The sequence below is a fragment of the Mycobacterium palustre genome, assembly GCF_002101785.1.
In the GTDB taxonomy this organism is placed as follows: Bacteria; Actinomycetota; Actinomycetes; order Mycobacteriales; family Mycobacteriaceae; genus Mycobacterium; species Mycobacterium palustre.
The window spans coordinates 1-55,822 of record NZ_LQPJ01000130.1 but is presented as its reverse complement, the minus strand read 5'-3'; the positions used below and the strand labels follow the sequence as shown (position 1 = coordinate 55,822).

Here is a 55,822-nt window from a genome sequence, read left to right as displayed (position 1 = left end):
ACCGAAAGGCACGCGTCGGCCATGCCGCGCAACGGCTTTCCGCCGATGATCGGCGAGTAGCCGACGACCGGCGCGGTGGCGGCGCGCAGCGCGCCGCGAACGCCGGGGACGGCCAGGATGGCGCCCACGCTGACCACCGGGTTGGACGGCGCCAGCAGGATGACGTCGGCGTCGGCGATGGCCTGCACCGCTTCGGTTGCGGCGCTGGCCTTTTCGGCGCCGACGAACGCGAAGCTATGGGTGGGCACCTGGGCGCGGTAGCGCACCCACCACTCCTGGAAGTGGATCGCCCGGCGGCTGTCGTCGGCCGGATCGGTGATCACCACGTGCGTCTCGCAGCGGTCGTCGGTGGCGGGCAGCAACCGCGCGCCCGGTTGCCAGCGGTCGCACAGCGCGGCGGTGATCTGCGACAGCGGGTAGCCGGCGTGCAGCATCTGGGTGCGCACCAAATGGGTGCCCAGGTCGCGGTCCCCCAGCTGGAACCAGTCCGGCTGCACGCCGTAGGCCGCCAATTCCTCTAGGGCGTGCCAGGTTTCGTCGCGGTGACCCCACCCGCGCCGCGGGTCGACGCCTCCACCTAAGGTGTACATGCAGGTGTCCAGATCCGGACAAACGCGCAGCCCGTGGATCCAGGCGTCGTCGCCGACGTTGACGACCGCGGTCAGCTCGTGGTTGTCGGTGCCTGGGCGCTGTTGAGCCTGGAACTGCCCCAGCCCGAGCAGCTGTTGAACACCCAGCAGGAATCGGGCGCCCCCGACCCCGCCAACCAGAACGGTGACCTTCACAGGGCTCGACAGTACTGCCCGGCGACGATGCGGTCCGCGGCCCCTTTTCGAGGCGGCCGTGACCAATGTGATCGACACGCCGATGGTCCAAGACAACAGAAACGCCGAATTTTCGTCACGAGATGATATGGAAATGCGTCATAACGCTTGACGATGCAGGTCATCAAGTGTCTAATCACATCAGTGTCATTTCCCGGTTGGCCGGCCGATTCCGGTGTCGCAGACCGAGATTCGATCACTTGTTCGAATTGTCTGTACATCAGAACAGCGCGACTCACAAAACCCTCTCAAATTCCAAGGCTGAGGAGGCGGACGAAGCATGTCTTATGAGCACCTTCGGGGCGTTATGACAGGCACACCGCACACCACTTTCGGCGCGGCGCCGTCGGCAAGCGTCCGCCCGCACCTGACCGTAGTCCCTGACGCGCCAGTGGCTTTCGAGCCCGAGCCCGAGCCGATGCCGCCGGCGACGCCGGATCAGTGGCAGGACCGGGCGCTGTGCGCGCAAACCGATCCCGAGGCCTTCTTCCCGGAGAAGGGCGGCTCGACGCGGGAGGCCAAGAAGATCTGCCTCGGCTGCGAGGTGCGTCACGAGTGCCTGGAATACGCGCTGGCGCATGACGAACGCTTCGGCATCTGGGGCGGGCTCTCCGAGCGCGAGCGCCGCCGCCTCAAGCGCGGCATCGTCTGACCCGCCGGCCGCGGCGCCGGCTCAGTCGTCGTCGATCGTCGGGTCGATGACCGACGGCTCGACGTCCAAGTAGATGGCCACCTGCGCCACCAGGATCTCGTGCAGCAGATCGCCGAGTTCGACAGTGTCTTTCGCCCGTCGCTCGATCGGCTTGCGGAACAACACAATTCGCGCGCGCGTGGCGTTACCGCGCACGTCGACGCCGGCCGGGATCAACCGGGCCAGCGCGATCGGCCCGTCGGCGATGACCTCCGGCGGCCACTGCACGCTGTCGGGATCCTTGGCGGACATGCGCGGGATCTCGTCGACCGCGACGTCGAGGTCGGACACCCGGTCCTGCCAGCGCTGCTCGATGGGTTCGTAGGCCTCCAGCACCGCCATGTCGAACCGTTCGGCCCGGCTGCGCCACCCCGGCACGGTCGGCGGCAGCAGCGGACCGCGCATGTCGCGGCCCCGTCGTGACCTCCGCCGCGCGGCCGCGCGTCGCCGCCACCGATCGCTTTGCGGGGAGCCGCGCGAATCGCCCACGCGCCGATGGTAACGGTTGGGAATCGCGCGGCGAGCGGATGCGCGTGTCCAGCGCTTCGGCGGCGTTTTCGCACGATAGCCTTTCGGCGTGAACGTTCCCCGTCGCTGTTGCCGGCCCGGGTGTCCGCACTATGCCGTGGCGACTCTGACGTTCGTCTACTCGGACTCGACGGCAGTGGTAGGCCCGCTCGCCACCGCGCGCGAACCGCATTCGTGGGACCTGTGTGTGGGCCATGCCGGCCGGATCACCGCGCCCCGCGGATGGGACCTGGTGCGCCACGCCGGACCGCTGCTTGCCGAGCCCGCCCACCCCGACGAGGACGACCTGGTCGCCCTGGCCGACGCGGTGCGGGAGGGCGGGCCCCGCGATCGGCGCCTGCCCCAGCGGGTCACCGGCGCGCCGCACAACGGGTGCGGCGGCCTGGACGGCTTTGCCGATCCCCACGTCCAGCACGCCGGCACCCACGCCACCGCGCCCAGCGGCGGCCTGCTCGCGCCGCCCGAGCCCCGGTCCGGACGCCGCCGCGGCCACCTGCGGGTGTTGCCCGACCCCAGTGACTAGGCGTGTCGGGCCCGTCGCGCGATCCCGCTGCACCGTTTCGGCCCGCGGTTTCCGCGGGCCGATAGGCTGACGTCAAGAGGCTTGAAACTATGGCGTCAGGAGGCCCCCGCATGTCTCGGCCCGCCGCGACCGTTCGCCGTGTCGTCAAGGCGTACGACGTGCGTGGGCTGGTCGGCGAGGAACTCGACGAGGCGCTGGTCGCCGATGTGGGCGCGGCCTTCGCCAAGCTGATGCGCGCGGAGGGCGCGCGGCAGGCGGTGCTCGGCCACGACATGCGCGACAGCTCGCCGGCGCTGGCCGCCGCCTTCGCCGAAGGGGTCACCGGCCAGGGCCTGAATGTGGTGCGCATCGGCCTGGCGTCGACCGATCAGCTGTATTTCGCCTCCGGGCTTTTGGACTGCCCCGGCGCGATGTTCACCGCCAGTCACAACCCGGCGGCCTACAACGGGATCAAGCTGTGCCGGGCCGGGGCCAAACCGGTCGGCGCCGACTCCGGGCTCGGCGCCATCAGCGACGACCTCATCGCCGGCGTCGCCACCTACGACGGGCCGCCGGGCGCCGTCGCCGATCGCGACGTGCTGGCCGACTACGGCAAGTTCCTGCGCTCGCTGGTCGACACGACCGGGCTGCGGCCGCTGCGGGTCGCCGTGGACGCCGGCAACGGCATGGCCGGCCACACCGCGCCGGCCGTCCTCGGTGCCATCGACTCGATCACGCTGCTGCCCTTGTACTTTGAACTCGACGGCTCGTTTCCCAACCACGAGGCCAACCCGCTCGACCCCGCCAACCTGGTCGACCTGCAGAACTTCGTGCGCGACAGCGGCGCCGACATCGGCCTGGCCTTCGACGGGGACGCCGACCGCTGCTTCGTCGTCGACGAACGCGGGCACACCGTGTCGCCGTCGACGGTGACCGGCCTGGTGGCCGCCCGCGAGCTCGGCCGGGAGATCGGCGCGACCGTCATCCACAACGTGATCACCTCGCGCGCCGTGCCCGAGCTGGTCACCGAGCGCGGCGGCACCCCGCTGCGGTCCCGAGTCGGGCACTCCTACATCAAGGCGCTGATGGCCGACACCGGCGCCATCTTCGGGGGCGAGCACTCGGCGCACTACTACTTCCGTGACTTCTGGGGCGCCGACTCCGGGATGCTGGCGGCGCTGTACGTGCTGGCCGCCCTCGGCGAGCAAGACCGGCCGCTGTCGGAGCTGACCGCCGACTACCAGCGCTACGAATCGTCGGGGGAGATCAACTTCAAGGTCGCCGACGCCTCGTGTTGTGTGGACGCCGTGCTGAAGTCGTTCGGCAGCCGCATCCACTCGATCGATCACCTGGACGGGGTGACCGTGGACCTGGGCGGCGGCAGCTGGTTCAACCTGCGCAGCTCCAACACCGAGCCGTTGCTGCGGCTCAACGTGGAGGCTCGCAGCGCCGAGGACGTCGACGCGCTGGTGGCCCACATCAGCACCGAGATCTCGGCGATCGCCGCCGAAAAGGCCGCGCCGTGAGCGCCACCCGGGCGATCGACCTCGAGGACCCCGACGGCCTGCTGGCCGCCGATCGCGGCGGCTTGTTGCGCGCCGCGTCGTCGGCGGGTGCGCAGGTCCGCGCGGTCGCGGCCGCGGCCGACGAGGGGGAGCTGGGCCTGCTGCGCGTGGACGACCCCGCGCGCAGCGTGATCTGGGTGGCCGGTCGCGGGCCCGCCGAGACCGCGGGCGCCCTCCTGGCCGCGACGGCGGGCGGGACGTCCTCCGAACCGGTGGTGCTGACCGCCGAGGCGCCGCCGTGGCTGGGCCCGCTGGACATGCTGATCGTCGCCGGCGACGACCCCGGCGATCCCGCGCTGGTGTCCGCCGCGGCGACCGGGGTGCGCCGGGGCGCGCGGGTGCTGGTGGTGGCGCCGTACGAGGGCCCGCTGCGCGACTCGACCGCCGGGCGCGTCGCGGTGCTCGAGCCCCGGCTCAGCGTTCCCGACGATTTCGGGCTGTGCCGCTACTTGGCCGCCGGCCTGGCCGCCCTGCGAGCCGTCGACCCCAGGCGGCACAGCACCGACCTGGGGGCGCTCGCCGACGCCCTGGACGCCGAGGCGCTGCGCAACAGCGCCGCGCGCGAGCTGTTCACCAACCCGGCCAAGGCGATCGCCGCGCGGATGGCCCACCGCCGGCTGGTGCTGGCCGGGGACTGCGCGGCGACGCTGGCGCTGGCCCGCCACGGCAGCTCGGTGGTGCTGCGCCTCGCGCACGAGGTCGTCGCGGCCACCGGGCTGGCCGACGCGCTGGTGGCGCTGCGCGCGAGCGCCGAACTCGGCGACGCTTCGTCTTCGGTGGACGCGCTCTTTCACGACGAGGAGATCGACGGGCCGCTGCCCGAACGGCTTCGGGTGCTGGCGCTGACGCTGTCCGACGAACAGACGGTCGTCGCCGCCCGGACCGCCGGGCTCGAGGACGTGTATTTGCTGGCCGCCGAAGACGTGCCCGACGGGCCGGGCGGCGCGGCCGGCTCCACGGTCGCCCCGGCGTTGGGGGGTGCCATCACCCCCGAGCAGCAACTGGCAGTATTGGCCGTCCGGCTGGAGATGGCCGCGGTTTACATGCGACTGGTGCAGGGATAGATAGACAAGTGGAACTGCTTCGCGGGGCCATGCGCACGTACGCCTGGGGGTCGCGCACCGCCCTGGCCGAATTCACCGGGCGTCCGGTCCCCGCGGCCCACCCCGAGGCCGAGCTCTGGTTCGGTGCGCACCCCGGCGACCCGGCGTTCCTGGAAACGGACAACGGTGAGGTGTCGTTGCTGGAGGCGCTGGTCGCCGACCCCGAGGGACAGCTCGGCGCGGCGTCGCGGAACCGCTTCGGCGACGTGCTGCCGTTTTTGGTCAAGGTGCTGGCGGCCGACGAGCCGCTGTCGCTGCAGGCCCACCCCAGCGCCGAGCAGGCGGTCGAGGGCTACCTGCGCGAGGAGCGGCTGGGCATTCCGGTGAACTCGCCGGTGCGCAACTACCGCGACACCTCCCACAAGCCGGAGTTGTTGGTGGCGCTGCAGTCGTTCGAGGCCCTGGCGGGGTTCCGCCCGGCGTCGCGCACCGTCGAATTGCTGCGGGCGCTGGCCGTCTCCGACCTCGATCCCTACATCGACCTGCTCAACGACCAGTCCGACGCCGACGGCCTGCGCGCGCTGTTCACCACCTGGATCACCGCGCCGCAGCCCGACATCGACGTGCTGATCCCCGCCGTGCTGGACGGCGCCATCCACTACGTCAGTTCCGGCGCAACGGAATTCGCCGCGGAAGCCAAGACGGTGCTGGAACTGGGCGAGCGCTATCCCGGCGACGCCGGCGTGCTGGCGGCGTTGCTGCTCAACCGCATCACGCTGGTCCCGGGCGAGGCGATCTTCGTGCCGGCCGGCAACCTGCACACCTACCTGCGCGGCTTCGCCGTGGAGGTAATGGCCAACTCCGACAACGTGTTACGCGGCGGGCTGACCCCCAAGCACGTCGACGTCCCCGAGTTGCTGCGGGTGCTCGACTTCAACCCCACCCCCGAGGCGCGGCTGCACCCGCACGTGCGCCGCGAGGGCTTCGGCACGGTCTACGAGACCCCCACCGACGAGTTCGCCGTCGCGCTGCTGACTTTGGAGGGGGAGCACCTCGGCCACGAGGTCGACGCGTCGAGCAGCCACGAGGGTCCGCAGATCCTGTTGTGCACCGAGGGTTGCGCGACGGTGCACGGCAAGTCCGGCTCGCTCACCCTGAAACGCGGGATGGCGGCCTGGGTCGCGGCCGACGACGGACCCATCGGGCTGGTGGCACGCGAGCCGGCCAAGCTGTTCAGGGCGACCGTAGGGCTGTAACTGCTCGCGGCGACCCGCTTCGGAGGGCGCGCCCCTCTCGCGCCGCCGCCCGGCGCTCGCGCAGCCACAGCCGCATGTTGTGCGCCATGGCGCGGCCGATGATCCGCGGCGGCGGCACCATGTAGAGGCTGTCCAGCAGCGAGAACCGGCGCAAAAACCATTCGGCCAGAACGGCTTCCGTTTCGGCGGCCCCCAGGAATTGGTCGAACAGCGCCGCGGACGGTCGCCACCACCACGGCACCCGGTCCTTGGATGTGGCGTGGTGGAAGTTGATGTCGGCGACGCCGTTCATCATCCACACCGGGTAGGTGCTCCTGGCCGTCGCGCCGTTGAGCGCCGGGGCCAGTTGGTGATCCGGAAACCGCAGCGCCCACTTCAGATGGCCGGCCTGCAGCGCCGTCATCGTCATGCCCTGCCCGAAGGTGGGATTGAAGCTGGCGACGGCGTCGCCGAACGGCACGATGCCGACGGGGAAGCGGTCCAGCTTGTCGTAGCGGCGCCACCGGCTGGCCGGAAACGCGTGAAACGCCGGCTCGCCGATCGGTTCGGCCTGCGCCAGTGCGGCGCTGAAATGGGTCGGCAGCAGCTGGTCGGCCAGCGCGAGCATCTCCGGAAATGTCTTGGGCGGCTTGGCGTTCGCCACCCCGAACGTCGTCAGCACCCAGGTGCGGTCCTCGTAGAACAGCATCCCCAGCCCCAGCGACTGGTCGTGGGAGGCGCCGGCGACCACCACCTTCTCCGCGATCAGGCCCTCCGGCATCCGGAACCGGTGGGTGGCGTAGTTGATGCCGATGTCGATCGTTTGCTCCACCGGCCGCGGATATCCCCACTGCTCCAACCACACCGGCAGCCGGGTGCCCCGGCCGGCCGCGTCGACCACCAGGTCGGCGGGCACGAGCTCCGGCTCACCGCCCGCCTCGGGGTCGACCAGCACACCGGTCACCCGCTGCCGCGCGCGGTCGAAGCGCGGCTCGAAGACCGAGCGCCGCACGATCCGCACGTTGTCCAGCTCTTGCACCCGCCTGCGCAGCTGCCATTCCAGATGCGGCCGGCTGGGCACGTAGGCGGTGAACTCGTCGCGCAGCGTGTGCCCGGTGCCCAGGACGTGGCCCGCGGCGCCCAGGTGGATGCAGTCGGGCCGGTTCTCCAGCATCGGCACCCCGGCGGCCACCATGTCCTCGAGCAGCCCGGGGAAGAGGCTCTCGAACTCGTTCGCGCCGCGGGCCATCAGCATGTGCAGGTGCCGATCCTGGGGGACCGCCGCGCGGTTCGCCGGCGCGGCCGGCAGCTCGTCGCGCTCGTAGACCGTCACCCGGGCGTAGCGATCCGCGAGCACCCGCGCCGCGCACAGGCCGGCGATGCTGCCCCCGATGACCGCCGCGTGGTCCCGCGCTATGTTTCCGCTTTCCGGCATGCCCGCAGACTACCCAGTACTGTGCCGTCACATGGGTGACGAGAGGGGCGGGTCGGTGGCCAACCGCTGGCGCACGAAGTCGGTGGAACAGTCGATCGCCGACACCGACGAGCCGGAGACCCGGCTGCGCCGGGAGCTCACCTGGCGCGACCTGACCGTGTTCGGCGTCGCGGTGGTGATCGGCGCCGGCATCTTCACGGTGACCGCCTCGACCGCGGGCGACATCACGGGTCCCGCGATCTGGATCTCCTTCGTGATCGCCGCCGTCACCTGCGCGCTGGCCGCGCTGTGCTACGCCGAATTCGCCTCGACGCTGCCGGTGGCCGGCAGCGCCTACACCTTCTCCTATGCCACCTTCGGGGAATTCCTGGCCTGGATCATCGGCTGGAACCTGCTGCTCGAATTGGCGATCGGCGCGGCCGTGGTGTCCAAGGGCTGGTCGAGCTACCTCGGTTCGGTGTTCGGATTCACCGGCGGGACGGCCACATTCGGTTCCTTCCAGCTCGACTGGGGCGCGCTGGTGATCGTCGCGGTGGTGGGCACGCTGATCGCGCTGGGCACCAAGCTGTCGTCGAGGTTTTCCGCGGTGATCACCGCCATCAAGGTGTCGGTGGTGGTGCTCGTCGTGGTCGTCGGCGCCTTTTACATCAAAGGATCCAACTACTCGCCGTTCATCCCCAAGCCGGAGGCCGGGCACGAGGCGAGCGGGGTCAACCAGTCGGTGCTGTCGCTGCTCACCGGGGCGACCAGCAGCCACTACGGCTGGTACGGCGTGCTGGCGGGGGCGTCGATCGTGTTCTTCGCGTTCATCGGCTTCGACATCGTCGCCACCATGGCCGAGGAAACCAAAGAGCCGCAGCGCGACGTGCCGCGCGGAATCCTGGTGTCGCTGGGCATCGTCACCCTGCTCTACGTCGCGGTCGCGGTGGTGCTGTCGGGGATGGTGTCCTACACCCAGCTCAAGACGCAGGCCGGCGGCAAGCCGGCGAACCTGGCCACCGCGTTCACGGCGAACGGAATCCATTGGGCCAGCAAGATCATCGCCATCGGCGCGCTGGCCGGGCTGACCACGGTGGTGATGGTGCTGATGCTCGGGCAGTGCCGGGTGCTGTTCGCGATGGCGCGCGACGGGCTGTTGCCCCGGCCGCTGGCCAAGACGGGTTCGCGCGGCACCCCGGTCCGCACCACCGCGCTGGTCGCGGTGGTGGTGGGCGCGACGGCGTCGGTGTTCCCGATCAGCAAGCTCGAGGAGATGGTCAACGTCGGCACCCTGTTCGCCTTCGTGTTGGTGTCGGCCGGCGTCATCGTGCTGCGCCGCACCAGGCCGGACCTGGAACGCGGGTTCCGCGCCCCGTGGGTGCCGCTGCTTCCGATCGCCTCGATCTGCGCGTGCCTGTGGCTGATGCTGAACCTCACGGCGCTGACGTGGGTCCGGTTCGGCGTCTGGCTGCTGGTCGGAACCGCCATCTACGCCGGGTACGGCTACCGGCATTCGGTCCAGGGGCGCCGCACCGCGGAGGCCGCGTTTACAAACTAGCGATCTCTGTCTAGACAGAAGACGCGAAGCGTCGTATTGTCCAACCTCGAGGTGCTCAGACTCACGAAAGAGGTTTGGCGTATGACCACACTGCGACCCCGACCGGGCCAACGGGCCGAGGCGCCGGGCTGGCGCGACAAGAAGCGCCGGCTGTGGCTGTTGGGCTTGATCGCCCCGACCGCGCTGTTCGTGATGATTCCGGCCGTGTGGGGGCTCAACCGGCTGGGCTGGCACGCGGCCGCGCAGGCGCCGCTGTGGATCGGGCCGATCCTGCTCTACGTGCTGCTGCCGATCCTGGACCTGCGGTTCGGCGCCGACGGGCAGAACCCGCCCGACGAGGTGATGGAGCAGCTGGAAAACGACAGGTACTACCGCTACTGCACCTACGCGTTCATCCCGTTCCAATACCTCAGCGTCGTCTTCGGCGCATACCTGTTCACCGCGTCCGACCTCGGCTGGCTCGGGTTTGAGGGGGCCTTGAGCTGGGCCGGCAAGCTGGGCGTGGCGCTGTCGGTCGGGGTGCTGGGCGGGGTCGGCATCAACACCGCCCACGAGATGGGCCACAAGAAGGACGCGCTGGAGCGCTGGCTGTCCAAGATCACCCTGGCGCAGACCTGCTACGGCCACTTCTACATCGAGCACAACCGCGGTCACCACGTGCGGGTGGCCACCCCGGAGGACCCGGCGTCGTCCCGCTTCGGGGAAACCTTCTGGGAGTTCTTGCCGCGCAGCGTGTTCGGCGGCCTTCGCTCGTCGCTGCGGCTGGAGGCCCAGCGGCTGCGCCGGCAGGGCCGCAACCCGTGGCACCCCAAGACCTACCTGTCCAACGACGTGCTCAACGCCTGGCTGCTGTCGGTCGTGTTGTGGGGCGCCCTGATCGCGATCTTCGGCCCGGCGCTGATCCCGTTCGTGCTCGTCCAGGCCGTCTTCGGGTTCAGCCTGCTCGAGTCGGTCAATTACCTCGAGCACTACGGGCTGCTGCGGCAAACAGTCGACACCGGTTCCGGAAAAGGCCGCTACGAGCGCTGCACGCCGCTGCACAGCTGGAACTCCGACCACGTCGTCACCAACTTGTTCCTTTACCACCTGCAGCGGCACAGCGACCACCACGCCAACCCGACCCGCCGCTACCAGACGCTGCGCAGCATGGAGGGCTCGCCCAACCTGCCGAGCGGGTACGCGTCGATGATCGCGCTGACCTACTTCCCGCCGCTGTGGCGCAAGGTGATGGATCACCGGGTGCTGGAGCACTACGGCGGCGACATCACCCGGGTCAACGTGCAGCCGCGGCTGCGCGAGAAGCTGCTGGCGGCCCACGGGGTCCCGGCATGACGGCCGCCTACCGCTGCCCGGTGTGCGACTACGTCTACGACGAGGCCAACGGCGATGCGAGGGAAGGCTTCCCGCCGGGTACCAGGTGGGAGGACATCCCCGACGACTGGTGCTGTCCGGATTGTTCGGTGCGCGAGAAGATCGACTTCGAAAGCTTAGAAGGAACTTAGGGGTGAGCCGATGAGCGACTACAAACTGTTCCGCTGCATCCAGTGCGGCTTCGAGTACGACGAGGCCCTGGGCTGGCCGGAGGACGGCATCGCGCCGGGGACCCGCTGGGACGAGATCCCCGACGACTGGAGCTGCCCGGACTGCGGCGCGGCGAAATCCGACTTCGAGATGGTCGAGGTGGCGCGGCCCTGAGCGTTACAGTCGCGCCTGTGAAGCGGATGCCCTACGCCGAGGCGTCCCGCGCCCTGCTGCGCGATTCGGTGCTCGACGCGATGCGCGACCTGCTGCTCGACCGGGACTGGTCCGCGATCACGCTGTCGGACGTGGCCCGCGCCGCCGGCATCAGCCGGCAGACCATCTACAACGAGTTCGGTTCGCGGCAGGGTTTGGCCCAGGGTTACGCGCTGCGCCTGGCCGATCGCCTGGTCGACGTCGTCCACGCCGCGCTGGACGCCCACGTCGGCAACATCCACGAGGCGCTGCTGCGCGGGTTCCGCGACTTTTTCGCCGAGTCCGCCGCGGACCCCTTGGTGACGTCGCTGTTGACCGGCGCCGCCAAGCCCGACCTGCTGCAGCTCATCACCACCGACAGCGCGCCCATCATCAACCGGGCCTCGGCGCGGCTCGTCGCGGCGCTGACGCAGAGCTGGGTGGCCGCCACCGCCGAGGACGCCGGCGTGCTGGCCCGGGCCCTCGTCCGGCTCTGCCTGAGCTACGTGTCGATGCCGCCGGAGGCCGATCACGACGTCGCCGCGGACCTGGCCCGGCTGCTGACGCCGTTTGTCGAGCGGCACGGCGTCGTCGATGTTCCCTAGGACTCTTTGGAACTCCGCCTCGCCTCAGGGACCGACGCCGCGGCGACTACAGTGGCGCAAGAACATACCTAAGCTAAGTACCGCCGCGTTCCGGCGCGCCCCGAAAAGGATGAAACACGCATGACGACGACCCAATCGCTGACCCCTGATGTTCGCAACGGCATCGACTTCAAGGTCGCCGACCTGTCGCTGGCCGATTACGGTCGCAGGGACATCGAGCTCTCCGAGCAGGAGATGCCGGGCCTGATGTCGCTGCGCCGCGAATACGCCGAGGTGCAGCCCCTGAAGGGGGCGCGGATTTCGGGCTCGCTGCACATGACCGTGCAGACCGCCGTGCTCATCGAGACCCTCGTCGCGCTGGGCGCGCAGGTCCGGTGGGCGTCCTGCAACATCTTCTCCACCCAGGACCACGCCGCCGCCGCCGTGGTCGTCGGCCCGTACGGCACGCCCGAGGAGCCCAAGGGCGTCCCGGTGTTCGCCTGGAAGGGCGAGACGCTCGAGGAGTACTGGTGGGCCGCCGAGCAGATGCTGACCTGGCCCGACGAACCGGCGAACATGATCCTCGACGACGGCGGCGACGCCACCATGCTGGTGCTGCGCGGCGCCCAGTACGAGAAGGCCGGCGTGGTGCCGCCCGCCGAGGAGGACGACCCCACCGAGTGGAAGGTCTTTTTGGAGCTGCTGCGCAACCGCTTCGAGACCGACAAGAACAAGTGGACCAGGATTTCGGAGTCGGTGAAGGGCGTCACCGAGGAGACCACCACCGGCGTGCTGCGGCTCTACCAGTTCGCCGCCGCCGGTGACCTGGCCTTCCCGGCGATCAACGTCAACGACTCGGTCACCAAGTCCAAGTTCGACAACAAGTACGGCTGCCGCCACTCGCTGATCGACGGGATCAACCGCGGCACCGACGTGCTGATCGGCGGCAAGAAGGTGCTGATCTGCGGCTACGGCGACGTCGGCAAGGGCTGCGCGGAGTCGGTGAAGGGCCAGGGCGCGCGCGTCGTCGTCACCGAGATCGACCCGATCAACGCGCTGCAGGCGCTGATGGAGGGCTACGACGTCCAGACGGTCGAGGACGCGATCTCCACCGCGGACATCGTCATCACCGCCACCGGCAACAAGGACATCATCACCCTCGAGCACATGAGGGCGATGAAGGACCACGCGGTGCTGGGCAACATCGGGCACTTCGACAACGAGATCCAGGTCGCCGCGCTGGAGCGCTCCGGCGCGACCAAGGTGAACATCCGCCCGCAGGTCGACGTGTGGACGTTCCCCGACACCGGCAAGTCGATCATCCTGCTCTCCGAGGGCCGGCTGCTGAACCTGGGCAACGCCACCGGCCACCCGTCGTTCGTGATGAGCAACAGCTTCTCCAACCAGGTGATCGCCCAGATCGAGCTGTGGACCAAGAACGACGAGTACGACAACGAGGTGTACCGGCTGCCCAAGCACCTCGACGAGAAGGTGGCCCGCATCCACGTCGAGGCGCTCGGCGGCAAGCTGACCAAGCTCACCAAGGAGCAGGCCGAGTACATCGGCGTCGACGTCGACGGCCCCTACAAGGCGGACCACTACCGCTACTGAGCGGCGCGGCGCCGCGGCGCTAGGCTCGCGCCGTGCTGATCGCGATCGAAGGGGTCGACGGCGCGGGCAAGCGGACGCTGTCCAACGGCCTGCGGGAGGCGTTGCAGGCGGCGGGCAAATCGGTGGCCACGCTGGCGTTCCCGCGGTACGGGCAGTCGGTGACCGCCGACATCGCCGCCGAGGCCCTGCACGGCGAGCACGGTGACCTGGCGTCGTCGGTGTACGCGATGGCGACGCTGTTCGCGCTCGACCGCGCCGCGGCGATCGCCGACATCGAGGCGCTGGCCCGCGGCCACGACGTGGTGATCCTGGATCGCTACGTCGCCTCCAACGCCGCCTACAGCGCCGCGCGCCTGCGCGAGGACGCGGACGGGGCGGCGGTGGCCTGGGTGCGCCGGCTCGAATACCAACGCCTGGGCCTGCCCGCCCCCGACTGGCAGGTGCTGCTCGCGGTGCCCGCCGACCTGGCCGTGCGGCGGGCCCGGCAGCGCGCCGACACCGAACCGGGCCGCGCCCGCGACAGCTACGAACGCGACGACGAGCTGCAGCGGCGCACCGGGGCCGTCTACGCCGAACTGGCCGCCGCGGGCTGGGGCGGCCGGTGGCTGCAAGTCGACGCGGACGTCGATCCGGCGCGCCTCGCCGCGACCCTGATCGCCCGCTAGGACCGCCGGATAGCAGATTTCCGGCCGTTTCGCGCCACATTTACCGCGATCGGCCAAGAAACGCCCGTGTGGTGCCCCAATTTTGTCCCGTTCTGGTGACACCATGGACTCCATGAGGCAAAGGATCCTGGTCGTCGATGACGACGCTTCGCTGGCAGAGATGCTGACCATCGTGCTGCGTGGGGAGGGCTTCGACACCGCGGTCATCGGTGACGGGACCCAAGCCCTCACCGCGGTGCGTGAGCTGCGGCCCGATCTGGTGCTGCTCGACCTGATGCTGCCCGGCATGAACGGCATCGACGTGTGCCGCGTGCTGCGGGCCGACTCCGGCGTGCCGATCGTCATGCTGACCGCCAAGACCGACACGGTCGACGTGGTGCTGGGGCTGGAGTCGGGCGCCGACGACTACATCATGAAGCCGTTCAAGCCCAAGGAGCTGGTCGCCCGGGTCCGCGCGCGGCTGCGGCGCAACGACGACGAGCCCGCCGAGATGCTGTCCATCGCCGACGTCGACATCGACGTGCCGGCGCACAAGGTCACCCGCAACGGGGAGCAGATCTCGCTGACGCCTCTGGAGTTCGACCTGCTGGTCGCGCTGGCACGCAAACCGCGCCAGGTGTTTACTCGTGATGTGCTGCTCGAACAGGTGTGGGGGTATCGTCACCCGGCCGATACGCGCTTGGTGAACGTGCACGTCCAGCGTCTGCGGGCCAAGGTCGAGAAAGACCCTGAAAACCCGACCGTGGTGTTGACCGTTCGAGGAGTGGGTTACAAGGCCGGACCTCCGTGATCGCAGGATGATCTGGGGCTCGAGACGACGCACTCGTAGCCGCTGGGGGCGCTCTGGCCCGATGACCCGCGGCATGGGTGCGCTGAGCCGGGCCGTGGGCGTCGCGTGGCGCCGGTCGCTGCAACTGCGCGTGGTCGCGCTGACGCTGGGGCTGTCGCTGGCGGTGATCCTCGCCCTCGGCTTCGTGCTGACCAGCCAGGTGACCAACCGCGTGCTCGACGTCAAGGTGAAGGCCGCCATCGAGCAGATCGAGCGGGCCCGCACCACCGTCGCCGGCATCGTCAACGGCGAGGAGACGCGCTCGCTGGACAGCAGCCTGCAGCTGGCCCGCAACACGTTGACGTCCAAGACCGACCCGGCGTCGGGCGCGGGGCTGGCCGGTGCGTTCGACGCGGTGCTGATGGTGCCCGGCGACGGCCCGCGCGCCGCGACCACGGCCGGGCCCGTCGACCAGATACCGGGCTCGTTGCGCGGTTTCGTCAAGGCCGGGCAGGCCGCCTACCAGTACGCCACCGTGCACACCGACGGCTTCTCCGGGCCGGCGCTGATCGTCGGCACCCCGACGTCGTCGCAGGTCGCCAACCTCGAGCTGTACCTGATCTTCCCGCTGAAGAACGAGCAGGCCACGATCCAGCTGGTGCGCGGGACGATGATCACCGGCGGCGCCGTGCTGTTGGTGCTGCTCGCCGGGATCGCGCTGCTAGTGTCGCGCCAGGTGGTGGTGCCGGTCCGGTCGGCCTCGCGCATCGCCGAACGGTTCGCCGAGGGGCACCTGTCCGAGCGCATGCCGGTGCGCGGCGAAGACGACATGGCGCGGCTGGCGATGTCGTTCAACGACATGGCCGAGAGCCTGTCGCGGCAGATCACCCAGCTCGAGGAGTTCGGAAACCTGCAGCGCCGCTTCACCTCTGACGTCAGTCACGAGCTGCGCACCCCGCTGACCACCGTGCGGATGGCCGCCGACCTGATCTATGACCACAGCGCCGACCTCGATCCCACGCTGGCGCGCTCGACCGAGCTGATGGTCAGCGAGCTGGACCGGTTCGAGACGCTGCTCAACGACCTGCTGGAGATCTCCCGGCACGACGCCGGTGTGGCCGAATTGTCGGTCGAGGCAGTCGATTTGCGCACCACCGTGCAAAGCGCGCTGGGCAACGTGGGCCACCTGGCCGAAGAGGCCGGCATCGAGCTGGTGGTCGACCTGCCCGCCCGCGAGGTGATCGCGGAGGTCGACGCGCGGCGTGTGGAACGGATCCTGCGCAACCTGATCGCCAACGCGATCGACCACGCCGAGCACAAGCCGGTGCGCATCCGGATGGGCGCCGACGAGGACACCGTCGCCGTCACCGTCCGCGACTACGGGGTGGGGCTGCGGCCCGGCGAGGAAAAGCTGGTGTTCAGCCGGTTCTGGCGGTCGGACCCGTCGCGGGTGCGGCGCTCCGGCGGCACCGGGCTGGGGCTGGCGATCAGCATCGAGGACGCGCGGCTGCACCAGGGCCGGCTGGAGGCCTGGGGGGAGCCCGGGCAGGGCGCCTGCTTCCGGCTGACGCTGCCGCTGGTTCGCGGCCACAAGGTCACCACCAGCCCGCTGCCGCTCAAACCGATTCCCGAGACGGCGCAGCAGCCGCCGGCCGCCGCCCCCGAACCGAAGGAGCGTCAGCGACCCCGCGAGCACGCCGAAAGGAGTGGGTAATGCGCCGATTGCCGGCGCTCATCGCGCTGCTGGCGCTGGCGCTCTCGCTCGCCGGCTGCGCCGGGGTGCCCAGCTCGTCGGCCCCGCAGGCCATCGGCACCGTCGAGCGACCGGCGCCGTCGAACCTGCCCAAGCCGACCCCGGGCATGGACCCCGACGTGTTGCTGCGCGAATTCCTCAAGGCCACAGCCGATCCCGCGAACCGGCACCTGGCGGCGCGGCAGTTCCTGACCCAGTCGGCGTCCAACTCGTGGGACGACGCCGGTAGCGCGCTGCTGATCGACCACGTCGTGTTCGTGGAAACCCGTGCCGCCGAACGGGTTTCAGCCACCATGCGGGCCGACATCCTGGGCTCGCTGTCGGACGTGGGGGTCTTCGAAACCGCCGAGGGCGTGCTGCCCGACCCCGGTCCGATCGAGTTGGTCAAGACGTCGGGCGGGTGGCGGATCGACCGGCTGCCCAACGGGGTGTTCTTGGACTGGCAGCAATTCCAGGCCACCTACAAACGCAACACGCTGTACTTCGCCGACCCGACCGGCAAGACCGTGGTGCCCGACCCGCGCTACGTGGCGGTGGCCGATCACGACCAGCTGGCCACCGAGCTCGTCTCCAAGATGCTGGCCGGCCCGCGGCCGGAGATGGCCCACACGGTGCGCAACCTGCTGGCGCCGCCGCTGCGGTTACGGGGGCCGGTGACCCGGGCCGACGGCGGCAAGAACGGCATCGGGCTCGGGTACGGCGGCGCCCGCGTCGAGTTGGAGAAGCTCTCGACCACCGATCCGCACAGCCGCGCATTGCTTGCGGCGCAGATCATTTGGACACTGGCCCGCGCCGATATCCGGGGCCCGTACGTCATCAACGCCGACGGCGCGCCGCTGGACGATCGGTTCCGCGACGGCTGGACCACCTCCGACGTCGCCGCCACCGACCCGGGCGTGGCCGACGGCGCCGGCGCCGGGCTGCATGCCCTGGTCAACGGCTCGCTGGTGGGCCTGGACGGGCAGCACACCACCGTGGTGCCGGGCGCCTTCGGGCGCATGGGCGATCAGACCGGCGCGGCGCTGTCGCGCAGCGGTCGGCAGGTCGCGTCGGTGGTGACGCTGCGGCGCGGCGCCCCGGATCAGGCGGCGTCGCTGTGGATCGGCGACCTGGGCGGCGAGGCGGTGCAATCCGCCGACGGGCACAACCTGACGCGGCCCAGCTGGTCGCTGGACGACGCCGTGTGGGTGGTGGTCGACAACAACAACGTGCTGCGCGCCATCCAGGAGCCGGCGTCCGGGCAGCCCGCGCGCATCCCGGTGGATTCCGCGCTGGTGGCCAGCGCCTTCCCGGGGCCGATCACCGACCTGCAGCTGTCGCGGGATTCCACGCGCGCCGCGATGGTGATCAACGGCCAGGTGATCCTCGCCGGGGTCGAGCAGACCCAGGCCGGGCAGTACGTGCTGACCTACCCGCGGCGGCTGGGCTTCGGCCTGGGCAACTCGGTGGTGTCGCTGTCCTGGCGCACCGGCGACGACATCGTCGTCACCCGCACCGACGCCAGCCACCCGGTGTCCTACGTCAACCTCGACGGCGTGAACTCCGACGCCCCGGCCCGCGGGGTGCAGGTCCCGGTGACGACGGTCGCGGCCAACCCCTCGACGGTGTACGTCGCGGCTCCCGAAGGGGTGCTGCAGTATTCGGCGTCGGCGCCCGAGAGCCAGCAGAGCTGGTCCGAAGTGTCCGGGTTGACGATTCCCGGGGCGGCGCCGGTGTTGCCGGGCTGAGTCAGGCCTGCGTCGCGGTTGATGCGGCGGACACCGCGGCCGGCTTGTCCACCGCGGATGCGGCGACACCTCGGTAGTCGGGGGCCTCGAGGAACCGGCGTCGACGACGGCGGGCATGACAATCGCCAACAGCGCGTTGAGGCGGGAGACGGTTCTCGCCAGGTTCGACGAAACCCATTGCACGCCGGCGTATTTCGCGTGACGACCTGCCCGGGGTGGCCGAAAATGCGATGCAAAGCGGCCTGCACGTCGCCGACTGCATTCGCCGTGATCTGCGCGGCAGACCCCGCAAGCGCTACCGGTACCGCGACCTCGGTTCGGCGGCCTACATCAGCCGCGGGCACGCCTTACTGCAAGCCGGGCCGGTCCAGCTCGCGGCCACCTGGTTGCTCACCATCGCCCCGCCCGTCGCGCCGACCGCACCTTCATCCTCAGCCCGCCCCCGCCCACGCAAACCTATGGCTGGTCAATGGCCACCCACCACCCGGGTGATCTGCCTGTTGACGGGCTCAGCAGCGCCGTATAGCCCCCAGTAGCAGCCGGCCGTGAGCGCGGGTCCGAGTTTCAGGCGGGCTGCTGCATCGAAACCGCTTGCCGAGTAAAGCTTTCGCTGCGACCGCGCCGCGATGTCGGCCCCCGCCGCCACACTGGCGGGCATGCTCGACCTGATCCTGCCGCTGGAATGCGGCGGCTGCGGGGCGCCCTCGACGCGCTGGTGTGACGCGTGCGCCGCCGAGCTGGCGGTCAAACCCGACGAACCGCACGTGGTGATCCCCCGCGTCGACCCGCGGGCGCCGGTGTTCGCGCTGGGCCGCTACGCCGGCGCCCGACGACAGGCCATCCTCGCGCTGAAGGAACGCGGCCGCGGCGACCTCGTCGCGCCGCTGGCCCGCACCCTCGCGCTCGGGATCCATCGGCTGCTCACCTGGGGGATGGTCGAAGCCCCGCTGGCGGTCGTGCCCGCGCCGACCCGGCGCTCGGCGGCGCGGGCGCGCGGCGGCGACCCGGTGACCCGGCTGGCCCGGGCCGCGGTCGCCGGGCACCCCGACATCACCGTCGCGCCGCTGCTGCGGATGAAGGCGCTGGCCCGCGACTCGGTGGGCCTGGACACCTCGGCCCGCGAGCGCAACCTCGCCGGCCGGGTGCGGCTGCGCGGCGAGCTCCCGCGCACCGAGGTGCTCGTCGTCGACGACATCGTCACCACGGGGGCGACGGCGCGCGAGTCGGTGAGCACCCTGCGCGCCGCCGGCATCCGGGTGGCCGCGGTGCTGGCCGTCGCGGCCGCCTAAAACCTGTGCGCCGCCACAGCGCATGTGAAGAACACGCAACAGCCGCCCCAAATTGGTGGCATCCGAAGGCGAACACGAGCTAACGTCGAGATCAACGTGAGAGACTTCCTGGCTTGACCACCGGTCGCATCTTCCCAGGTGGTGGCGCCCTACGCGGAGGGGGTGGTATTCGGCACCTTGCACCGGCGGGCGGCCAGCGGCGGTCTTTGAAAAAAGGCCGCTCCACCCCGTCGGCGCGTGATGTAGCAAGCCGGCACGCAGCGCGTGCGACGTGGAAAAGGAAACGAGTTGTCACGTATGTCAAGGCTCACCGTGGATTCCGGTCAGACTCTGGACCAACCGCCGGCAGAAGTTAGCGCGCCGGCCGAACCGATGACGAACGCCGAAATCGTGTTCAAAGGCCGCAACGTCGAAATCCCCGATCACTACCGCATCTACGTCTCGCAAAAACTCGCCCGCCTCGAACGCTTCGATCGCTCCATCTATCTTTTCGACGTCGAGCTCAAACACGCCCCCAACCGCCGCCAGCGCAAGTCGTGTCAGCGCGTCGAGATCACCGCCCGCGGCCGCGGTCCGGTGAGCCGCGCGGAGGCCTGCGCCGACAGCTTCTACGCCGCCTTCGAGGCGGCGGTCGACAAGCTGGAGAACAGGCTGCGCCGCGTCAAGGACCGCCGCAAGGTGCACTACGGCGACAAGACCCCGGTGTCTTTGGCCGCCGCGACGGCGGTGGCCCCCCGGTCAGCCGAATCGTCGGCGCGGGGCTTCGACGCCCGGCCCGCGGAGCCGCACGAACACGACGGCGCCGACCCCGCGGCGCACCGCGACCGCCACGACCGCGCGCCCGGCCGGATCGTGCGCACCAAGGAACACAAGGCCAAACCCATGACGGTCGACGACGCGCTCTACGAGATGGAGCTCGTCGGGCACGACTTCTTTTTGTTCTTCGACAAGCAGACCGAACGGCCCTCGGTGGTCTACCGTCGCCACGCCTACGACTACGGGCTGATCAGCCTGTCCTGATCCGGCTCGGGCCGACGTTGGCCGGGCTCAGCGAACGTGTCACCTACCATGGATGGCGCCGAACAAGCGAGCGTTGAGACGAACGCCATCCAACAGGGGAACACCCCAAAGGGGACGACACCGTGTTATCGAAGTTGCTGCGCCTTGGTGAAGGTCGCATGGTCAAGCGCCTCAAGCGGGTGGCCGACTATGTCAACACGTTGTCCGATGACGTCGAAAAGCTCACCGACGCCGAGCTGCGGGCCAAGACCGACGAGTTCAAGAAGCGCCTGCAAGAGGGGGAAACCCTCGACGAGCTGCTGCCCGAGGCGTTCGCCGTGGCGCGCGAGGCGGCCTGGCGGGTGCTGGACCAGCGCCCGTTCGACGTGCAGGTGATGGGCGCGGCCGCGCTGCACCTGGGCAACGTCGCCGAGATGAAGACCGGTGAGGGCAAGACGCTGACCTGTGTGTTGCCCGCCTACCTCAACGCGCTGGCCGGCAAGGGCGTGCACATCGTCACCGTCAACGACTACCTGGCCAAGCGCGACAGCGAGTGGATGGGCCGGGTGCACCGCTTCCTGGGCCTGCAGGTCGGGGTGATCCTGGCGCAGATGACGCCCGACGAGCGCCGCGTCGCCTACAACGCCGACATCACCTACGGGACCAACAACGAGTTCGGCTTCGACTACCTGCGCGACAACATGGCGCACTCCCTCGACGACCTGGTGCAGCGCGGGCACAACTACGCGATCGTCGACGAGGTCGACTCGATCCTGATCGACGAGGCCCGCACCCCGCTGATCATCTCCGGCCCGGCCGACGGCGCGTCGAACTGGTACACCGAATTCGCGCGGCTGGCGCCGCTGATGAAAAAGGACGTGCACTACGAGGTCGACCTGCGCAAACGCACCGTCGGCGTGCACGAGAAGGGCGTGGAGTTCGTCGAAGACCAGCTCGGCATCGACAACCTCTACGAGGCGGCCAACTCCCCGCTGGTCAGCTACCTCAACAACGCGCTGAAGGCCAAGGAGCTGTTCCACCGCGACAAGGACTACATCGTCCGCGACGGCGAGGTGCTCATCGTCGACGAGTTCACCGGCCGCGTCCTGATCGGCCGCCGCTACAACGAGGGCATGCACCAGGCCATCGAGGCCAAGGAGCACGTCGAGATCAAGGCGGAGAACCAGACCCTGGCCACGATCACGCTGCAGAACTACTTCAGGCTCTACGACAAGCTGGCCGGCATGACCGGCACCGCCCAGACCGAGGCGGCCGAGCTGCACGAGATCTACAAGCTGGGCGTGGTGTCGATCCCGACCAACAAGCCGATGATCCGCACCGACCAGTCCGACCTCATCTACAAGACCGAGGAAGCCAAGTACATCGCCGTCGTCGACGACGTCGCCGAGCGCTACGAGAAGGGCCAGCCGGTCCTGATCGGCACCACCAGCGTCGAGCGCTCCGAATACCTGTCGCGCCAGTTCACCAAGCGGCGCATCCCGCACAACGTGCTCAACGCCAAGTACCACGAGCAGGAGGCGGCGATCGTCGCGGTGGCCGGCCGGCGCGGCGGCGTCACCGTCGCCACCAACATGGCCGGCCGCGGCACCGACATCGTGCTGGGCGGCAACGTCGACTTCCTCACCGACCAGCGGCTGCGCGAGCGCGGCCTGGACCCGGTGGAGACGCCCGACGAGTACGAGGCGGCCTGGCACGCCGAGCTGCCGATCGTCAAGGAGGAGGCCGGCAAGGAGGCAGCCGAGGTGATCGAGGCCGGCGGCCTGTACGTGCTGGGCACCGAGCGCCACGAGTCGCGGCGCATCGACAACCAGTTGCGCGGCCGTTCCGGCCGCCAGGGCGACCCCGGCGAGTCCCGCTTCTATTTGTCGCTGAGCGACGAGCTGATGCGCCGCTTCAACGGCGCCGCGCTCGAGGCGATGCTGAACCGGCTGAACCTGCCCGACGACGTGCCGATCGAGAACAAGATGGTCACCCGCGCCATCAAGAGCGCCCAGACCCAGGTCGAGCAGCAGAACTTCGAGGTCCGAAAGAACGTCCTCAAGTACGACGAGGTGATGAACCAGCAGCGCAAGGTGATCTACGCCGAGCGCCGCCGCATCCTCGAGGGCGAGAACCTCAAGGACCAGGCCCTGGACATGGTCCGCGACGTCGTCACCGCCTACGTCAACGGCGCGACGGCCGAGGGCTACGCCGAGGACTGGGACCTCGACGCGCTGTGGACCGCGCTCAAGACGCTGTACCCGGTCGGGATCACGCACGAGAGCCTGACGCATCCCGACGCCGACTCCGACCGCGACGACCTGACCCGCGAGGAGCTGCTCGACGCCCTGCTCAAGGACGCCGAAAGGGCTTATGCCGCAAGGGAAGCCGAGCTCGAGGAGATCGCCGGTGAGGGCGCGATGCGTCAGCTGGAACGCAACGTGTTGCTCAACGTCATCGACCGCAAGTGGCGCGAGCACCTCTACGAGATGGACTACCTCAAGGAGGGCATCGGCCTGCGCGCGATGGCCCAGCGCGACCCGCTGGTGGAGTACCAGCGGGAGGGCTACGACATGTTCATGGCCATGCTCGACGGCTTGAAGGAAGAGTCGGTCGGCTTCCTGTTCAACGTCACCGTGGAGGCCGTGCCCGCCCCGCAGGTCGCCCCGGTCGAGACTCCAGAAGGGCTGGCAAAGCTGGGTTCCGGCGCCGCCGCGCCGCAGGACGGCGCCGACGGCGCGCCCGCGTCGGCCCGCGACGAGGCGCCAAGCACGTTGCGCGCCAAGGGGATCGAGAACGATGCGCCGGCCCTGACGTATTCCGGCCCGTCCGAGGACGGTTCGGCGCAGGTGCAGCGCAACGGCGGTGGCGCGCAGAAGACCCCGGCCGGCGCGGCCGCCGGCGGCACCCGCCGCGAGCGCCGCGAGGCCGCACGCCGGCAGGGTCGCGGCGCCAAGCCGCCGAAATCGGTCAAGCGGCGCTAGGCGGGATCCTCCGTCGCCCGGGCCGGATTCAGCCCGCGCAGCACCACGTCGAGGCCGGCCTCGAACTCCCGCGCGTAGTCGGTCTTCGCCATCACGCCAAGGAAGTGTGCCGCCAACGGTGCGCCGCTGAAATCCGCGTCGGCGTCGGCACGGGCGAGCGGGCCCCCGAGGCGATTCGCGGCCAGCTCGTTGTTGATCGCCCCCGTCGCGTAGGTGAGACAGACGCACAGCGCCCGCGCCGCTTCATCCGGCGACAAACCGCCCTCGGTGAGCGCTTCCATGCCGGCCTGCACCGCGGTGGCGCTTACCGCCGTCACGGGACCTTGGCTGACGAGACTGAAGGCCTCGGGGTATTTGAGAGCCACGCGCCGCAGGTCCCGAAGGATTGCTCGCAGTGTGCCGTCCCACCTCGCCGCGGTTTTGGGAACGCGGACTTCGGCGATCACCGCCTCGCCGACCAACCGCAACAGGTCGGCCTTGTTCGCCACGTGACGATAGAGCGACATCGCCTCGCAGCCGAGTCGCGCTCCCACCGCGCGCATCGTCACCGCGTCGATTCCGTCTTCCTCGATCAATTCCAGCGTGGCCTTGACGATGGCATCTCGACCGAGCCGGGCTTGCACGCTTACATTGTAAGCGCTAGCCTTCGCTTACAACGTAAGCAAAGGATGTCGATGAACACGCTTGCCGCTCTCGCCACGGGAACCCTTCTTGCGAATGCGATTTGGGGCCGCCGCCCGCCAAAGCCGCCACCCGCGGGCCGGTTCGCCGATATCGCCGGCCGCCGGATCCACTATGTGGAACGCCCCGGCGCGGGCGTCCCGATAGTCCTGCTGCACGGCATGCCCGGAACCCACCGCGACTTCGACCGGGTGGTCGCCGAGCTCCCCGGCGCCCATACCATCGCCGTCGACCGTCCCGGGTACGGCTGGTCACAAGGCGGCCCACTGGACTTTCAAAGCCAGGTCGACATGATTCCCGCGCTGTTCGCCCACATCGGCATCGAGCGAGGCTTGCTGGTCGGCCACTCGTTCGGCGGGCTGCTGTCGCTCGGCGTCGCGGCGCGCTTTCCCGAGATCGTCGCGGGCCTCGCGCTCATCGCGCCGTCGGGCGGTGGGTTGCGTTCGGGGCCCTTCCGGATCGGAGCGGCGTGGCTGGTTCGCGCCACCCAGCTGCCGGGCCTCCGGCAGCTCAACGACCTGACGGTCGGCGGCCTGGTTCGGCGTGCGGGCGCAATCGTCGACGGGCGCTTCGCTTTTGCGCCCGATCCGGTTGACCCGGTGTACCGCAGGCGGCTGGGCGAGGTCACCCTGCACGACGACAACTTGCGGGCGATGGCCGAAGATCGCCTGGCGTACCACCGCAACATCGACTGGGTGGACCGGCGGCTCGCAGCGCTGACGGCGCCCGCCGTCGTGGTGTTGGCGGAGGGTGATCGTCCGACCCCGATTCGTCACGGCCGACGGTTGGCCGCGGCGCTTCGTGGCGGGGAGCTCGTCGAGGTGCCCGGCGGGCACATGCTGCCTATCGTGCAGCCGGGTGTCGTCGCCGCCGCGATCGAGCGGGTATCGGCCCGGCTGGTGTCATCGGGTGGGGGATATGCACACGAAACGGCCCTTGAGTCCATCACTAGTCAGAATTGACTAGGGCACCGTCACGCGAAGTTGAGCCTAATGAGCTATATGTTGAAGCGCCTGAGCGGTCGACACTGAGGCCATGAAGCGCTACTTGACCGTTGCTTACGGCGTCGCCGCCTACATGCTGTTCGTCGCGGCCTTCCTGTATCTGGTGGGCTTTTTGGCCGACGCCGTGGTGCCCCGAACCGTCGACCACGGGCTGGCGGCGCCGGTCGGCGAGGCGCTGCCGGTCAACCTGTTGCTGCTCGCGGCGTTCGGGCTGCAGCACAGCGTGATGGCGCGACCGGCGTTCAAGAGCGTCTGGACGCGCCTGGTGCCCGCGACGATCGAGCGGAGCACCTACGTGGTGCTGTCCAGCGCGGTTTTGGTGCTGCTCTACTGCCAATGGCGCACGATGCCGGCGGTCGTCTGGGACGTGCGGCAGCCGGCGGGCCGGGTGGCGCTGTGGGCGCTGTTCTGGCTGGGCTGGGCGATCGCGTTGGCCGCGACGTTCATGGTCAGCCACTTCGACCTGTTCGGCCTTCGCCAGGTGTACCTGGCCTGGCGTGGAAAGCCCTACACCCACATAGGTTTTCACGCCCGGTGGCTGTATCGGCTGGTGCGCCACCCGCTGATGCTCGGCTTCCTCATCGCGTTCTGGGCGGTGCCCACCATGACGGCCGGACACGCGCTGTTCTCGGCCGGGATGACGGCCTACATCCTGATCGCCACCCAGCTCGAGGAGCGCGACCTGATCGCGGTGCTGGGCGACCAATACCGCGACTACCGGCGCCGGGTCTCGATGCTGTTGCCGCTGAGGCGCCCGTCGCGCCGGGACGCGACCGAACCGGCCGCGCAGCTTTGACAGTCAGAGGGTTGCTGGAGGGCTTGGCGCCGGCGCCCCGGCAACTGCCAGTATGGGGATGTGGATGTCAAGGAGGTGCTGCTACCGGGCGTCGGCCTTCGGTACGAATTCACCAGCCATTCCGGCGATCGCATCGGGATCATCGCGCGGCGCGGCGGTGATTTCGACGTCGTGCTCTACGCCGCCGACGACCCCGACCAGGCCCGGCCGGTGTTGCGCCTCACCGACGACGAGGCCGACACCGTAGCCCAGATCCTCGGCGCGCCGCGCATCGCCGAACGCTTCACCGAGCTCACCCGCAAAGTGCCGGGCCTCGAGGCCGGTCAGGTCCACATCGAGCCGGGCAGCCCGTTCGCGGGCCGGCCACTGGGGGACACCCGCGCGCGCACGCGCACCGGTGCCTCGATCGTCGCGATCGTGCGCGACGAAGACGTGCTCGCCTCGCCGGGGCCCGCCGAGACGCTGCGCGGGGGTGACGTCCTGATCGTCATCGGCACCGATGAGGGCATCGCCGCCGTCGAGCAGATCGTCGAAAAGGGCTGAACCGGTGCAGGTTTCGGGGGCGCTGCTGTTCCAGCTCGGCGCCCTGCTCGCGACGCTGGCCGTACTGGGCGCGATGGCACGCCGCTTCGCGTTGTCCCCGATACCGGTGTACCTGCTGGCCGGACTGTCGCTCGGCAAGGGCGGGCTGCTCCCGGTGGCCGCCGCCGGGGATTTCATCACGACGGCCGCACCCATCGGCGTGGTATTGCTGCTGCTGACGTTGGGTGTGGAATTCTCCGCCACCGAGTTCGCCAGCAGCCTGCGCCATCACCTGCCGTCCGCGGGCGTCGACATCGTCCTCAACGCCACGCCCGGCGCGGCGGCGGGCTGGCTGTTGGGCCTTAACGGCGTGGCCATCCTGGCGCTGGCCGGCGTCACCTACGTCTCCTCGTCGGGCGTCATCGCGCGCGTGCTGGAGGACCTGGGCCGGCTCGGCAACCGGGAGACGCCGGCCGTGCTGTCCGTGCTGGTCCTCGAGGACTTCGCGATGGCGGCCTACCTGCCGCCGTTCGCGGTGCTCGCGTCGGGCGGGAGCTGGCTGGAGGCCGTCGCCGGAATGGCGGCCGCGATCGGTGCGCTGCTGGCGGCGTTCGCCGCGTCCTACCGGTGGGGGCACCATGTCGGCCGGCTGGTCGAACATCCCGATTCCGAGCAACTGTTGCTTCGGGTCCTCGGCATCACCCTGATGGTCGCGGCCGTCGCCGAAACCCTGCACGCCTCGGCGGCCGTGGGCGCGTTTTTGGTCGGCCTCACGCTCACCGGGGCGACGGCGGACCGGGCGCGCCAGGTGCTGGGCCCGCTGCGCGATCTGTTCGCCGCCATCTTCTTTCTGGCGATCGGCCTTTCGGTCGACCCCCGCGAGCTGCTGCCGATGCTTCCGGTGGCCATGGTCCTGGCCGGCGTCACCGCGCTGACCAAGCTGGCCACCGGCGTTCTGGCCGCCCGGCGCGACGGCGTCGCCCGGCGCGGCCAGCTGCGCGCCGGGGCGGCGCTGATCGCCCATGGCGAGTTCTCGTTGATCATCATCGGGTTGGTCGGAACGGCGATCCCGGCCGCGGCGGCGCTGGCCACGGCGTACGTCTTCGTGATGGCGATCGCGGGGCCCGTGCTGGCCCGCTACGGCGGCGGCCCGTTGCCCGCCGAAACCGGATCGCCGAACTAGGCCCCTAGCCGATGTGCAAGGCCACCACCTGCCAGCGGTTGCCTGCACCGGGCACCTGCTCGACGCGGCACGCGATGGCGTGGATGCGCCGGCCCCGGCTGTACGACCCGCAAACCTCCGCGGCCGCCTCCGTGTCGCGGCGCCCGGCCGGCTGCACCCGCAGCCGGCGCAGCACCGCGGCGCCCTCGCGCCCGGTCGCCGAGCGGCCGATCGCGAGCACCGAATCCACCAGGCTGGGCGCCAGCATCGGTCGCAGCTGGGCGGGTGGCCGGCGGCGGTCGATGACCTCCAGCACCCGGCGCAGCGCCGCGTCGGCGAAGACCGCCGCCTGACGCATCGGCGCCGGCACCGGGACGAGCCCCGCCGCTTCGGGGTGTCCGCCCGGTTGTTCGGGGTAGGGCCGGCGCGGCGCCCGCGCGCCGCGGCGCAGCGGTGCCCGCGGGGTTTGCCGGCAGGCGAGAACGTCTCGCCGGGGCGGCTCGTAGTCGACGACGGGCGTCACGGCGAACGCCGCGGCGCCGGAAGGATTCAGGACGGGACTAGTGGGCAACGCGCACTCTCCATCTCGGTGGTCGAACGGGAGCTGCTGGAGAGTGGCAGACGGTCGTCGGTCAGTGGCCATCATCGCACAACTGCGGCCAACCCGTGCCCGCGCCGAGCTCGACCCCGTCCGGGCGATTACCGTGGGATATACATGCGTTCACTAATCGGCCCCCCGCGAATTGACAAGGAGGACAGCGCCGTAATGGTGACCAGGTTGTCCCCGGCGGACGCGTCCTTCTACCGGCTCGAGAACACCGCCACCCCGATGTACGTCGGCTCGCTGTCCATCCTGCGCCGGCCGCGCGCGGGATTGAGCTACGAGACGCTGCTGGCCACCGTCGAACAGCGCCTGCCCCAGATACCGCGGTATCGCCAAAAGGTCCGGGAGGTCGGGGTCCCCGGGTCCAGGCCGGTGTGGGTCGACGACGCCGACTTCGACATCACCTACCACGTGCGGCAGTCGGCGCTGCCCTCGCCGGGCAGCGACGAGCAGCTGCACGAGCTGATCGCGCGGCTGGCCGCGCGGCCGCTGGACAAGTCGCGCCCGTTGTGGGAGATGTACCTCGTCGAGGGCCTGGCCAAGAACCGCATCGCGATCTACACCAAGTCGCACCAGGCGCTAATCAACGGCATGACGGCCCTCGAGATCGGTCACGTCATCGCCGACCGGACGCGTCGTCCGCCGCCGTTCCCCGAAGACATCTGGGTTCCAGAGCGCGACCCCGGCAACACCCGGCTGGTCCTCGGCGCGATCGGCGACTGGCTGGCGGGGCCGGGCGTCCAGCTGCAGGCCGTCGGCTCGGCGGTGGCGGGCGCGGTGACCAACTACGGCGAACTGCTGGACGCGGGCCGCCGGTTCGTCGACCTGGCGCGCGCCGTGGCGCGCGGGACCGCCCCCAGCAGCCCGCTCAACGCGACGGTTTCCCGGCACCGGCGGTTTACCGTCGCCAGTTGCCACCTCGAGGACTACCGCGCCGTGCGGGCCCGCTACGACTGCGACGTCAACGACGTGGTGCTGGCCGTGATCGCCGGCGCGCTGGGCAACTGGCTGCTGTCGCGCGGCGTGGCGGTGTCACCGACCGCGACGATCCGCGCGATGGCGCCGTTGTCGGTCTACGCCGACGACCAACTCGACTCGACCGGCCCCGGCCAAACCATCAGCCAGGTCACGCCGTTCCTGGTCGATCTGCCTGTGGGAGAGGCGAATCCGGTGGTGCGGCTGTCCCAGATCGCTCACGCCACCGAGTCCAACGCGGCGTCGGTTAGCCTCGTCGACGCCAGGACCATCGTCACGGTGTCGGGCTTTGCGCCGCCCACGCTGCACGCCATGGGAATCCGGGTCGCGACCAGCTTCCCGAGCTTCTCCAAGCGCACGTTCAACCTTTTGATCACCAACGCCCCGGGGGCCCAGTCGCAGATGTACATCGCCGGCACCAAGCTGCTCGAGACCTACGCCGTGCCACCGCTGCTGCACAACCAGGCCCTGGCGATCAGCGTCACGTCCTACAACGGCATGCTGTATTTCGGCATCAACGCCGACCGTGACGCGATGAGCGACGTCGATCTGCTGCCCGGATTGTTGAGCCAGTCGCTGGAGGAGCTTCTCGAGGCCTCCCGTTAGTAGGGGTGAAATCGCTGTCCGGATCTATCATTCGTTGATGTGAGCACCGCGACGAAAGGCGCCCGGGCGGCGAAGAGCAAATCGGCGACGCCGAGCGCACGCAAGATTTCCGATGCCGTGTACAAAGCCGAATTGTTCCGGCTGCAAACGGAATTGGTGAAATTGCAAGAGTGGGTGCGGCATTCGGGGGCGCGCCTGGTGATCCTTTTCGAGGGCCGTGACGGAGCCGGGAAGGGCGGGACCATCATGCGGATCACCGAATACCTGAATCCGCGGGTCGCCCGCGTCGCGGCGTTGCCGGCCCCGACCGATCGCGAACGCGGCCAGTGGTATTACCAGCGCTACATCGCCCACCTTCCCGCCAAAGGGGAAATCGTGCTGTTCGACCGGTCGTGGTACAACCGCGCCGGGGTCGAAAAAGTCATGGGATTCTGTACGCCGCAAGAGCATGCGCTGTTTTTGCGGCAGACGCCGATCTTCGAGCAGATGCTGATCGACGACGGGATCCTGTTGCGCAAGTACTGGTTCTCCGTCTCGGAGGCCGAACAGCTGCGCCGGTTCAAAGCACGAATGAAAGACCCTGTGCGGCAATGGAAACTCAGCCCCATGGATCTGGAATCGCTGTATCGATGGGAGGACTACTCGCGCGCCAAAGACGAGATGATGGTCCACACCGACACCCCGATCAGCCCTTGGTACGTCGTGGAATCGGACATCAAAAAGCACGCGCGGCTCAACATGATCGCCCATCTGCTGTCGACGATCGAATACCACGAGGTGGCGCGGCCCAAGGTCAAGCTGCCGAAAGAACCGGTGGTCAGCGGGCACTACCAGCGCCCGCCGCGGGAGCTGTCGACCTACGTCGACGACTACGCCGCCACCCTGATCGAAAAGTAGGTGCCCACCATCGAGGTCTACATCCCGGCCACCCTGGCGATGCTGCAGCGGCTCGTCGCGGAGGGCTCGCTCTGGCCCGTCAACGGCACCGCGTTCGCGGTGACCCCGACGCTGCGCGAGGCCTACGCCGAGGGCGACGACGACGAGCTCGCCGAGGTGGCGCTGCGCGAGGCCGCGTTGGCGTCGCTGCGACTGCTGGCCGACGACGAGGGCACCGGTGACACCGGGGCGTTGCCGCCGCGGCGCGCGGTGCTGGCCGCCGAAGTGGATGACGCCGCCTACCGGCCCGATCTCGACGACGCCGTGGTCCGGCTCGGCGCGCCCGTCGCGGTCGACCGGGTGATCGCCGCCTACGTCGACAACGCCGCCGCCGAGCAGGCCGTCACCCGGGCGATCGCGGCCATCGACGCCGCCGACCTCGGCGACGAGGACGCCGAGCTGATCGTCGGCGACGCGCTCGATTACGACCTGGCCTGGTATGCCAACCAGGAGCTGCCGTTCCTGCTCGACCTGCTCTGATGCGCCGCATGTGACACATTCGCGCGCCGCAGGCCTGGATACGGCAGCGTAAGTTACGGTACCGTAGCCTTTATGGATGGGGCGCGGAAACCGTCCCCAACGTCAGCGGAAGCCGAGCGCCGCATCGTGAGCAGGAGCTTCCTATGAGCAAGAAAAACTCGACGCTTACCGCCAACGTCGTCGACACCAAGCGCCCGGTCGTCGCGGGCGCCGACCGGCACCCCGGCTGGCACGCGCTGCGCAAGCTGGCCGCGCGCATCACCACGCCACTGTTGCCCGACGACTATCTGCACCTGGCCAATCCGCTGTGGTCCGCCCGCGAATTGCGGGGCCGCATCCTCGAGGTGCGCCGGGAAACCGAGGACTCGGCGACCCTGGTGATCAAGCCGGGCTGGGGATTTAGCTTCGACTATCAGCCCGGCCAGTACATCGGGATCGGCCTGTTGGTCGACGGGCGGTGGCGCTGGCGGTCGTACTCGCTGACGTCGAGCCCGGCCGCCGCCGCGCCGGGGTCGCCGCGCACCGTGACGATCACCGTCAAGGCCATGCCCGAAGGGTTCCTGTCCACCCACCTGGTGGCCGGTGTCGCGCCGGGGACCATCGTCCGGCTGGCCGCCCCGCAGGGCAACTTCGTGCTGCCCGACCCGGCGCCGCGGTCGATCCTGTTCTTGACCGCCGGCTCGGGGATCACGCCGGTGATGTCGATGCTGCGAACCCTGGTGCGGCGCAACCAGATCGGTGACGTCACGCACGTGCATTCGGCGCCGACGGAAGCCGACGTGATGTTTCGCGCGGAGTTGACCGCCCTCGCGGCGCAGCAGCCGGGCTATCGGCTGCGGCTGCGGGAGACCCGCAAACAGGGCCGCCTCGACCTCGCCTCGCTCGACCACGAGGTGCCGGACTGGCGCGAGCGTCAGACGTGGGCGTGCGGGCCGGAGGGCCTGCTCACCCAGGCCGAAAAGGTGTGGTCGGCCGCGGGCATCGGGGACCGGCTGCACCTGGAGCGATTCGCGGTGGCCAAGGCCGCGCCCGCCGGCGCCGGGGGAACGGTCACGTTCGTCCGGAGCGGGCGCGCCGTTTCCGCCGATGCCGCGACGTCGTTGATGCACGCCGGGGAAGGCGCCGGGGTGCAGATGCCCTTCGGCTGCCGAATGGGTATATGCCAGTCGTGCGTGGTCAGTCTCGTCGAGGGTCACGTCCGTGACCTGCGGACCGGGCAGGAGCACGAGCCCGGCACCCGGATCCAGACCTGCGTGTCGGCCGCCTCCGGCGACTGCGCGCTCGACATCTAAAAGCTACTCACAGGTAACCTACGACCTCGTAGGTTACGATAACGTAGGTAAGTGGCCGGACAACGACCGCAGAGAGGAAGACGATGGCGATCACCGACGTCGAAGCATTTGCCCATCTGACGGACGCCGACATTGAAAGCCTGGCCGTGGAGCTCGACGCCATTCGCCAGGACATCGAAGACTCTCGCGGAGCGCGCGACGCCCGTTACATTCGCCGCACCATCGCGGCGCAGCGCACGCTCGAGGTGGCCGGCCGGCTGCTGCTGGCCGCCAGTTCCCGGCGTTCGGCGTGGTGGGCGGGAGCGGCGACCCTGGGCGTGGCCAAGATCATCGAGAACATGGAGATCGGCCACAACGTCATGCACGGCCAGTGGGACTGGATGAACGACCCGGAAATCCACTCCTCGACGTGGGAGTGGGACATGAGCGGGTCGTCCAAGCACTGGCGCTACACCCACAACTTCGTGCACCACAAGTACACCAACATCCTCGGGATGGACGACGACGTCGGCTACGGCTTGCTGCGCGTCACCCGCGACCAGCGCTGGAAGCGCTTCAACCTGTTCAACCTGGTGTACAACACCATGCTGGCGCTGCTCTTCGAGTGGGGTGTCGGGCTGCAGCACGTCGAGATCGGCAAGATCGTCAAGAAGCGGATGGACAACGAGGAAGCCCGCAAGCGGATCGACGAGTTTTTGGCCAAGGCGGGCCGCCAGGTGGTCAAGGACTATGTCGCCTTCCCGGCGCTGACCGCGCTGTCGCCCGGCGCGACGTTCCGGTCCACCTTGACGGCCAACGCCACCGCCAACGTGATCCGAAACGTGTGGGCCAACGCCGTCATCTTCTGCGGCCACTTCCCCGACGGCGCCGAGAAATTCACCAAGACCGACATGGCCGGTGAAACCAAGGGCCAGTGGTATCTGCGCCAGATGCTGGGCAGCGCCAACTTCGAGGCGGGCCCGGTGCTGCGGTTCATGAGCGGCAACCTGTGCCACCAGATCGAACACCACCTGTACCCGGACCTGCCCAGCAACCGCCTGCACGAGATCTCGGTGCGGGTGCGCGCGGTCTGCGACAAGTACGACTTGCCTTACACCACAGGGTCTTTCCTGGTGCAGTACGCCAAGACGTGGCGCACGCTGGCCAAGTTGTCGCTACCGAACTCCTACCTGATCGCCGATGCCGACAACGCGCCGGAAACCCGCAGCGAGCGGATGTTCGCCGATTTGGAGCCGGGTTTCGCCGGCACCGACCCGGTGACCGGACGCCGCCGCGGCCTCAAGACCGCGATCGCCACCGTGCGTGGCTGGCGGCGCGACCGGCGCGACCGGCGGGACCGGCGGGAAGCGGAACGGGCGCTGAACGCCGACGGCCTGGCCGCCTAGCGTTCCACCCGCGCCGAACGTGCTCTGAGGGTGGAGATTTTCGCTTTTTTACACCGTGGATGCACGTTCGGCGACACGAGGCGTCAGGCGGTCACTCTGGCGGCCAACGCCGCCAGCTTGGTGTCGAGTTTGTTTGCGGCGCTCAGCAATTCAGCGTTGGCTTCGACGACCATCAGCGACGACGGCTTGACGTAGGTCAGGCTGCTGCCGTCTCCCTCGTCCAGGAGCAGCAACTCCACCGGGGCGAACAGGCCCGCGCTCACGTCGTGTCGCAGCATCGTGATCGCGATCAGCGGGTTGCCCAGGACCACCCGCAACGCCTTGCGGTCGATGCCGGCCTTGGTGATCCACGCGCCGTGGTCGAGCGCCGCGAACAGCATGAATCCGCTTGGGCCGACGCGGGATTCGACCCGTATCCGGTAGGAATCCCAATCGTCGGTGGCCGTCGCGAAATCGTTGATCGGCACCGGCGTCTCGCCGATGTCGGCCAGCAGCGCCGCGCGCAGCTCGTCGTAGCTTTTCGCGCTGTGGTAGCGCACCCGCACCCCGTCGAACCGGGTCTCGGTCGGCATGTCTAGAGCCGCTCGATGATGGTGGCGTTGGCCATGCCGCCGCCCTCGCACATGGTCTGCAGCCCGTAGCGCCCGCCGCGCTGCTCGAGCGCGTTGACCAGCGTGGTCATGATGCGCGCGCCGCTGGCACCCAGCGGGTGGCCGATCGCGATGGCGCCGCCGTTGACATTGGTCTTGGAAAGGTCGGCCCCGGTGTCGTGCGCCCACGCCAGCACGACGGGCGCGAAGGCCTCGTTGACCTCGAACAGGTCGATGTCGGCGAGCGTCAATCCGGCTCGGCGCAGCACCTTTTCGGTCGCCGGGATGACCCCGGTCAGCATGTAGAGCGGGTCGGAGCCGACGACGGTCGCGGTGTGGATCCGGGCCCGCGGGCGCAGCCCCAGCTTCTCGGCGGTCTCGCCGCTGGCGATCAGGACCGCGGCGCTGCCGTCGGACAGCGGCGACGAGTTGCCCGCCGTGATCGACCAATTGATCTGCGGGAAGCGCTCTTTGGCCGCCTCGCTGTAGAACGACGGCTGCAGCGCGGCCAGCGTCTCGACGGTCGTGCCGGGCCTGATGATCTCGTCGGTGGCAAGGCCGGCGACCGGGATCAGCTCGTTGTCGAACAGCCCGTCCTTGGTGGCGCGGGCGGCCTTGTCGTGGCTGGACGCGGCGAACTCGTCGAGCTGGGTGCGCGAGAAGCCCCACTTGGCGGCGATCAGCTCCGCGCTGATGCCCTGCGGCACCAGGCCCTCGGGGTAGCGCCGGGTCATGTCGTCACCGAACGGGTTGCTGCCGGGCAGCACCGAGCTGCCCATCGGGACGCGGCTCATCGATTCGACGCCGCCGGCGACCACCAGGTCGTAGGCGCCGGCAATCACGCCCTGGGCGGCGAAGCTGATGGCCTGCTGGCTGCTGCCGCACTGCCGGTCGACGGTCGTTCCGGGAACCGACTCGGGGAACCCGGCGCCCAGCGCCGCGTTGCGCGCGATGTTGACGGCCTGGTCGCCGACCTGGGTGACGGCGCCGGCGATGACGTCGTCGATCTGTGCCGGGTCGACCCCGGCGCGCGCGACCAGCTCGCGCAGGCTGTGCGCCAGCAGATCCGCGGGCAGCACGCCGTGCAGCGCGCCGCTGGGCTTGCCCTTGCCGATCGGGGTGCGGACCGCACCGACGATGACGGCGTCGCGGCCTTGGACCATGGCTCCTCCTCGAGTCACGCGAGGCTAAGTATCCTTCGCTGTACTCAGGTAAACACCCAGGTATGCTAAATGCAACCCAGAAGGCGAGGTGATTTCGATGACATTCCTGCAAGGCGTCCTCGCCGACCGCGACAAATGGTCGGCGGTGGGGGAGTGCGCGATCGAGAAGACCATGGCGGTGCTCGGCACCAAGTCGGCGATGCTGATCATGCGCGAGGCGTACTACGGCACCACCCGGTTCGACGACTTCGCCCGCCGGGTCGGCATCACGAAGGCCGCCGCCGCGGCCCGGCTGGCCGAGCTGGTCGAGCTGGGACTGCTGACGCGCCGCCCCTATCGCGAGCCCGGGCAGCGCGGCCGCGAGGAGTACGTGCTGACCGAAGCCGGCGTCGACTTCATGCCGGTGGTCTGGGCGATGTTCGAGTGGGGGCGGCGCCACCTGCCGGGGCGCAACCGCCTGCGGCTCACCCACCTCGGATGCGGCGCCGAGGCGGGCGTCGAGATCCGCTGCGCGGAGGGGCATTTGGTGCCGCCCGGCGAGCTTGGCATGCGGCTGGCCAAGTCGGTTTGATCGCCGTCTGGCATCACTCTGGTATCACTCAGCGGTGAGCAGACGGAGGCATTGCGCAAGCAGGCCGTCGCGTTGTCGGCCATCGACGAATACATCGCGCGGCGGACGCACAAGGCGAAGGTCGCCGCGGCGCTTCAACCAGTCGCGCGCGAGGCCGTCGGCGCGGACGTGGCGGTCGGGGATTACGGCGTGCTCGAATCGGCGCTGGCGCGGCCCCGCGCGTCGGTGTTCGGTGCGGATGCCTATCCGAACCTGCACCACAAGGCCGCCGCGCTGCTGCACTCGCTGGCGCGAAACCACGCGCTGGTAGATGGCGACAAGCGACTGGCGTGGACGGCCTGCCGGACGTTCCTCGCCATCAACGGCGAATGGATTCGCGCGCCCGAGGACGACCGCTTCGATCTCGTCATCCAGGTCGCCACCGGTGCGCTTGCGGGTCTCGACAAGATCGCCGACCAGCTCTGCGCGTGGAGCCACGCCGAGGGCTGATGCGGGCCTAGGTGTCGCGCAGCACCGCGAGCAGCCGCCGGGCCGCGGCGACGCGGCGAACGGCGGGCCCGGACAGCGCGTCCAGGGCGCACTCGGGATCGGCCGGCGGGCCCATGTGCCCGCAGCCGCGCGGGCAGTCTTGCGTCGCCTCGGCCAGGTCCGAAAAGGCCATCAGCACGTCGTCGGGCTCGATGTGGGCCAGCCCGAACGAGCGGATCCCCGGCGTGTCGATCACCCAACCGGAACCCTGCAGCGGCAGCGCCACCGACTGCGTCGACGTGTGCCGCCCCCGGCCGATCTCCGTCACCTCGCCCACGGCCCGATCCGCCTCGGGCACAAGCCGATTCACCAACGTCGACTTGCCCACCCCGGAGTGGCCGAGCAGCACGGTGATCTTGCCGGCGAGCAGGTCGGCCACCGCGAGCAGCGGATCGTCGACGCCCGCGGCGACCACGGTCAGGTCCAGGTCCGCGAACTGCTTGGCGAACGGCTCCGGTGGTGCGAGGTCGGTTTTCGTCAGGCACAGGATGGGCGTCAACCCGCCTGCGTAAGCGGCGATGAGCGCGCGGTCGACCAGCCCGGTGCGCGGCGGCGGGTCGGCCAGGGCCACCACGACCAGCAGCTGGTCGGCGTTGGCCACCACGACGCGCTCGGTGGGGTCGGTGTCATCGGCGGTGCGCCGCAACACCGTTCGGCGCTCGCCGCGCCGCACGATGCGGGCCAGCGTGTCGGTGCGCCCGGACAGGTCGCCGACCAGGTCGACGTTGTCGCCGACGACGATCGGGGTGCGGCCCAGCTCGCGGGCCCGCATGGCCGTGACCCGGCGGTCGGGCCGCCCGCCCAGCACGCATCCCCAACGGCCGCGGTCGACGCTGACCACCATGGCGGCCTCGGCGTCGGCGTGCTCGGGACGGGTCTTGGTGCGCGGCCGCGAGCCCCTGCCAGAGCGGACCCTGACGTCGGACTCGTCGTAGTCGCCGGGCCTCAAGCCCCCGAGCTCCTCACCATCTGGGTCCACAGCCGCGCAAACTCCGGTAGCGTCTTGCTGGTGGCGCCGATGTCGTCGATCTCGACGCCGGGCACCCGCAGCCCGACGATCGCCCCGGCCATCGCCATCCGATGATCGGCGTACGCGCGCCAGGTGCCGGGGCCCAGCGGTGTCGCGGTGATCACCAGGCCGTCGGGCGTTTCCGCGCAATCGCCGCCCAGCCGGTTGATCTCGGCGCTCAGCGCGGCGAGCCGGTCGGTTTCGTGGCCGCGCAGATGGGCGATGCCCGACAGCCGCGACACCGACCCCGGGATGGCCAGCGCGGCCAGCGCCGCCACCGTCGGCGTCAGCTCACCGACGGCGTGCAGGTCGACGTCGAAGCCCGCGTACTCGCCCGATCCCCGCACCTCGAGGAACGAATCACCTTGGGTGACAGCGGCGTTCAGTTTGCCCAGGACGCTCAGGATGTCATCGGCGGGTTGCACGCTGGTCGCCGGCCAGCCGGTGACGCGCACGGTCCCGCCGGTGACCACGGCCGCCGCCAGGAACGGAACGGCGTTGGTGAGGTCGGGCTCGATCTCCCAGTGGCGGGCCGCGACCGCGCTTGCGGGCACGTGCCAGCGGTTGGCCACGGAGTCGTCGACGTCGACCCCCGCCTGTCGCAGCATCACGATCGTCATCGCGATGTGGGGAGCCGAGGGCAGCGCCGAACCCGTGTGCTGCACGGTCAGGCCTTCGGCGAACGACGGCGCGGACAACAGCAGCCCGGACACGAACTGCGAGGACGCCGAGGCATCGATCGCCACGGTGCCCCCGGTGACCGCGCCGCGGCCGCGCACCCGGAACGGAAGGCCGGTGCCGTCGATACGGACGCCCAGGCCGCGCAGCGCGTCCAGCAGCGGTGCGATGGGCCGCGCGCGGGCCTGCTCGTCGCCGTCGAATTCCACCGCCGCGTCGGCCAGCGCCGCCAGCGGGGGGACGAAGCGCAGCACCGTGCCGGCCAGGCCGCAGTCGACGCGGGCGCCGGGGCGGGGCGCGATGCGGCCCCCGACGGCCAGCTCCGAGCCGGCCCCGTCGACACGCAGGCCCAGGCTGCGCAGCGCCCCGATCATCAGGTCGGTGTCGCGGCTGCGCAGCGCGCCGCCGAGCGTGGAGCCGCCGTGGCCCTGCGCGGCCGCCTGCCCGGCCAGCACCAGCGCGCGGTTGGTCTGTGACTTGGAGCCCGGCACGGTCACGGTCGCGCGCACCGGCGCCGCCGCCTGCGGGGCCGTCCACGCGCTCGGTGACTCGCTGCTGCTCACGGCCTTCATCCTGCCGTGTCGGCGCGCGCCGTGGGTATTGGGCACCATGGAATCATGTGCGGACGCTTTGCGGTCACTACCGATCCGGCCCTGCTGGCCCAGAAGATCAAGGCGATCGACGAGGCCACCGGCACCGCACCCAACGCGGAGGCGCCCAACTACAACGTGGCCCCGACCACGACCATCGCGACCGTGGTCAGCCGGCACGCCGAGCCCGAGGACGAGCCCACGCGGCGGGTCCGGTTGATGCGGTGGGGCTTGATCCCGCCGTGGGCGAAGGCCGGCCCCGACGGGACGCCCGCCGCCAAGGGGCCCCTGCTGATCAACGCCCGCGCCGACAAGGTCACCAGCTCGCCCGCCTTCCGGTCGAGCGCCAGGTCCAAGCGGTGCCTGGTGCCGATGGACGGCTATTACGAGTGGCGCGTCAATTCCGGTGACGCGGGCAAAAAGTCGCGCAAGACGCCGTTTTTCATGTACCGCGAGGACGGCGAGCCGCTGTTCATGGCGGGCTTATGGTCGGTTTGGAAACCGGAGGGGCAAGCGGCCAAAGACGCGCAGCCGCTGCTGAGTTGCACGATCATCACCACCGACGCCCCGGGGGAGCTGGCCGAGATCCATGACCGGATGCCCCTGGTGGTGCCCGAACGCGATTGGGACCGCTGGCTGACCCCGGACGCCCCGGTCGACGAGGAGCTGCTGACGCGGCCGCCCGACGTGCGCGGCATTCGCATGCGCGAGGTGTCGACCCTGGTCAACAACGTCCGCAACAACGGGCCCGAACTGCTCGAGCCGGTCGGTCCGGAGCCCGAGCAGGCCACCCTGCTGTGACGGTGGCCCTACGCGCGCGGTCGCGTCCGAATCACCTTGGTAGTCAACGGCTTTAGTTGCTCATCACCAGACGTCGGGAGCCGGCGGCGATGCGCGCAAGGCCGGTTACGCTCGCCGCGACAGGTAGTCGAGCGCGAGCCGCGCGGCGTTGGCGCCGCACATTCCGTGCGCGCCGGGGCCCGGCGGGGTGGCCGCCGAGCAGATGTACATGCCGGGCACGCCAAGGTGATACGGCGACAAGGTGATTCGTGGGCCGAACGTCAGCTGCCGAATGTCCTTGGCGCCGGTAAGAATGTCGCCCCCGGCGTAGTTGGCGTTGTAGGTTTCCAGCTGCGCGGCCGAGCGGACCTGGAGTCCGACGATGCGGTCGCGGAAGCCGGGGGCGAACCGCTCGATCTGGGCGACGATGGCCTCGGTGGCGTCGCCGGCGTACCCGTTGGGCACGTGTGCGTAGCTCCACACCGGATGGGTGTTGCCCACCGATCGCTGCGGATCGGCGAGATACTGCTGACCGACGAGCACGAACGGCCGCTCGGGCATGCGCCCGACGTGGATCTCGCGTTCGGTCTCGGCGAGCTCGGCATAGCCCCCGATGACGTGCACGGTACCGGCCCGCCGGGCGTCGGGGTTGGTCCAGGGCACCCCGCCCTCGACCGCGAAGTCGACCTTGAACGCGCCCGGACCGCGCCGAAACCTGGTGAAAGAGCGCGAGATTCGGTGCGGAAGCCGGTCTCCCAGGATCGCGGCGACCGCGCTGGGCGCCAGGTCGAACATCGTCACGTCGGCCGGCGGCAGCTGCGCGGAGGCCTTGACCGTCACACCGGTCTCGATCTTGCCGCCCAGCTCGCCCAGCAACCGCGCCAGCGCGTTGGTGATGGACTGCGACCCGCCCTCGGCGACCGCCCAGCCGTGGCGGTGGCCCGCGGCGATGATGCCCATCGCGATGGCCGACGTCATGGGGTAGTGCAGCGGGCGGAAGGCGTGGGCCGCGATGCCTGCGAACAGCGCCCTGGCCTCCTGGGTGCTAAACAGCCGGGCGAACACCGAGCCGGGGAGCAGGGTGGGCGGGCCGAAGCGGGCCAGCATCAGCGGATGGTGCGGGAACCGCAGCAACGGCCCCATGATGTCGTCGCTCAACGCGTCGAAACGTGCGGCCGGGTAGCCGAACGCAAGCCGCCATCGGGGCCCGTCTGCCCCGAGGCCGGCCGCGGTCCGGGCGACCGAGCGGTGCAGCACGCCGGCCCCGCCCCCGTCGAGGGGGTGCGCGCAATCGATCTCCGGCCACCGCCACGCAAGGCCGTAGCGCCGCAGGTCGAAACGCCCCAGAAACGGCGACCCGACAGCCATCGGGTGGATCGCCGAGCAATGGTCGTGCACCAGGCCGGCAACGATTCCTTCGCCGCTGCGGGCGCCGCCGCCGACCTGGTCGGCGGCCTCCAGGACGGTGACCTGAACACCGTCGGCGGCCAAACAGACGGCGGCGGCAAGCCCGTTGGGCCCGCCCCCGACCACCAGTGCCGTACTCACGACACCATCCAACAGAAATTTTTTTTCGGCGTTAGCCGCGGTACCCGTGCGCGATACCGAATCGTGTCGCTAGGGACGGTTTCTTCGCGATTGCGATGGCAAATCATATTCGCATGACTAATCGCGAACACACCGTGTTTGAAGCTCCACTGCAGCAGCTTGCTCGCAGCGCGTGGCAGCTGCTTTTGTTCATCGGCGTCGCCGCGGTGGCGCTGGGTGTCATTGTCCTGGCATGGCCGGGCAAGACGCTGTTCGTGGCGGGTGTCCTGTTCGGCATCTACCTGGTGGTATCCGGCATCGGATACGTGTTCGCCGCTTTCGGCACCCATGCCGGCGTCGCCATGCGGGTGCTGTCGTTTATCACCGGTGTCGTGTCGCTGGTGCTGGGATTCTTTTGCTTTCGCGAGGAATTCGAGGCGGTCTGGCTGTTGGCCATCTGGATCGGTATCGGCTGGCTGTTCCGCGGGATGACCTTGCTGGCCGCGGCGTTGTCGTTTGACCACATGCCGGGTCGCGGCTGGCAGGCGCTGTCCGGGCTGATCATCGTGATCGGCGGCGCCGTCCTGATCATCTCGCCGCTGCGCTCGATCGCGATCCTGACGCTGGTCGCCGGCTGGTGGCTGATCGTCATCGGCATCATGGACGTGATTTCGGCGTTCCAGGTCCGCAGCAGGGCGAAACACGTCGCGCAATCCGTCGAGCCGGCCGGTGGCGGAGTCGCGGCTGACGAACCCCGCTAGGCCCGGATGTATCCCGGGGGGTTGACGCCGTCGACCCAGAAGTCGACGCCGAGCTGCGAACCGGGCACGCAGTCGTAGACCGACAGGTCGGTGACGCCGGATTCCACCAGCACGTCCTCGCAGAGCAGCATGTTGCCGGTGTACTCGCGGGCGGGCTTGTTGAGGATCACGTACGCCGCGTCGGAATACACCTCGGGCTTGCGGGCCCGGCCCATCGCCTCGTCGCCGCCGAGCAGGTTTTGCACCGCGGCGGTGGCCACCAGCGTGCGCGGCCACAGCGTGTTCGAGGCGATGCCCGCCTCGCGCATCTCCTCGGCGATGCCCAGCGCGCACAGCGTCATGCCGAACTTGGCCATCATGTAGGCGGTCGGCTTCAGCCATTCCTTACCGAGCAGCACCGGCGGCGACAGGGTCAGGATGTGCGGGTTCTCCCGGCCCTTCAGGTGGGGGATGCAGGCCTGCGAGACCGCGTACGTGCCGCGCACCTGGATGCCGTTCATCAGGTCGAACCGCTTCATCGGGACCTCGGTGATGGACCCGAGGTTGATCGCCGACGCGTTGTTGACGCAGATGTCGATGCCGCCGAACTGCTCGACGGTCTTGGCCACCGCCGACTCGACGGACTCGGGGTCACGCACGTCCCCGACGATCGGCAACGCCTGCCCACCCGCTTCTTCGAGCTCCTTGGCGGCGGTGTACACGGTGCCGGGCAGCTTGGGGTGCGGCTCGGCGGTCTTGGCGATCAGCGCGATGTTGGCGCCGTCCTGGGCGGCGCGCTTGGCGATCGCCAGGCCGATACCGCGGCTGGCGCCCGAGATGAACATGGTCTTGCCTGATAAGGACATGGCGTCACATTAACGCCCCGTTCGTACCGGTCCGGGCGGGGGACCGCACGGCCCGGCCCGCGCGGGAATTAGCGCGCCGGTCACCGCTGTTGCAGGAGTCGGTTCCTGATGCACCAGCGGGCGGCCCGGGCAGACACTGTCGGTGGCAGCCTCTAGATTGGAGGAGCAATCCGGTGTCGACGGCGACGAGCCTGATGGGCAGGCCAATGGCTGAGGGGTGGTTGACCCGTTCGCCTGCGGGCCCGGTTGCGCTTTCGATGCTGGACGGCGACGCCGCAGCAGAAGGGACCGTGCTAATCGAGATGGCCGACTCCGACGATGGCCGAGACGGCGTGACGGCGCCAGACGCGGCGAATTGCTCCTCCGAGCCCGCGCAGCCCGAAGAGACTGATGCGGAACTCACGGCTCGCTTCGAGCGCGACGCCATCCCCCTGCTCGACCAGCTCTACGGTGGTGCGCTGCGCATGACGCGCAACCCCGCCGACGCCGAGGACCTGCTGCAGGAGACCATGGTCAAGGCGTACGCGGGTTTCCGGTCGTTTCGGGCCGGCACCAACCTCAAGGCGTGGCTGTACCGGATCCTGACCAACACCTACATCAACAGCTACCGCAAGCGGCAGCGTCAGCCGGCCGAGTACCCGACCGAGGAGATCACCGACTGGCAGCTGGCCTCCAATGCCGAGCATTCCTCCACCGGTTTGCGTTCGGCGGAGGTCGAAGCTTTGGAATCGCTGCCGGACAACGAGATCAAGGAAGCGCTGCAGGCGCTGCCCGAAGAATTTCGGATGGCGGTCTACTACGCCGACGTCGAGGGCTTTCCGTACAAGGAAATCGCCGAGATCATGGATACGCCGATCGGGACGGTAATGTCCCGGTTGCACCGCGGGCGGCGTCAGCTGCGCAGCCTTTTGGCCGACGTGGCCAAGGAGAGGGGTTTCACCCGCGGTCAGCAGGCGCACGAGGAGGTGCCGTCATGAGCCGCGCCGGCGACGATGCACTGGAGGTACCCCCGGCCGCGCAGCGGCGAGGGGGACGAGGCGATGAGAAGCGGGGCTCAATGAATGGGATCGCCGGCGCCGACGACCCGTGCCCCAACGACCATTCCCACGGCGGCGTCGGCTGCGCCGAGGTGATCCGCCAGGTGTGGCTCCTGCTCGACGGCGAGTGCAATCCCGACACCCGCGAGAAGCTGCGCCAGCACCTCGAGGCGTGCCCCGGCTGTTTTCAGCATTACGGGCTCGAGGAACGGCTCAAGGCGCTGATCGCCACCAAGTGCAAGGGGGAGAAGGCCCCCCAGGGCCTGCGCGAGCGCCTGCGGCTCGAAATTCAGCGCACCACGATCATCCGGGGCGTGCAGTAGCGGTCTGCGTCAGGAATTGGGCCGCTTGCCGTGGTTGGCCTTGCTGAACTTGCGGTCGCGCTTCTTCCGGCCACGCTTGGCCATCGTCTTCAACCTCCGGGTGATTGTTCGTCAGGCGGGCGCCGCGCGCCTCGCCGGGTTGTCGCCCAGTCTCTCACGGACCGCGGCCCGCGGTGTTGGCGGCCCGCGTGCCGCGGTCCCGGCCCGTCCTGTGGTTCGATATACCTGAGCTTGATGACCAGCAGCCAGCCTGCGCTTGGGCCGGAATGAGTGGGGTGAGGATGGCCGAGGATGTTCGCGCCGAGATCGTTGCCAGCGTGCTCGAAGTCGTTGTCAACGAGGGCGACCAGATCGGCAAGGGTGACGTCGTCGTGCTGCTCGAGTCGATGAAGATGGAAATCCCGGTCCTCGCCGAAGTCGGCGGCACCGTGAGCAAGGTCAGTGTGTCGGTGGGCGATGTCATTCAGGCCGGCGACCTCATCGCCGTCATCAGCTAGCCGCCACAGAGCTTGGGCCTTCGTAGCTATCGCTGGGGAAACGGCGAAAACGGCGCGGGAGTAATGCATGTCGACTCTCGGTGATCTGCTCGCCGAACACACGATGCTGCCCGGCAACGCGGTGGACCATCTGCACGCGGTGGTGGGGGAGTGGCAGCTGCTGGCCGACCTGTCGTTCGCCGATTACCTGATGTGGGTGCGCCGCGACGACGGCGTGCTGGTGTGCGTGGCGCAGTGCCGACCGAATACGGCGCCCACCGTCCTGCAGACCGACGCGGTGGGCAGCGTCGTCGCCGCCGACCGGCTGCCGCTGGTCGCCGAGACGTTCCAGTCCGGTACCGACATGCCGGCAAGCGCTGCGGGCCAAGGGCATTCGTGGCAGCTGCCCGGACCGCACGTCCAGGCCTCCCCGGTGCGCTACGGCGGGCATGTGGTGGCGGTCGTGACGCGGCATCAAACCGCGGAAGCCGCCGGCCGACCGTCGGGCCAGCTGGAGACCGCGTACCGCGAATGCGCCGAAGACCTGGTGCAGATGCTCGCCGAGGGCACCTTCCCGGATGTGGGCGACGTGGTGATGTCGCGCTCGACCCCGCGCGCGGGTGACGGCTTCATCCGGCTCGACGTCGACGGGGTCGTCGCCTACGCCAGCCCCAACGCGCTGTCGGCCTACCACCGGATGGGCCTGACGTCTGAGCTCGAGGGCCGCCAACTGGTCGAGGTGACACGCCCACTGATCTCCGACCCGTTCGAGGCACAGGAGGTCGCCGAGCACGTGCGGGATCTGCTGGCCGGCGGCAGAAGCATGCGCATGGAGGTCGACGCCGGCGGCGCGACGGTGCTGCTGCGGACGTTGCCGTTGGTGGTGCGCGGCGTCAGCGCCGGCGCCGCGGTGCTGATCCGTGACATCACGGAGGTCAAGCGACGCGACCGGGCCCTGATCTCCAAGGACGCCACCATCCGAGAAATTCACCACCGGGTGAAAAACAACCTGCAAACCGTGGCGGCGCTGCTGCGGCTGCAGGCCCGCCGGACGGCCAACGCCGAGGGCCGTGAGGCGCTGATCGAGTCGGTGCGTCGGGTGTCGTCGATCGCCCTGGTCCACGACGCCCTGTCGATGTCGGTGGACGAGCAGGTCAATCTCGACGAGGTCATCGACCGGATCCTGCCGATCATGAACGACGTGGCCTCGGTGGACCGGCCGATCCGGATCAACCGGGTGGGGGATCTGGGCGTGCTCGACTCCGACCGGGCGACGGCGCTGATCATGGTCATCACCGAGCTAGTCCAGAACGCGATCGAGCACGCCTTCGACCCGGCCGCCCCGGAGGGGTCGGTCACGATTCGCGCCGAGCGCTCGGCGCGCTGGCTGGACGTCGTCGTGCACGACGACGGGCGCGGGCTGCCGGACGGGTTCAGCCTGGAGAAGTCCGACAGCCTGGGCCTGCAGATCGTGCGGACGCTGGTGTCGGCGGAGCTCGACGGGACGCTGGGGATGCGTCAGGCGAGCTCCCGCGGCACCGATGTCGTGCTACGGGTGCCGATCGGCCGGCGCAGCCGGCTACTGCTGTAGCGGGGGAGCCACACAACAGTGCGGCCCCGACTTTCGTCGGGGCCGCACTGTGTGCTGAGTGGGTTCAGACTCCGCTGCGGGCCTTGGTCCGGGCGTTGCGACGCTTGAGTGCGCGCCGCTCGTCTTCGCTCATGCCCCCCCAGACGCCCGAGTCCTGGCCGGTGTTCAGGGCCCAGGCGAGGCACTCTGTGGTCACCGGGCACCGATTGCAGACCAGTTTCGCGTCAGCGATCTGCGCAAGCGCGGGGCCGCTGTTCCCTACCGGGAAGAACAGCTCCGGGTCCTCGTCGCGACAGACCGCCTTGTGGCGCCAATCCATAAGTTGTTACTCCTCACTGAGTGCGCAGCAGGGCGCACGGCCTTTTTTCTTCGGCTGTTAAGCGTGCATAAGAAAAGGGTCCGTGGCCCCTACATGAATTTCTGCATGCAACCTTTCGATCGTTTCACAGGCTCAACAGATGTCAATAGCGCGAGATGCTGCGGTGGGCTATCTCACTTCAACGATTCCTTATTAAAGCCCTTACACCGTTGTACTACACTTGCTGGCCGCGTTCCACGAATTTTGTCGCCGCGTCGCCGCTCGGTTCGCCGTTGGCGCAGCTCAGGAGTGGTTTCTGCCGGGGGGCGCAGCCACCGGCAGCACGTCGCGCACCGCCCGGAACGTCATGGTTTCGCGCAGGCCGAGGTAATCCCCGTCGAACTGGCTCGCGATGGGCCCGTCGACCGACGTGACCCGCAGGCAGGCGGCGTCGTCGTCGCGGATCAGCTGCTTGTGGGTCCCTTTCGGCCCCTTGGCCAGCAGCTGGCCGACCAGCCGCAGGGTGGGGAAAACCTTCATGTGCGTGACGGCGAACACCCCCAGGCCCGACTCGAAGCTGCAGCCGGGGTTGGTCACCATGGGCCGGCTGTTGCTGTAGGTCCACGGGGTGGTGTTGGACACCCAGGCGAAGTGCACGCCGGGGACGGGGTCGCGGCCCGGCAGCTCGAGCGTGAGCCTGGGTTCGCGGCGGCTGAAGGCCACCGTGACGGGTACCGCCACGCGCCAGTAGCGCAGCGCGTTGACCTTGACGCCCTTATCGCGCTGGGCTTCCACGGCGGCCACCACCTCGGCGTCCACGCCCATCCCCGCGTTGATCACGGCCCACCGCTCGCCGCAGTCGATCAGGCTGATCCGCCGCCAGGTGTGATGCCGACGGTAGTCGTCGAGCAGCTGGATGAGCTGGTTGGTGGCCGCGACCGGGTCGGGCGAGATGCCCAACGACCGGGCGAGCACGTTGGCCGAGCCGCCGGGCACCACCGCGACGGCCGGCACATGACCGGCCGGCGCGCCGCCCGGGCGGCCGAGCAGGCCGTTGACCACCCCGCTGACGGTCCCGTCGCCGCCGTGCACGACGACCAGGTCGATCCCGTCCTCGACGGCTTGTTGTGCGAGTTCTTGCCCGTGACCGCGATGGCTGGTGTGTTCGACGGTGAGGTCGAGCCGACTCTTGAGCGCGTGGGCTAGCAGGTCGCGACCGGCTGCGGTGGTGGAAGTGGCTGTGGGATTGACGATCAGCACGGCGCGCATGATGCACGAGCTTAGGCGGTGCGACGATGCACGCCGCTCAGCGGCGTGAGGAGGAGCGCCGCAGTCGGCTTGGGCGGTGCGACGATGCACGCCGCTCAGCGGCGTGAGGAGGAGCGCCGCAATCGGCTTGGGCGGTGCGGTTAAGACCCCGCTGGGCAGGCGGGGCCCAAACTAAGCTGGCGCTGTGACGCCCCCGGCCGCCCCATCCACCGTGCGCGCCGCGGGCGTGATCGTCGCGCTGCAGGGCGTGGCCGCGCTGGCGGTGGCGGCGGCGCTGGTGGTGCGGGGGATCGCCGGGGCCGACCAGCGGGTGGTCAACGGACTGGGCACGGCGATCTGGTTCGTTCTCGTCGGCGCGGTGGTGCTCGCCGCCGGGCGCGCGCTGGTGATCGGCAAGCGCTGGGGCCGGGGCCTCGCGGTGGTCACCGAGCTGCTCCTGCTGCCCGTGGCCTGGTACCTCGCGGTGGGGTCGCACCAGCCGGCCTTCGGCATCCCGGTGGGCGCCGTGGCCCTGGCCACGCTGGTGTTGCTGTTCACCCCCGCGGCCGTGCGCTGGGCCGCGGGCGGCGATCAGGCCGGCCCTGCCAGCTCGGCCAGCCGCGGGCCGGAAAGGCGGTAGGTCGTCCAGTCCCGCTGCGGCTCGGCGCCGACCCCGTCGTACAGCGCGATGGCATCGGAGTTCCAGTTCAGCACCGCCCACGACAGCCGGGTGTAGCCGTTGGCGAGGCATTCCCGCGCCAGCGTCGCCAGTAGGGCGCGGGCCAGCCCGCGGCGGCGAAATCTTGGCCGCACGAAAAGGTCCTCGAGGTAGATGCCGGCCACGCCGTCCCACGTCGAGAAGCTGACGAACCACAGCGCCATGGCCGCGGTCTGCCCTTCGACGTCGACCACGTGGCCGTGCACGGTGGGCGGATCGCCGAAAAGGGCTGCGGTGATTTGCTTTTCGGTCACCGTGCATTGCTCGGCGGCGTGTTCGAATTCGGCCAGCTCGTGGATCATGCGCGTGATGTCGCCGACGTCGCGCGGCGCGGCGCGGCGCACGTCTGGTGTCATCGCTTAACCTCCAGCGCGTTCAAGATCGTGGCGAATTTCGTTGTGGTTTCCGCGACCTCGTCGTCGGGGTCGGATTCGGCGACGATGCCGCCGCCGGCGTGGGCGAGGGCGCTGCGCCGGTCCGCCGAGAGCTGCGCGCAGCGCAGCGACACCACCCAGCGGCCGTCGCCGGCGGCGTCGCACCAACCCACCGCCCCCGCGTAGAAGCCGCGGTCTCCCTCCAGCTCGGCGATGAGCTCGACGGCCGCCTTCGTCGGCACCCCGCCGACGGCCGGGGTGGGATGCAACGCCAACGCCAAATCAATTGCGGTGGTGGATTTTTCGCGCAGTCGGCCGCTGATCGGCGTGCACAGATGCCAGACCGCCGCGGTGCGGCTCAACTGCGGCTCGGGGGCGATCGTCAATTCGTCGCACAGCGGCTCCAAGACGGCGCGCATGGTGTCGAGCACCAGCCGGTGCTCGTGGCGGTCCTTGGCCGAACGGGCCAGCGCGGCGCCGTTGGCGGCGTCGCGTTCCGGGTCTTCGTCGCGCGGCGCCGAGCCGGCGAACGGCTGGCAGGTCACGCGGTCGCCGGAGCGCGCGACCAGAAGTTCCGGGCTCGCCCCCACCAGCGCCATGCCCGCGTGGCCGCCGCCGGCGGCGGACAGATCGACGAGGTAGCCGTAGGCGGACGGGTCGGCGGCGATGAGCCGGCGCAGGATGACGCGGGCGTCCAGCGGGCCGTCGGCGGCCAGCCGCAGCGCGCGGGCCAGCACCACCTTGCTCAGCGGGCCGTCGGGTGCGGCGAGCTCGTCGCGGGCCCGGCTGATCCGGTCGCGGTAGTCGGCCGGCGGCGGCACGGCGGCCACGACGCGCACGGCGGGCAGCGGGTCCGTCGGCCAGTCGGGCGCCCGGTCCGTGGACCGCACGGCGCCGGGAACCAGCAACGCCGCCGGCCGGTCCACGTCGAAAGGCAACGCCCCCAAGACGATTGGCGCAGAGCCCGATCGCAGCGCCGCCTGCGCCGAGCGGACGTCGCTGAACTGCGCTCGCACCCCCTCGGCGACCAGCGTGCCCGTGGGCCCGCACAACGCGAACGGCGGTTGGGCGCTCACCCGGGCGCGATCGCCTGCGCCTGGCCGGTCAACCCGAGCGCGGTCAGCTGTCGCACGCCGTGCTCGAAACCGCACACCGCGATCGAGCCGGCGGCCATCCCGAACCGGCGGCCCTCGACGAGCGGCAGCTCCACCCAGCGCGTGATCACCGAACGGGAAAAGTGGCTGTGTCCAACGAAAATCACATCCCGCGATTGCATGTGCTGCAGCGCCAGCGCGACGGCCTTGTCGGCGCGTTCGCTGACCTGGGCCACGCTCTCGCCACCGGGGCATCCGTGCGTCCACACCAGCCAGTCGGGCACCGACTCCTGGATTTGCTTTGTTGTCAGCCCCTCGTAGTCGCCGTAATCCCATTCGGCGACTTGCGAAGACACGTCGTCGACGGCGAGCCCGGCCAGCTTGGCGGTGGTCAGGGCACGTATGCGCGGGCTGCTGATCACCAGCGGGTCGGCGAGCTGCAGGTCGCGCAGCACGCCGCCCGCGAGCTCGGCCTGGATCCGGCCGGTATCGGTCAGCTCGATGTCGGTGCGGCCGGTGTGCTGGCCGGACTTCGACCATTCGGTCTCGCCGTGGCGTAACAGCACAAGGCGGTGGTTATGCAAGCCCATGAAGCCCGATTCTGCCGGAGACTGGCGGGCCCGTCCCCTTAGCACCCGGCCCCGAACGTGCCAGGATGGCAGACGAAGCGATGAGGGGAGCGGCGCTTGTGAGCAACAAGACCCGGGTACTTGCGGTGGCCAACCAGAAGGGCGGCGTTGCCAAGACGACGACGGTCGCCTCGCTGGGCGCGGCGATGGCGGACCAGGGCCGCCGCGTGCTGCTGGTGGACCTCGATCCGCAGGGTTGTCTGACGTTTTCGCTCGGCCACGACCCCGACAAGCTGCCCGTGTCCGTGCACGAGGTCCTGCTCGGGGAGGTCGAGCCCAACGCCGCGCTGGTCGACACGATGGAGGGCATGACGCTGCTGCCGGCCAACATCGACCTGGCGGGCGCCGAGGCGATGCTGTTGATGCGGGCCGGCCGCGAATACGCGCTCAAACGCGCCCTGCCCAAGCTTTCCGACGACTTCGACGTGGTGGTCATCGACTGCCCGCCGTCGCTGGGCGTTCTCACCCTCAACGGGCTGACGGCCGCCGACGAGGTCATCGTGCCGCTGCAGTGCGAGACGCTGGCGCATCGCGGCGTCGGCCAATTCCTGCGCACAGTCGCCGACGTCCAGCAGATCACCAACCCGGAGCTGCGGCTGTTGGGCGCCTTGCCCACGCTGTACGACTCGCGCACCACCCACACCCGCGACGTGCTGCTCGACGTCGCCGACCGTTACGGCATGCCGGTGCTCGCCCCGCCGATCCCGCGCACGGTGCGCTTCGCCGAGGCCAGCGCCTCGGGGGCGTCGGTGATGTCGGGGCTCAAGAACAAGGGGTCGTCGGCTTACAGCGAGCTGGCGCAGGCGCTGCTCAAGCACTGGAAGACCGGCAAACCGCTGCCGACGTTCGCCGTAGAGGTTTAGCGCGGCGGGTGGGCGCCGACGGCGTTGAGTGTGAATCAGCGGCGTCGAGTGTGAATCAGCGGCGTCGAGTGTGAATCGGCGGCTTTCAGTGTGTACTGTCGGCGCGCCCGATCGGCGTGTCGCCGCCCTGGGAGCACACGCAAAGCCGTAGTTGCACACGCAACACCCCAGGGGCACACGGGCTTTCAGCCCAGCGCGACCACGGTGTCACCGCGCTGCTCGAAGATCCTTGTCCCGGACACCGCCGGGACGACCGCCGCGCTGCTCGGCGCGCGGTTCACCGTGATGTAGCGCTCGGCCGAGCCGCTGACCGGGTCGTAGACGCCGATCGCCCCGGTCACCGGCACCAGCAGCCGGCCCGCCATCATCACGCCGGGCCCCAGCGGCACCGTCGTCTCACCGGCGGCGATGGTGTAGCGCGGCGTCAGCGTGCTCGCCTCGAAGACCAGCACGGAATCGCCGGTCCACCAGGTCACCAGGTTGCCCGTCTGCGACACCGCCGCCGAGCCCGACGGCGGCCTGGGCAGCAGCGTGCTCGACACGGTGGCCCCCGCCTCGTCGACCACCTCGACCCTGGGCTGCGGCGACGGCAGGTACACCGCGGTCTTGTTTTCCGAGACGGCCAGCACCCGGGCGCCCGAATTGGGCCCGATCCCGGGTTCGGCCACGACCTGCTGCTGGGGTTCGTCGTCCTCCTTGCCGGGACGCATCAGCACCAGCCGCAGGTCTGTCTGGGCCGTGCAGCTCTCCAGCACCGAGACCGCCGACGAGCTGGCCGCCGCCGAGATCAGCCGGCAACCCGAATGCAGCCCCCGCGCCGACGGTTTCACCCGCGCGTCGGTCTCCCCGTAGGCCAGCATGCGGACCATGTCCGAGCGCCACAATTCCAGCCGGGTGTCGCCGGCCGACAGCACCGTCGTCCCGTCGGAGGACAGCCGCACGCGGGGGTCGGCGTAGCCGCTGCGGGCCGCCCCTCGCCGGCCGGTGGCGCCGTCCAGGGTGCTGACCTGCCCGCACCCGCGGTCGTCGTGAAAGACCGCGACGGCGTAGTGGTAGACCCAGGACACCCCGCACAGGTCGGTGTCGCGGGCGTAGCTCCAGCGCGGCTGACCCGTGCCCGGGTCGCGGCCGTCGACCTGCCGGCCGTCGCCGGTGGCGACGGCCCCGCTTACCAGCGCGGGCGCGGTGGTGGCGGGGCTTTTGGCGGTCCACAGCTGCTTGAGCGAGGCCGGCACCTCCCGCGCGGGGGTCGGGGCGGGCAACGGGGTGCCCGCGGGCCGGCTGGTGGTGGCCCGCGCGTCGCTGGTCCACCAGATCAGCGCCGCGGCGACGGCGACGACGACCGCGATCGCCGCGGCGGCCAACAGGTCGCCCTTGGTCCGGCGTTCGGGTCTGACCATGCCTTAAGGGCGTGCCGCTTTAGTTGGCGGGTGCCGCGGCGGTGGCCGCTGGGGCTTCGGCGGGCTTGCGGCGCCGCCGGCGGCGCCGGGCGGTGCCGGAGTTGGCGGACGGCGCCTCGGCAGCGGCCTCACCGCTGGCGCCGTTGCCGGGCGCGGCGCCGGCGGGATGCCCGGTGACCGGCTGGCCGCCGCGGGTGCGACGCCGGCGGGCGCCGGAGCGCTTGCGGGCCGGCTTGTCCGAACTATCGGCGTCGGTCGGGGCCTTGCGCTCGGAGGCAGGGCGCTTGACCGGCGACTTTCGCGGCGTGCCGACGGTGCCGGTCGCCCCGGCGGGGATCCCCAGCTCGGCGTACAGGTGGGGGGAGCTGGAGTAGGTCTCGACCGGCTCGGGGGAGCCCAGGCCCAGCGCCTTGTCGATCAGCGTCCAGCGGTGCAGCTCGTCCCAGTCGACCAGGGTGACCGCGACGCCGGTCTTGCCGGCGCGGCCGGTGCGGCCGATGCGGTGCACATAGGCCTGCTCGTCCTCGGGGATCTGGTAATTGATGACGTGCGTGACGTCGTCGATGTCGATGCCGCGGGCGGCCACGTCGGTAGCGACCAGCACGTCGATGTCGCCGGTGCGGAACGCCTTGAGTGCCTTTTCGCGCGCCCCCTGGTTCAGGTCGCCGTGCACGGCGCCCACCTTGAAGCCCCGCTCGGCCAGCTCGTCGGCGACCTTCTGGGCGGTGCGCTTGGTGCGGGTGAAGATCATCGTCGCGCCGCGGCCCTCGGCCTGCAGCACGCGGGTCACCAGCTCCACCTTGTCCAGGGCGTGGGCCCGGTAGACGAACTGCTCGGTGGTGTCGTGCACGGCCAAAGAATGCGGTGCCTCGGCCCGGATATGGGTGGGCTGATCCATGAACGTGCGGGCCAGCGTGATGATCGGGTCGGGCATGGTCGCCGAGAACAGCATGGCCTGCCGCTCGGCCGGGATCTGGCGCAGGATGCGCTCGATGTCGGGCAGAAAGCCCAGGTCCAGCATCTCGTCGGCCTCGTCGAGCACCAGCACCGACAGCCCGCCGAGCTGCAGGTGCCCCTGCTGGGCCAGGTCGAGCAGCCGTCCCGGGGTGCCCACGACCACGTCGGCGCCGGCGCGCAGCGCCTCGATCTGCGGCTCGTAGGCCCGCCCGCCGTAGATGGACACCACCGAGAGCGGCCGGCCGTCGGCGGTGGTCAGGTACTTGGCCGCGGTGGCCAGGTCGCCGGTCACCTGCAGGCACAGCTCCCGGGTGGGCACCACGACCAAAGCGCGCGGGGCGCCGGTGAGCGGTCGGGCGTCGGCGCCGGCGGTGATGCGCTGCAGCAGCGGCACGCCGAAGGCGAACGTCTTGCCCATGCCGGTGCGGGCCTGGCCGATCACGTCGTCGCCGGCGAGGGCCAGCGGCAGCGTCAGCTCCTGGATGGCAAAGGGGCTTTCGATGCCCTGTTCGGCCAGCGCGCGAACGATTTCGTCGCGGACGCCGAGCTGGGCGAAGGTCAGTGTGGGGGTCGGTTCAGTTGTGCTTGTGGGTGCGGTCATACGCGGGTGGCAAGCCTTTCGGGGACGGTATCGGTGTGATGTCGGTGTTTCTCTGTCGCGGTCACGCGCGCACGAGTTCCGACTCCGATACGTCGCCGAGTCGCGGCCGCCGCCCAGTCTGAACGAGGCTCGGGCCAGCTGTGCACGCACATTTCGCCGGCGCTGGCGGTACGGGAAACACAGCCCGATACAGCCAATGCCTACTCGCAATGATAGCCGGTCGACAGCTGGCGCCAATTTTGCGCCAATTTCGCCGACTAGAGTGTTGCCATGAGCTCGCCCTCCTCCGCCGATCGGGTGGACGATTCGACCACCTCGCGGCTGTCGGCAGATCACCCGGGCGTCAACGAACTGTTCGCCGTGCTGGCGTACGGCGAGATCGCCGCGTTCTACCGGCTCACCGACGAGGCACGGATGGCGCCCGACCTGCGCGGCCGTATCTCCATGGCCAGCATGGCCGCCGCCGAAATGCAGCACTACGAGCTGCTCCGCGACGCGCTGGAAAGGCGTGGCGTCGACGTGGTTTCGGCGATGTCGAAGTACGTTTCGGCGCTCGAGAACTACCACCGGCTGACCATGCCGAGTACGTGGCTGGAAGCTTTGGTGAAGACTTACGTCGGCGACGCGCTGGCCGCCGACCTGTACCTGGAAATCGCCGACGGGCTGCCCGACGAGATCGCCGACGTGGTGCGGGCGGCGCTGTCGGAGACCGGGCACTCGCAGTTCGTCGTCGCCGAGGTGCGCGCCGCCGTGACGGCCAGCGGCAAGCAGCGCAGCCGGCTGGCGCTGTGGTCTCGACGCCTGTTCGGCGAGGCGATCACCCAGGCCCAGTACGTGCTGGCCGAGCACGACGAGCTCGTCGACCTGGTGGTGTCCGGCCCCGGCGGCCTGGGGCAGCTCACCGCGTTCTTCGACCGGCTGCAGCAGACCCACGACCGGCGGATGCGCGACCTGGGCCTGAGCTGACCTAACGGGTGCAGGTGGCCATCGCGCCGCTGCCCGTCGACGCCACCACGGGCTGCCCGGCGGCGTTGAGGATCGTGCAGCTGATCCGGCCGTAGAAGCTGGTCGCGATCACCGATTCGGTCTGCACGCCCGGGTTCAGGACGACGACCTTCGACCACGGCAGCGCCACGTTGAACTCCGTCTGCGGGTAGCCCCGGGCATCGGTGTAGACCACGTTGACCAGGTCCAGCAGCTGCTTGGTCCCGGTGACGGTGTAGATCACGGTGCGCGGGTTCAGCGCGGCGGGGGGCGGGGCCACCGCGGGAGGC

At 69.8% G+C, this 55,822-nt stretch carries 58 protein-coding genes and 1 pseudogene (1 of these 59 cut by a window edge); 39 read left to right on the top strand and 20 right to left on the bottom strand.

Features of this window, described 5'->3' with window-relative positions:
• Positions 1–785 carry the 5' portion of a 2-phospho-L-lactate transferase gene (gene cofD / locus AWC19_RS21970; RefSeq protein ID WP_085080193.1) on the bottom strand. Its footprint begins 211 nt before the window's first position, so the window shows 785 of its 996 coding nt (coding positions 1–785); the start codon lies at positions 783–785; its stop codon lies beyond the left edge, outside the window.
• A 346-nt stretch (positions 786–1,131) separates the two neighbouring features.
• Between cofD and AWC19_RS21960 the strand changes: the two genes are divergently transcribed.
• Positions 1,132–1,476, top strand: coding sequence for a WhiB family transcriptional regulator (locus tag AWC19_RS21960; protein WP_085080190.1), 345 nt, complete (start codon positions 1,132–1,134; stop codon positions 1,474–1,476).
• A gap of 21 nt (positions 1,477–1,497) precedes the next feature.
• Here AWC19_RS21960 and AWC19_RS21955 read toward each other — a convergent pair whose 3' ends face one another.
• A complete protein-coding gene (locus tag AWC19_RS21955) occupies positions 1,498–1,920 on the bottom strand; it encodes a metallopeptidase family protein (RefSeq protein ID WP_085080188.1) in 423 nt (140 codons plus the stop codon).
• A gap of 172 nt (positions 1,921–2,092) precedes the next feature.
• Between AWC19_RS21955 and AWC19_RS21950 the strand changes: the two genes are divergently transcribed.
• The 4 genes from AWC19_RS21950 to manA all read left to right on the top strand — a co-directional run bounded on the left by AWC19_RS21950 (position 2,093) and on the right by manA (position 6,409).
• Positions 2,093–2,566 (top strand): DUF3499 domain-containing protein, encoded by a 474-nt coding sequence (locus AWC19_RS21950; protein ID WP_085080187.1) that lies wholly within the window; start codon positions 2,093–2,095, stop codon positions 2,564–2,566.
• A 110-nt stretch (positions 2,567–2,676) separates the two neighbouring features.
• Positions 2,677–4,071, top strand: coding sequence for a phosphomannomutase/phosphoglucomutase (locus AWC19_RS21945; protein WP_085080185.1), 1,395 nt, complete (start codon positions 2,677–2,679; stop codon positions 4,069–4,071).
• Entirely contained in the window at positions 4,068–5,174 is a 1,107-nt protein-coding gene (locus AWC19_RS21940; protein WP_085080184.1) for a TobH protein, read from the top strand. Before AWC19_RS21945 ends, AWC19_RS21940 begins: the two co-directional genes overlap by 4 nt.
• Positions 5,175–5,182: 8 nt before the next feature.
• A complete protein-coding gene (manA, locus tag AWC19_RS21935) occupies positions 5,183–6,409 on the top strand; it encodes a mannose-6-phosphate isomerase, class I (protein ID WP_085080182.1) in 1,227 nt (408 codons plus the stop codon).
• On the opposite strand, the gene AWC19_RS21930 is transcribed toward manA, so the two are convergent.
• Positions 6,387–7,823: an FAD-dependent oxidoreductase gene (locus AWC19_RS21930; RefSeq protein WP_085080181.1), complete on the bottom strand. Its 1,437-nt coding sequence runs from the start codon at positions 7,821–7,823 to the stop codon at positions 6,387–6,389. The two genes, manA and AWC19_RS21930, sit on opposite strands and share 23 nt — an antisense overlap.
• Positions 7,824–7,878: 55 nt before the next feature.
• On the opposite strand from AWC19_RS21930, the gene AWC19_RS21925 reads away from it, so the two are divergent.
• The 14 genes and pseudogenes from AWC19_RS21925 (at position 7,879) to secA (ending at position 23,454) form a co-directional block, all read left to right on the top strand.
• A complete protein-coding gene (locus AWC19_RS21925; RefSeq protein WP_085080304.1) occupies positions 7,879–9,360 on the top strand; it encodes an amino acid permease in 1,482 nt (493 codons plus the stop codon).
• A gap of 81 nt (positions 9,361–9,441) precedes the next feature.
• Entirely contained in the window at positions 9,442–10,692 is a 1,251-nt protein-coding gene (locus tag AWC19_RS21920) for an alkane 1-monooxygenase (protein ID WP_085080179.1), read from the top strand.
• Positions 10,689–10,862, top strand: coding sequence for a rubredoxin (locus AWC19_RS21915; RefSeq protein WP_085080177.1), 174 nt, complete (start codon positions 10,689–10,691; stop codon positions 10,860–10,862). Before AWC19_RS21920 ends, AWC19_RS21915 begins: the two co-directional genes overlap by 4 nt.
• A gap of 10 nt (positions 10,863–10,872) precedes the next feature.
• Positions 10,873–11,055, top strand: coding sequence for a rubredoxin RubB (gene rubB / locus AWC19_RS21910; RefSeq protein ID WP_085080176.1), 183 nt, complete (start codon positions 10,873–10,875; stop codon positions 11,053–11,055).
• 26 nt (positions 11,056–11,081) lie between these two features.
• Entirely contained in the window at positions 11,082–11,678 is a 597-nt protein-coding gene (gene alkX / locus AWC19_RS21905) for a TetR family transcriptional regulator AlkX (protein ID WP_085080303.1), read from the top strand.
• A gap of 120 nt (positions 11,679–11,798) precedes the next feature.
• Positions 11,799–13,268 (top strand): adenosylhomocysteinase, encoded by a 1,470-nt coding sequence (ahcY, locus tag AWC19_RS21900; protein ID WP_085080174.1) that lies wholly within the window; start codon positions 11,799–11,801, stop codon positions 13,266–13,268.
• Between the two features lie 32 nt (positions 13,269–13,300).
• Positions 13,301–13,933 (top strand): dTMP kinase, encoded by a 633-nt coding sequence (locus tag AWC19_RS21895; RefSeq protein WP_085080173.1) that lies wholly within the window; start codon positions 13,301–13,303, stop codon positions 13,931–13,933.
• A gap of 103 nt (positions 13,934–14,036) precedes the next feature.
• Positions 14,037–14,723 carry a two-component system response regulator MtrA gene (gene mtrA / locus AWC19_RS21890; RefSeq protein ID WP_055576516.1) on the top strand — a complete coding sequence of 229 codons (687 nt, stop codon included), beginning with the start codon at positions 14,037–14,039 and terminating at the stop codon, positions 14,721–14,723.
• A gap of 7 nt (positions 14,724–14,730) precedes the next feature.
• Complete coding sequence (gene mtrB / locus AWC19_RS21885; RefSeq protein WP_085080171.1) at positions 14,731–16,416, top strand: MtrAB system histidine kinase MtrB; 1,686 nt, start codon at positions 14,731–14,733, stop codon at positions 16,414–16,416.
• Complete coding sequence (lpqB, locus tag AWC19_RS21880) at positions 16,416–18,182, top strand: MtrAB system accessory lipoprotein LpqB (protein ID WP_085080170.1); 1,767 nt, start codon at positions 16,416–16,418, stop codon at positions 18,180–18,182. Before mtrB ends, lpqB begins: the two co-directional genes overlap by 1 nt.
• A 197-nt stretch (positions 18,183–18,379) precedes the next feature.
• A pseudogene (locus tag AWC19_RS30810) lies at positions 18,380–18,708 on the top strand (NAD(P)/FAD-dependent oxidoreductase); the annotation flags it as partial.
• A gap of 130 nt (positions 18,709–18,838) precedes the next feature.
• Positions 18,839–19,471 carry a ComF family protein gene (locus tag AWC19_RS21870; RefSeq protein ID WP_085080302.1) on the top strand — a complete coding sequence of 211 codons (633 nt, stop codon included), beginning with the start codon at positions 18,839–18,841 and terminating at the stop codon, positions 19,469–19,471.
• A 312-nt stretch (positions 19,472–19,783) separates the two neighbouring features.
• A complete protein-coding gene (hpf, locus tag AWC19_RS21865; RefSeq protein WP_085080169.1) occupies positions 19,784–20,491 on the top strand; it encodes a ribosome hibernation-promoting factor, HPF/YfiA family in 708 nt (235 codons plus the stop codon).
• A 122-nt stretch (positions 20,492–20,613) separates the two neighbouring features.
• Positions 20,614–23,454 (top strand): preprotein translocase subunit SecA, encoded by a 2,841-nt coding sequence (gene secA, locus AWC19_RS21860; RefSeq protein WP_085080168.1) that lies wholly within the window; start codon positions 20,614–20,616, stop codon positions 23,452–23,454.
• Here secA and AWC19_RS21855 read toward each other — a convergent pair.
• Positions 23,451–24,077 carry a TetR/AcrR family transcriptional regulator C-terminal domain-containing protein gene (locus AWC19_RS21855; RefSeq protein ID WP_085080166.1) on the bottom strand — a complete coding sequence of 209 codons (627 nt, stop codon included), beginning with the start codon at positions 24,075–24,077 and terminating at the stop codon, positions 23,451–23,453. The genes secA and AWC19_RS21855 overlap by 4 nt on opposite strands.
• A gap of 51 nt (positions 24,078–24,128) precedes the next feature.
• Here AWC19_RS21855 and AWC19_RS21850 point away from each other — a divergent pair, with 51 nt between their 5' ends.
• The 4 genes from AWC19_RS21850 (at position 24,129) to AWC19_RS21835 (ending at position 27,640) form a co-directional block, all read left to right on the top strand.
• Entirely contained in the window at positions 24,129–25,097 is a 969-nt protein-coding gene (locus AWC19_RS21850) for an alpha/beta fold hydrolase (RefSeq protein WP_158090922.1), read from the top strand.
• 73 nt (positions 25,098–25,170) lie between these two features.
• The gene (gene mddA, locus AWC19_RS21845; protein ID WP_085080162.1) at positions 25,171–25,935 is read left to right on the top strand and encodes a methanethiol S-methyltransferase; all 765 of its coding nucleotides are present in this window, start codon (positions 25,171–25,173) and stop codon (positions 25,933–25,935) included.
• Positions 25,936–25,995: 60 nt separating this feature from the next.
• Entirely contained in the window at positions 25,996–26,478 is a 483-nt protein-coding gene (locus AWC19_RS21840; protein ID WP_085080160.1) for a cation:proton antiporter regulatory subunit, read from the top strand.
• Between the two features lie 4 nt (positions 26,479–26,482).
• The gene (locus AWC19_RS21835) at positions 26,483–27,640 is read left to right on the top strand and encodes a cation:proton antiporter (RefSeq protein ID WP_085080158.1); all 1,158 of its coding nucleotides are present in this window, start codon (positions 26,483–26,485) and stop codon (positions 27,638–27,640) included.
• A gap of 4 nt (positions 27,641–27,644) precedes the next feature.
• On the opposite strand, the gene AWC19_RS21830 is transcribed toward AWC19_RS21835, so the two are convergent.
• Entirely contained in the window at positions 27,645–28,190 is a 546-nt protein-coding gene (locus AWC19_RS21830; protein ID WP_085080157.1) for an Rv3235 family protein, read from the bottom strand.
• 195 nt (positions 28,191–28,385) lie between these two features.
• On the opposite strand from AWC19_RS21830, the gene AWC19_RS21825 reads away from it, so the two are divergent.
• From AWC19_RS21825 to AWC19_RS21805, 5 genes are all read left to right on the top strand, one after another.
• Positions 28,386–29,804, top strand: a complete 1,419-nt coding sequence (locus AWC19_RS21825; protein WP_085080155.1) for a WS/DGAT/MGAT family O-acyltransferase — start codon at positions 28,386–28,388, stop codon at positions 29,802–29,804.
• A 39-nt stretch (positions 29,805–29,843) separates the two neighbouring features.
• The gene (gene ppk2, locus AWC19_RS21820) at positions 29,844–30,701 is read left to right on the top strand and encodes a polyphosphate kinase 2 (protein WP_085080153.1); all 858 of its coding nucleotides are present in this window, start codon (positions 29,844–29,846) and stop codon (positions 30,699–30,701) included.
• Positions 30,702–30,710: 9 nt separating this feature from the next.
• Positions 30,711–31,220, top strand: a complete 510-nt coding sequence (locus AWC19_RS21815) for a DUF6912 family protein (RefSeq protein ID WP_372508593.1) — start codon at positions 30,711–30,713, stop codon at positions 31,218–31,220.
• 143 nt (positions 31,221–31,363) lie between these two features.
• A complete protein-coding gene (locus tag AWC19_RS21810; RefSeq protein WP_085080151.1) occupies positions 31,364–32,512 on the top strand; it encodes a ferredoxin reductase in 1,149 nt (382 codons plus the stop codon).
• An 83-nt stretch (positions 32,513–32,595) separates the two neighbouring features.
• A complete protein-coding gene (locus tag AWC19_RS21805; RefSeq protein ID WP_085080150.1) occupies positions 32,596–33,897 on the top strand; it encodes a fatty acid desaturase family protein in 1,302 nt (433 codons plus the stop codon).
• An 83-nt stretch (positions 33,898–33,980) separates the two neighbouring features.
• On the opposite strand, the gene AWC19_RS21800 is transcribed toward AWC19_RS21805, so the two are convergent.
• Both AWC19_RS21800 and AWC19_RS21795 read right to left on the bottom strand, forming a co-directional pair.
• The gene (locus tag AWC19_RS21800) at positions 33,981–34,469 is read right to left on the bottom strand and encodes a DUF302 domain-containing protein (RefSeq protein WP_085080148.1); all 489 of its coding nucleotides are present in this window, start codon (positions 34,467–34,469) and stop codon (positions 33,981–33,983) included.
• Between the two features lie 2 nt (positions 34,470–34,471).
• The gene (locus AWC19_RS21795; RefSeq protein ID WP_085080146.1) at positions 34,472–35,650 is read right to left on the bottom strand and encodes a thiolase family protein; all 1,179 of its coding nucleotides are present in this window, start codon (positions 35,648–35,650) and stop codon (positions 34,472–34,474) included.
• Between the two features lie 97 nt (positions 35,651–35,747).
• Here AWC19_RS21795 and AWC19_RS21790 point away from each other — a divergent pair, with 97 nt between their 5' ends.
• Positions 35,748–36,221 carry a winged helix-turn-helix transcriptional regulator gene (locus tag AWC19_RS21790; protein ID WP_085080144.1) on the top strand — a complete coding sequence of 158 codons (474 nt, stop codon included), beginning with the start codon at positions 35,748–35,750 and terminating at the stop codon, positions 36,219–36,221.
• 93 nt (positions 36,222–36,314) lie between these two features.
• On the top strand, positions 36,315–36,710 hold the full coding sequence (locus AWC19_RS21785) for a type II toxin-antitoxin system death-on-curing family toxin (protein ID WP_085080300.1): 396 nt from the start codon (positions 36,315–36,317) through the stop codon (positions 36,708–36,710).
• A gap of 7 nt (positions 36,711–36,717) precedes the next feature.
• On the opposite strand, the gene rsgA is transcribed toward AWC19_RS21785, so the two are convergent.
• A complete protein-coding gene (rsgA, locus tag AWC19_RS21780; protein WP_085080299.1) occupies positions 36,718–37,698 on the bottom strand; it encodes a ribosome small subunit-dependent GTPase A in 981 nt (326 codons plus the stop codon).
• Complete coding sequence (aroA, locus tag AWC19_RS21775; protein WP_245849228.1) at positions 37,695–38,999, bottom strand: 3-phosphoshikimate 1-carboxyvinyltransferase; 1,305 nt, start codon at positions 38,997–38,999, stop codon at positions 37,695–37,697. The genes rsgA and aroA overlap by 4 nt, the downstream gene beginning before the upstream one ends.
• A 54-nt stretch (positions 39,000–39,053) precedes the next feature.
• On the opposite strand from aroA, the gene AWC19_RS21770 reads away from it, so the two are divergent.
• The gene (locus AWC19_RS21770) at positions 39,054–39,827 is read left to right on the top strand and encodes an SOS response-associated peptidase (protein ID WP_085080141.1); all 774 of its coding nucleotides are present in this window, start codon (positions 39,054–39,056) and stop codon (positions 39,825–39,827) included.
• Positions 39,828–39,932: 105 nt separating this feature from the next.
• Here the strand turns inward: AWC19_RS21770 and AWC19_RS21765 are convergent, their stop codons facing one another.
• The gene (locus AWC19_RS21765; protein WP_085080139.1) at positions 39,933–41,354 is read right to left on the bottom strand and encodes a phytoene desaturase family protein; all 1,422 of its coding nucleotides are present in this window, start codon (positions 41,352–41,354) and stop codon (positions 39,933–39,935) included.
• Positions 41,355–41,467: 113 nt separating this feature from the next.
• Here AWC19_RS21765 and AWC19_RS21760 point away from each other — a divergent pair, with 113 nt between their 5' ends.
• On the top strand, positions 41,468–42,094 hold the full coding sequence (locus tag AWC19_RS21760; RefSeq protein ID WP_085080138.1) for an HdeD family acid-resistance protein: 627 nt from the start codon (positions 41,468–41,470) through the stop codon (positions 42,092–42,094).
• Here AWC19_RS21760 and AWC19_RS21755 read toward each other — a convergent pair.
• Positions 42,091–42,939: an SDR family oxidoreductase gene (locus AWC19_RS21755; RefSeq protein WP_085080136.1), complete on the bottom strand. Its 849-nt coding sequence runs from the start codon at positions 42,937–42,939 to the stop codon at positions 42,091–42,093. The two genes, AWC19_RS21760 and AWC19_RS21755, sit on opposite strands and share 4 nt — an antisense overlap.
• 302 nt (positions 42,940–43,241) lie before the next feature.
• Between AWC19_RS21755 and AWC19_RS21750 the strand changes: the two genes are divergently transcribed.
• Positions 43,242–43,916 carry a sigma-70 family RNA polymerase sigma factor gene (locus AWC19_RS21750; protein ID WP_085080298.1) on the top strand — a complete coding sequence of 225 codons (675 nt, stop codon included), beginning with the start codon at positions 43,242–43,244 and terminating at the stop codon, positions 43,914–43,916.
• A gap of 80 nt (positions 43,917–43,996) precedes the next feature.
• On the top strand, positions 43,997–44,299 hold the full coding sequence (rsrA, locus tag AWC19_RS21745; RefSeq protein ID WP_085080134.1) for a mycothiol system anti-sigma-R factor: 303 nt from the start codon (positions 43,997–43,999) through the stop codon (positions 44,297–44,299).
• Between the two features lie 9 nt (positions 44,300–44,308).
• On the opposite strand, the gene AWC19_RS31660 is transcribed toward rsrA, so the two are convergent.
• Entirely contained in the window at positions 44,309–44,383 is a 75-nt protein-coding gene (locus tag AWC19_RS31660) for a 50S ribosomal protein bL37 (RefSeq protein WP_139796895.1), read from the bottom strand.
• 197 nt (positions 44,384–44,580) lie between these two features.
• Here AWC19_RS31660 and AWC19_RS21740 point away from each other — a divergent pair, with 197 nt between their 5' ends.
• The gene (locus AWC19_RS21740; protein ID WP_066867974.1) at positions 44,581–44,796 is read left to right on the top strand and encodes a biotin/lipoyl-binding carrier protein; all 216 of its coding nucleotides are present in this window, start codon (positions 44,581–44,583) and stop codon (positions 44,794–44,796) included.
• A gap of 67 nt (positions 44,797–44,863) precedes the next feature.
• Entirely contained in the window at positions 44,864–46,366 is a 1,503-nt protein-coding gene (locus AWC19_RS21735) for a sensor histidine kinase (RefSeq protein ID WP_085080132.1), read from the top strand.
• 64 nt (positions 46,367–46,430) lie between these two features.
• On the opposite strand, the gene whiB1 is transcribed toward AWC19_RS21735, so the two are convergent.
• The gene (gene whiB1, locus AWC19_RS21730; protein WP_083047334.1) at positions 46,431–46,685 is read right to left on the bottom strand and encodes a transcriptional regulator WhiB1; all 255 of its coding nucleotides are present in this window, start codon (positions 46,683–46,685) and stop codon (positions 46,431–46,433) included.
• Between the two features lie 282 nt (positions 46,686–46,967).
• A complete protein-coding gene (locus AWC19_RS21725; protein ID WP_085080131.1) occupies positions 46,968–47,933 on the bottom strand; it encodes a diacylglycerol/lipid kinase family protein in 966 nt (321 codons plus the stop codon).
• A gap of 184 nt (positions 47,934–48,117) precedes the next feature.
• On the opposite strand from AWC19_RS21725, the gene AWC19_RS21720 reads away from it, so the two are divergent.
• Positions 48,118–48,552, top strand: a complete 435-nt coding sequence (locus AWC19_RS21720; RefSeq protein WP_085080129.1) for a hypothetical protein — start codon at positions 48,118–48,120, stop codon at positions 48,550–48,552.
• Here the strand turns inward: AWC19_RS21720 and AWC19_RS21715 are convergent.
• From AWC19_RS21715 to AWC19_RS21705, 3 genes are read right to left on the bottom strand one after another with little or no spacing between them, the layout of a single operon-like run.
• Positions 48,504–48,986: a GNAT family N-acetyltransferase gene (locus AWC19_RS21715; protein WP_085080128.1), complete on the bottom strand. Its 483-nt coding sequence runs from the start codon at positions 48,984–48,986 to the stop codon at positions 48,504–48,506. The two genes, AWC19_RS21720 and AWC19_RS21715, sit on opposite strands and share 49 nt — an antisense overlap.
• Positions 48,983–50,080, bottom strand: a complete 1,098-nt coding sequence (locus tag AWC19_RS21710) for an isochorismate synthase (protein ID WP_085080126.1) — start codon at positions 50,078–50,080, stop codon at positions 48,983–48,985. The genes AWC19_RS21715 and AWC19_RS21710 overlap by 4 nt, the downstream gene beginning before the upstream one ends.
• Positions 50,077–50,688 carry an acid phosphatase gene (locus AWC19_RS21705; protein WP_085080125.1) on the bottom strand — a complete coding sequence of 204 codons (612 nt, stop codon included), beginning with the start codon at positions 50,686–50,688 and terminating at the stop codon, positions 50,077–50,079. The genes AWC19_RS21710 and AWC19_RS21705 overlap by 4 nt, the downstream gene beginning before the upstream one ends.
• 98 nt (positions 50,689–50,786) lie before the next feature.
• Between AWC19_RS21705 and AWC19_RS21700 the strand changes: the two genes are divergently transcribed.
• On the top strand, positions 50,787–51,590 hold the full coding sequence (locus tag AWC19_RS21700) for a ParA family protein (RefSeq protein ID WP_245849225.1): 804 nt from the start codon (positions 50,787–50,789) through the stop codon (positions 51,588–51,590).
• 185 nt (positions 51,591–51,775) lie between these two features.
• On the opposite strand, the gene AWC19_RS21695 is transcribed toward AWC19_RS21700, so the two are convergent.
• A complete protein-coding gene (locus tag AWC19_RS21695) occupies positions 51,776–52,990 on the bottom strand; it encodes an Rv3212 family protein (protein ID WP_085080123.1) in 1,215 nt (404 codons plus the stop codon).
• A gap of 19 nt (positions 52,991–53,009) precedes the next feature.
• Entirely contained in the window at positions 53,010–54,548 is a 1,539-nt protein-coding gene (locus tag AWC19_RS21690) for a DEAD/DEAH box helicase (RefSeq protein WP_085080122.1), read from the bottom strand.
• 270 nt (positions 54,549–54,818) lie between these two features.
• On the opposite strand from AWC19_RS21690, the gene AWC19_RS21685 reads away from it, so the two are divergent.
• Positions 54,819–55,514, top strand: a complete 696-nt coding sequence (locus AWC19_RS21685) for a ferritin-like fold-containing protein (RefSeq protein ID WP_085080120.1) — start codon at positions 54,819–54,821, stop codon at positions 55,512–55,514.
• A 1-nt stretch (position 55,515) separates the two neighbouring features.
• Here AWC19_RS21685 and AWC19_RS21680 read toward each other — a convergent pair.
• Positions 55,516–55,822 (bottom strand): MmpS family transport accessory protein (locus AWC19_RS21680; protein WP_245849224.1); only part of this gene is annotated, 307 nt, incomplete at its 5' end.

Bases quoted from the DNA above. Each gene is read 5' to 3' on its own strand.
- AWC19_RS21960 (WP_085080190.1), top strand. From the start codon at position 1,132: ATGACAGGCACACCGCACACCACTTTCGGCGCGGCGCCGTCGGCAAGC.
- AWC19_RS21955 (WP_085080188.1), bottom strand. From the start codon at position 1,920: ATGCGCGGTCCGCTGCTGCCGCCGACCGTGCCGGGGTGGCGCAGCCGG.
- AWC19_RS21945 (WP_085080185.1), top strand. From the start codon at position 2,677: ATGTCTCGGCCCGCCGCGACCGTTCGCCGTGTCGTCAAGGCGTACGAC.
- AWC19_RS21930 (WP_085080181.1), bottom strand. From the start codon at position 7,823: ATGCCGGAAAGCGGAAACATAGCGCGGGACCACGCGGCGGTCATCGGG.
- AWC19_RS21920 (WP_085080179.1), top strand. From the start codon at position 9,442: ATGACCACACTGCGACCCCGACCGGGCCAACGGGCCGAGGCGCCGGGC.
- AWC19_RS21915 (WP_085080177.1), top strand. From the start codon at position 10,689: ATGACGGCCGCCTACCGCTGCCCGGTGTGCGACTACGTCTACGACGAG.
- rubB (WP_085080176.1), top strand. From the start codon at position 10,873: ATGAGCGACTACAAACTGTTCCGCTGCATCCAGTGCGGCTTCGAGTAC.
- alkX (WP_085080303.1), top strand. From the start codon at position 11,082: ATGCCCTACGCCGAGGCGTCCCGCGCCCTGCTGCGCGATTCGGTGCTC.
- ahcY (WP_085080174.1), top strand. From the start codon at position 11,799: ATGACGACGACCCAATCGCTGACCCCTGATGTTCGCAACGGCATCGAC.
- mtrA (WP_055576516.1), top strand. From the start codon at position 14,037: ATGGACTCCATGAGGCAAAGGATCCTGGTCGTCGATGACGACGCTTCG.
- mtrB (WP_085080171.1), top strand. From the start codon at position 14,731: ATGATCTGGGGCTCGAGACGACGCACTCGTAGCCGCTGGGGGCGCTCT.
- lpqB (WP_085080170.1), top strand. From the start codon at position 16,416: ATGCGCCGATTGCCGGCGCTCATCGCGCTGCTGGCGCTGGCGCTCTCG.
- AWC19_RS21870 (WP_085080302.1), top strand. From the start codon at position 18,839: ATGCTCGACCTGATCCTGCCGCTGGAATGCGGCGGCTGCGGGGCGCCC.
- AWC19_RS21850 (WP_158090922.1), top strand. From the start codon at position 24,129: ATGAACACGCTTGCCGCTCTCGCCACGGGAACCCTTCTTGCGAATGCG.
- mddA (WP_085080162.1), top strand. From the start codon at position 25,171: ATGAAGCGCTACTTGACCGTTGCTTACGGCGTCGCCGCCTACATGCTG.
- AWC19_RS21825 (WP_085080155.1), top strand. From the start codon at position 28,386: ATGGTGACCAGGTTGTCCCCGGCGGACGCGTCCTTCTACCGGCTCGAG.
- AWC19_RS21810 (WP_085080151.1), top strand. From the start codon at position 31,364: ATGAGCAAGAAAAACTCGACGCTTACCGCCAACGTCGTCGACACCAAG.
- AWC19_RS21805 (WP_085080150.1), top strand. From the start codon at position 32,596: ATGGCGATCACCGACGTCGAAGCATTTGCCCATCTGACGGACGCCGAC.
- AWC19_RS21800 (WP_085080148.1), bottom strand. From the start codon at position 34,469: ATGCCGACCGAGACCCGGTTCGACGGGGTGCGGGTGCGCTACCACAGC.
- AWC19_RS21795 (WP_085080146.1), bottom strand. From the start codon at position 35,650: ATGGTCCAAGGCCGCGACGCCGTCATCGTCGGTGCGGTCCGCACCCCG.
- AWC19_RS21790 (WP_085080144.1), top strand. From the start codon at position 35,748: ATGACATTCCTGCAAGGCGTCCTCGCCGACCGCGACAAATGGTCGGCG.
- AWC19_RS21770 (WP_085080141.1), top strand. From the start codon at position 39,054: ATGTGCGGACGCTTTGCGGTCACTACCGATCCGGCCCTGCTGGCCCAG.
- AWC19_RS21760 (WP_085080138.1), top strand. From the start codon at position 41,468: ATGACTAATCGCGAACACACCGTGTTTGAAGCTCCACTGCAGCAGCTT.
- AWC19_RS21755 (WP_085080136.1), bottom strand. From the start codon at position 42,939: ATGTCCTTATCAGGCAAGACCATGTTCATCTCGGGCGCCAGCCGCGGT.
- AWC19_RS21750 (WP_085080298.1), top strand. From the start codon at position 43,242: ATGGCCGACTCCGACGATGGCCGAGACGGCGTGACGGCGCCAGACGCG.
- rsrA (WP_085080134.1), top strand. From the start codon at position 43,997: ATGAATGGGATCGCCGGCGCCGACGACCCGTGCCCCAACGACCATTCC.
- AWC19_RS21740 (WP_066867974.1), top strand. From the start codon at position 44,581: ATGGCCGAGGATGTTCGCGCCGAGATCGTTGCCAGCGTGCTCGAAGTC.
- AWC19_RS21735 (WP_085080132.1), top strand. From the start codon at position 44,864: ATGTCGACTCTCGGTGATCTGCTCGCCGAACACACGATGCTGCCCGGC.
- whiB1 (WP_083047334.1), bottom strand. From the start codon at position 46,685: ATGGATTGGCGCCACAAGGCGGTCTGTCGCGACGAGGACCCGGAGCTG.
- AWC19_RS21725 (WP_085080131.1), bottom strand. From the start codon at position 47,933: ATGCGCGCCGTGCTGATCGTCAATCCCACAGCCACTTCCACCACCGCA.
- AWC19_RS21715 (WP_085080128.1), bottom strand. From the start codon at position 48,986: ATGACACCAGACGTGCGCCGCGCCGCGCCGCGCGACGTCGGCGACATC.
- AWC19_RS21705 (WP_085080125.1), bottom strand. From the start codon at position 50,688: ATGGGCTTGCATAACCACCGCCTTGTGCTGTTACGCCACGGCGAGACC.
- AWC19_RS21695 (WP_085080123.1), bottom strand. From the start codon at position 52,990: ATGGTCAGACCCGAACGCCGGACCAAGGGCGACCTGTTGGCCGCCGCG.
- AWC19_RS21690 (WP_085080122.1), bottom strand. From the start codon at position 54,548: ATGACCGCACCCACAAGCACAACTGAACCGACCCCCACACTGACCTTC.
- AWC19_RS21685 (WP_085080120.1), top strand. From the start codon at position 54,819: ATGAGCTCGCCCTCCTCCGCCGATCGGGTGGACGATTCGACCACCTCG.